Source organism: Paludibacterium purpuratum, from assembly GCF_004363805.1.
Taxonomy (GTDB): domain Bacteria; phylum Pseudomonadota; class Gammaproteobacteria; order Burkholderiales; family Chromobacteriaceae; genus Paludibacterium; species Paludibacterium purpuratum.
Genome location: NZ_SNZP01000009.1, coordinates 115,344 through 172,072, shown reverse-complemented (window position 1 = coordinate 172,072; position 56,729 = coordinate 115,344). Strand labels below are relative to the sequence as shown.

The 56,729-nt window shown below is 62.2% G+C and carries 46 protein-coding genes, 7 tRNA genes and 2 pseudogenes (2 of these 55 cut by a window edge); 30 read left to right on the top strand and 25 right to left on the bottom strand.

Annotated elements, in window-relative coordinates:
* Positions 1–562: the final stretch of a bifunctional diguanylate cyclase/phosphodiesterase gene (locus DFP86_RS12380; protein ID WP_166642257.1), read on the top strand. The gene continues 1,358 nt to the left of window position 1, outside the view; the window shows 562 of its 1,920 coding nt (coding positions 1,359–1,920); its start codon lies off the left edge, out of view; it ends in the stop codon at positions 560–562.
* 19 nt (positions 563–581) lie between these two features.
* Here the strand turns inward: DFP86_RS12380 and DFP86_RS12375 are convergent, their stop codons facing one another.
* From DFP86_RS12375 to DFP86_RS12365, 3 genes are all read right to left on the bottom strand, one after another.
* Complete coding sequence (locus DFP86_RS12375) at positions 582–1,352, bottom strand: MBL fold metallo-hydrolase (RefSeq protein ID WP_166642256.1); 771 nt, start codon at positions 1,350–1,352, stop codon at positions 582–584.
* A gap of 197 nt (positions 1,353–1,549) precedes the next feature.
* Positions 1,550–3,451, bottom strand: coding sequence for a M14 family metallopeptidase (locus DFP86_RS12370; protein ID WP_166642255.1), 1,902 nt, complete (start codon positions 3,449–3,451; stop codon positions 1,550–1,552).
* Between the two features lie 247 nt (positions 3,452–3,698).
* Complete coding sequence (locus tag DFP86_RS12365; protein WP_133681647.1) at positions 3,699–5,168, bottom strand: MFS transporter; 1,470 nt, start codon at positions 5,166–5,168, stop codon at positions 3,699–3,701.
* A 96-nt stretch (positions 5,169–5,264) separates the two neighbouring features.
* Here DFP86_RS12365 and DFP86_RS12360 point away from each other — a divergent pair, with 96 nt between their 5' ends.
* On the top strand, positions 5,265–6,173 hold the full coding sequence (locus DFP86_RS12360) for a LysR family transcriptional regulator (RefSeq protein WP_133681645.1): 909 nt from the start codon (positions 5,265–5,267) through the stop codon (positions 6,171–6,173).
* 23 nt (positions 6,174–6,196) lie between these two features.
* On the opposite strand, the gene DFP86_RS12355 is transcribed toward DFP86_RS12360, so the two are convergent.
* The gene (locus DFP86_RS12355) at positions 6,197–6,454 is read right to left on the bottom strand and encodes a hypothetical protein (protein ID WP_133681643.1); all 258 of its coding nucleotides are present in this window, start codon (positions 6,452–6,454) and stop codon (positions 6,197–6,199) included.
* A gap of 150 nt (positions 6,455–6,604) precedes the next feature.
* On the opposite strand from DFP86_RS12355, the pseudogene DFP86_RS19855 reads away from it, so the two are divergent.
* Positions 6,605–6,652 (top strand): annotated as a pseudogene (locus DFP86_RS19855) (YSIRK-type signal peptide-containing protein); the annotation flags it as partial.
* 87 nt (positions 6,653–6,739) lie between these two features.
* On the opposite strand, the gene lgt reads toward DFP86_RS19855, so the two are convergent.
* Complete coding sequence (gene lgt, locus DFP86_RS12350) at positions 6,740–7,594, bottom strand: prolipoprotein diacylglyceryl transferase (protein WP_133681641.1); 855 nt, start codon at positions 7,592–7,594, stop codon at positions 6,740–6,742.
* Between the two features lie 212 nt (positions 7,595–7,806).
* Here lgt and ilvD point away from each other — a divergent pair, with 212 nt between their 5' ends.
* Both ilvD and DFP86_RS12340 read left to right on the top strand, forming a co-directional pair.
* Positions 7,807–9,654, top strand: coding sequence for a dihydroxy-acid dehydratase (ilvD, locus tag DFP86_RS12345; protein ID WP_133681639.1), 1,848 nt, complete (start codon positions 7,807–7,809; stop codon positions 9,652–9,654).
* Between the two features lie 88 nt (positions 9,655–9,742).
* A complete protein-coding gene (locus DFP86_RS12340) occupies positions 9,743–10,465 on the top strand; it encodes an ABC transporter substrate-binding protein (RefSeq protein WP_166642254.1) in 723 nt (240 codons plus the stop codon).
* A 478-nt stretch (positions 10,466–10,943) separates the two neighbouring features.
* Here the strand turns inward: DFP86_RS12340 and DFP86_RS12335 are convergent, their stop codons facing one another.
* Genes DFP86_RS12335 through DFP86_RS12325 form a run of 3 tightly spaced genes read right to left on the bottom strand, consistent with a single transcriptional unit; the run spans position 10,944 to position 14,413 of the window.
* Positions 10,944–11,957, bottom strand: a complete 1,014-nt coding sequence (locus DFP86_RS12335; protein ID WP_133681635.1) for an ABC transporter permease subunit — start codon at positions 11,955–11,957, stop codon at positions 10,944–10,946.
* A 14-nt stretch (positions 11,958–11,971) separates the two neighbouring features.
* Positions 11,972–13,459 (bottom strand): sugar ABC transporter ATP-binding protein, encoded by a 1,488-nt coding sequence (locus DFP86_RS12330; RefSeq protein ID WP_133681632.1) that lies wholly within the window; start codon positions 13,457–13,459, stop codon positions 11,972–11,974.
* Between the two features lie 9 nt (positions 13,460–13,468).
* A complete protein-coding gene (locus DFP86_RS12325; protein ID WP_133681630.1) occupies positions 13,469–14,413 on the bottom strand; it encodes an ABC transporter substrate-binding protein in 945 nt (314 codons plus the stop codon).
* A gap of 361 nt (positions 14,414–14,774) precedes the next feature.
* Here DFP86_RS12325 and DFP86_RS12320 point away from each other — a divergent pair, with 361 nt between their 5' ends.
* The 6 genes and pseudogenes from DFP86_RS12320 (at position 14,775) to DFP86_RS12295 (ending at position 20,363) form a co-directional block, all read left to right on the top strand.
* Positions 14,775–15,809 carry a hypothetical protein gene (locus DFP86_RS12320; RefSeq protein ID WP_133681628.1) on the top strand — a complete coding sequence of 345 codons (1,035 nt, stop codon included), beginning with the start codon at positions 14,775–14,777 and terminating at the stop codon, positions 15,807–15,809.
* 98 nt (positions 15,810–15,907) lie between these two features.
* Entirely contained in the window at positions 15,908–17,158 is a 1,251-nt protein-coding gene (gene glyA / locus DFP86_RS12315) for a serine hydroxymethyltransferase (RefSeq protein ID WP_133681626.1), read from the top strand.
* A gap of 180 nt (positions 17,159–17,338) precedes the next feature.
* Positions 17,339–17,803: a transcriptional regulator NrdR gene (gene nrdR / locus DFP86_RS12310; protein ID WP_133681624.1), complete on the top strand. Its 465-nt coding sequence runs from the start codon at positions 17,339–17,341 to the stop codon at positions 17,801–17,803.
* Positions 17,800–18,186: pseudogene (locus DFP86_RS12305) on the top strand (GNAT family N-acetyltransferase); the annotation flags it as partial. The gene nrdR and the pseudogene DFP86_RS12305, both read left to right, overlap by 4 nt.
* A gap of 194 nt (positions 18,187–18,380) precedes the next feature.
* Positions 18,381–19,481: a bifunctional diaminohydroxyphosphoribosylaminopyrimidine deaminase/5-amino-6-(5-phosphoribosylamino)uracil reductase RibD gene (ribD, locus tag DFP86_RS12300; RefSeq protein ID WP_133681621.1), complete on the top strand. Its 1,101-nt coding sequence runs from the start codon at positions 18,381–18,383 to the stop codon at positions 19,479–19,481.
* A 27-nt stretch (positions 19,482–19,508) separates the two neighbouring features.
* A complete protein-coding gene (locus tag DFP86_RS12295) occupies positions 19,509–20,363 on the top strand; it encodes an AraC family transcriptional regulator (RefSeq protein WP_133681619.1) in 855 nt (284 codons plus the stop codon).
* 97 nt (positions 20,364–20,460) lie between these two features.
* On the opposite strand, the gene DFP86_RS12290 is transcribed toward DFP86_RS12295, so the two are convergent.
* On the bottom strand, positions 20,461–21,336 hold the full coding sequence (locus DFP86_RS12290) for an alpha/beta fold hydrolase (RefSeq protein ID WP_133681618.1): 876 nt from the start codon (positions 21,334–21,336) through the stop codon (positions 20,461–20,463).
* Positions 21,337–21,589: 253 nt separating this feature from the next.
* Between DFP86_RS12290 and DFP86_RS12285 the strand changes: the two genes are divergently transcribed.
* The 6 genes from DFP86_RS12285 to DFP86_RS12260 are packed head-to-tail and all read left to right on the top strand — an operon-like array spanning position 21,590 to position 33,738.
* Positions 21,590–27,532 (top strand): DUF4347 domain-containing protein, encoded by a 5,943-nt coding sequence (locus DFP86_RS12285; RefSeq protein ID WP_243729385.1) that lies wholly within the window; start codon positions 21,590–21,592, stop codon positions 27,530–27,532.
* A gap of 42 nt (positions 27,533–27,574) precedes the next feature.
* The gene (locus DFP86_RS12280) at positions 27,575–29,014 is read left to right on the top strand and encodes a TolC family protein (RefSeq protein ID WP_133681616.1); all 1,440 of its coding nucleotides are present in this window, start codon (positions 27,575–27,577) and stop codon (positions 29,012–29,014) included.
* Positions 29,011–29,754, top strand: coding sequence for an efflux RND transporter periplasmic adaptor subunit (locus tag DFP86_RS12275; protein WP_133681614.1), 744 nt, complete (start codon positions 29,011–29,013; stop codon positions 29,752–29,754). The genes DFP86_RS12280 and DFP86_RS12275 overlap by 4 nt, the downstream gene beginning before the upstream one ends.
* Before the next feature lie 7 nt (positions 29,755–29,761).
* A complete protein-coding gene (locus tag DFP86_RS12270; protein ID WP_133681612.1) occupies positions 29,762–31,081 on the top strand; it encodes an efflux RND transporter periplasmic adaptor subunit in 1,320 nt (439 codons plus the stop codon).
* A gap of 2 nt (positions 31,082–31,083) precedes the next feature.
* Positions 31,084–33,192, top strand: a complete 2,109-nt coding sequence (locus DFP86_RS12265) for a site-2 protease family protein (RefSeq protein WP_243729384.1) — start codon at positions 31,084–31,086, stop codon at positions 33,190–33,192.
* Between the two features lie 27 nt (positions 33,193–33,219).
* Entirely contained in the window at positions 33,220–33,738 is a 519-nt protein-coding gene (locus tag DFP86_RS12260; protein WP_133681610.1) for a GNAT family N-acetyltransferase, read from the top strand.
* Positions 33,739–33,786: 48 nt separating this feature from the next.
* Here DFP86_RS12260 and DFP86_RS12255 read toward each other — a convergent pair whose 3' ends face one another.
* The 3 genes from DFP86_RS12255 to guaB form a co-directional block, all read right to left on the bottom strand.
* Positions 33,787–34,119 carry a hypothetical protein gene (locus DFP86_RS12255; RefSeq protein ID WP_133681608.1) on the bottom strand — a complete coding sequence of 111 codons (333 nt, stop codon included), beginning with the start codon at positions 34,117–34,119 and terminating at the stop codon, positions 33,787–33,789.
* Between the two features lie 68 nt (positions 34,120–34,187).
* The gene (locus DFP86_RS12250) at positions 34,188–34,775 is read right to left on the bottom strand and encodes a phage tail protein (protein WP_133681605.1); all 588 of its coding nucleotides are present in this window, start codon (positions 34,773–34,775) and stop codon (positions 34,188–34,190) included.
* 173 nt (positions 34,776–34,948) lie between these two features.
* Positions 34,949–36,412, bottom strand: a complete 1,464-nt coding sequence (guaB, locus tag DFP86_RS12245) for an IMP dehydrogenase (RefSeq protein ID WP_133681603.1) — start codon at positions 36,410–36,412, stop codon at positions 34,949–34,951.
* A gap of 141 nt (positions 36,413–36,553) precedes the next feature.
* On the opposite strand from guaB, the gene uvrC reads away from it, so the two are divergent.
* From uvrC to DFP86_RS12210, 7 genes are all read left to right on the top strand, one after another.
* Positions 36,554–38,362, top strand: coding sequence for an excinuclease ABC subunit UvrC (gene uvrC / locus DFP86_RS12240; RefSeq protein WP_133681602.1), 1,809 nt, complete (start codon positions 36,554–36,556; stop codon positions 38,360–38,362).
* 33 nt (positions 38,363–38,395) lie between these two features.
* Positions 38,396–38,977, top strand: a complete 582-nt coding sequence (gene pgsA / locus DFP86_RS12235) for a CDP-diacylglycerol--glycerol-3-phosphate 3-phosphatidyltransferase (protein WP_133681600.1) — start codon at positions 38,396–38,398, stop codon at positions 38,975–38,977.
* Positions 38,978–39,051: 74 nt separating this feature from the next.
* Positions 39,052–39,127, top strand: a tRNA-Gly gene (locus DFP86_RS12230).
* Positions 39,128–39,146: 19 nt separating this feature from the next.
* Positions 39,147–39,222 (top strand) — tRNA-Gly (locus DFP86_RS12225).
* 19 nt (positions 39,223–39,241) lie between these two features.
* Positions 39,242–39,317 (top strand) — tRNA-Gly (locus tag DFP86_RS12220).
* A 17-nt stretch (positions 39,318–39,334) separates the two neighbouring features.
* Positions 39,335–39,410: transfer RNA gene (locus DFP86_RS12215), tRNA-Gly, on the top strand.
* 30 nt (positions 39,411–39,440) lie between these two features.
* Positions 39,441–39,514 (top strand) — tRNA-Cys (locus tag DFP86_RS12210).
* 65 nt (positions 39,515–39,579) lie between these two features.
* Here the strand turns inward: DFP86_RS12210 and DFP86_RS12205 are convergent.
* From DFP86_RS12205 to DFP86_RS12195, 3 genes are all read right to left on the bottom strand, one after another.
* Positions 39,580–40,131, bottom strand: coding sequence for a TetR/AcrR family transcriptional regulator (locus tag DFP86_RS12205; protein WP_133681598.1), 552 nt, complete (start codon positions 40,129–40,131; stop codon positions 39,580–39,582).
* Positions 40,128–40,700, bottom strand: coding sequence for a carboxymuconolactone decarboxylase family protein (locus DFP86_RS12200; RefSeq protein WP_133681596.1), 573 nt, complete (start codon positions 40,698–40,700; stop codon positions 40,128–40,130). Before DFP86_RS12200 ends, DFP86_RS12205 begins: the two co-directional genes overlap by 4 nt.
* Before the next feature lie 176 nt (positions 40,701–40,876).
* Entirely contained in the window at positions 40,877–41,215 is a 339-nt protein-coding gene (locus DFP86_RS12195; protein WP_133681594.1) for a c-type cytochrome, read from the bottom strand.
* Positions 41,216–41,398: 183 nt separating this feature from the next.
* Here DFP86_RS12195 and bla point away from each other — a divergent pair, with 183 nt between their 5' ends.
* On the top strand, positions 41,399–42,307 hold the full coding sequence (gene bla / locus DFP86_RS12190) for a class A beta-lactamase (RefSeq protein ID WP_424991630.1): 909 nt from the start codon (positions 41,399–41,401) through the stop codon (positions 42,305–42,307).
* Here the strand turns inward: bla and DFP86_RS12185 are convergent.
* The gene (locus DFP86_RS12185; protein WP_133681592.1) at positions 42,304–43,488 is read right to left on the bottom strand and encodes a class I SAM-dependent rRNA methyltransferase; all 1,185 of its coding nucleotides are present in this window, start codon (positions 43,486–43,488) and stop codon (positions 42,304–42,306) included. The genes bla and DFP86_RS12185 overlap by 4 nt on opposite strands.
* Positions 43,489–43,733: 245 nt before the next feature.
* Positions 43,734–43,809 (bottom strand) — tRNA-Asn (locus DFP86_RS12180).
* A 204-nt stretch (positions 43,810–44,013) separates the two neighbouring features.
* On the opposite strand from DFP86_RS12180, the gene ygfZ reads away from it, so the two are divergent.
* Positions 44,014–45,033, top strand: a complete 1,020-nt coding sequence (gene ygfZ, locus DFP86_RS12175; RefSeq protein WP_133681590.1) for a CAF17-like 4Fe-4S cluster assembly/insertion protein YgfZ — start codon at positions 44,014–44,016, stop codon at positions 45,031–45,033.
* A gap of 145 nt (positions 45,034–45,178) precedes the next feature.
* Complete coding sequence (locus DFP86_RS12170; protein WP_133681588.1) at positions 45,179–45,484, top strand: H-NS histone family protein; 306 nt, start codon at positions 45,179–45,181, stop codon at positions 45,482–45,484.
* A gap of 136 nt (positions 45,485–45,620) precedes the next feature.
* Here the strand turns inward: DFP86_RS12170 and DFP86_RS12165 are convergent, their stop codons facing one another.
* Complete coding sequence (locus DFP86_RS12165; RefSeq protein WP_133681586.1) at positions 45,621–46,748, bottom strand: M14 family metallopeptidase; 1,128 nt, start codon at positions 46,746–46,748, stop codon at positions 45,621–45,623.
* A 144-nt stretch (positions 46,749–46,892) separates the two neighbouring features.
* On the bottom strand, positions 46,893–47,453 hold the full coding sequence (locus DFP86_RS12160; protein ID WP_133681584.1) for a phasin family protein: 561 nt from the start codon (positions 47,451–47,453) through the stop codon (positions 46,893–46,895).
* 178 nt (positions 47,454–47,631) lie between these two features.
* On the opposite strand from DFP86_RS12160, the gene phaR reads away from it, so the two are divergent.
* Positions 47,632–48,183 carry a polyhydroxyalkanoate synthesis repressor PhaR gene (gene phaR, locus DFP86_RS12155; protein WP_133681582.1) on the top strand — a complete coding sequence of 184 codons (552 nt, stop codon included), beginning with the start codon at positions 47,632–47,634 and terminating at the stop codon, positions 48,181–48,183.
* A 177-nt stretch (positions 48,184–48,360) separates the two neighbouring features.
* Positions 48,361–50,871, top strand: coding sequence for an EAL domain-containing protein (locus DFP86_RS12150; protein WP_243729383.1), 2,511 nt, complete (start codon positions 48,361–48,363; stop codon positions 50,869–50,871).
* Positions 50,872–50,969: 98 nt separating this feature from the next.
* Here the strand turns inward: DFP86_RS12150 and serS are convergent, their stop codons facing one another.
* Genes serS through DFP86_RS12130 form a run of 4 tightly spaced genes read right to left on the bottom strand, consistent with a single transcriptional unit; the run spans position 50,970 to position 55,792 of the window.
* Positions 50,970–52,256, bottom strand: a complete 1,287-nt coding sequence (gene serS, locus DFP86_RS12145) for a serine--tRNA ligase (RefSeq protein WP_133681580.1) — start codon at positions 52,254–52,256, stop codon at positions 50,970–50,972.
* A 2-nt stretch (positions 52,257–52,258) separates the two neighbouring features.
* Entirely contained in the window at positions 52,259–53,575 is a 1,317-nt protein-coding gene (locus DFP86_RS12140) for a replication-associated recombination protein A (protein ID WP_133681578.1), read from the bottom strand.
* A gap of 4 nt (positions 53,576–53,579) precedes the next feature.
* Positions 53,580–54,188 carry an outer membrane lipoprotein periplasmic chaperone LolA gene (gene lolA, locus DFP86_RS12135; RefSeq protein WP_133681576.1) on the bottom strand — a complete coding sequence of 203 codons (609 nt, stop codon included), beginning with the start codon at positions 54,186–54,188 and terminating at the stop codon, positions 53,580–53,582.
* A 5-nt stretch (positions 54,189–54,193) separates the two neighbouring features.
* Entirely contained in the window at positions 54,194–55,792 is a 1,599-nt protein-coding gene (locus DFP86_RS12130; protein WP_243729382.1) for an NAD+ synthase, read from the bottom strand.
* Positions 55,793–55,974: 182 nt separating this feature from the next.
* Here DFP86_RS12130 and DFP86_RS12125 point away from each other — a divergent pair.
* A tRNA-Ser gene (locus DFP86_RS12125) sits at positions 55,975–56,065 on the top strand.
* Positions 56,066–56,259: 194 nt separating this feature from the next.
* Here the strand turns inward: DFP86_RS12125 and DFP86_RS12120 are convergent.
* Together DFP86_RS12120 and DFP86_RS12115 are read right to left on the bottom strand one after the other, a co-directional pair.
* Positions 56,260–56,442 (bottom strand): hypothetical protein, encoded by a 183-nt coding sequence (locus tag DFP86_RS12120; protein ID WP_133681574.1) that lies wholly within the window; start codon positions 56,440–56,442, stop codon positions 56,260–56,262.
* A gap of 195 nt (positions 56,443–56,637) precedes the next feature.
* Positions 56,638–56,729, bottom strand: the final stretch of a protein-coding gene (locus tag DFP86_RS12115) for an acyltransferase family protein (RefSeq protein WP_133681572.1). 1,885 nt of this gene lie beyond the right edge of the window; only the last 92 of its 1,977 coding nucleotides appear in the window; its start codon lies beyond the right edge, outside the window — the gene reads right to left on this strand; its stop codon occupies positions 56,638–56,640.

The following is a 56,729-nucleotide window of genomic DNA, read 5'->3' as shown; positions in this document are numbered from 1 at the left end:
CGGCGAGTTGTCGCAGATGAGCGCGCTGCGCCTGGTTGCGCATGCGCTACGGCTTGGCCTGGCACACAAGATCGATCTGCTCACTCTGGAACTGGCCCTGACGCTCGGGCCGCGCGGCCGGCTGGCCATCAACTTCTCGCCCGCCTCGCTGGCGCACGACGATTTTCTGCCCGGGGTGCTGGCGCAATTACAAGTCCATCCGACGCGCCGGATCAATTTCGAGTTCCATGAAACCGGGTTGGACGAACAGTGGGATAGCTTCGTTAATTTCTGTCAGGCCGTGCGCTCGGCGGGGCACCAGGTCGCGGTGGAGATTCAGGGGCACGATCTGGGTCTGGTGGCCAGAACCCACGAAGCCGGCATTGCCTACCTGGTGCTCGACCATGCCCTGACCCAGGGCATTCATGCCGACGAGGGTCGGGCGGCGCTGGTACGCGGTCTGTTGCAGATGGCTTCGCTGATGGCGATGGAAATCGAGGCCAAGGGCGTGACTGCGCGTGAGGATCTAGAAGCGCTGGTGGCCCTTGGCGTGCATTGCCTGACGGGCCCGGCAGTACGATGAGCGCCGCCGTCAGGGCCGCTTAAAGATCGATGACCGAGCTAAGTTGCAACTGGGCGATGTTCAGATTGGGCGGTGCGATGAGTTTCATCTCGGCCAACGCTTGTTCGCGCTCCGCGCCATCCAGGTTGTTGATCCAAATCTGCACGCCGGGAGGGATCACTTCCAGCATCGACAGCAGGGCGCCCGGCGTCATGAGGCCTTCGGCCTTGGCGTGATCCAGCTCGGTGTTCGAGGAGGTGATGGTGCAGATGATGTCGGATAGCGACGGCACATTGGCTGCCCAGTGCCAGAATGCAGGACAGAGGGCCGAGTCGCCGGTGTAGGCCAGCGCGCGCCATGGTCCCTCGATCACCCAGCCGACGGCGGGCACGATGTGCTGGGCCGGCAGGGCGGTGGCCATGCCATCGGACAACGGGATGGCGTCGCCCACTTCAATGGCTTCGAAGCGCAACAAGGGCTGCCCCTGGGGATCCAGCGCGCCGAGCAGGTGCTGATTGGCGGGCTCGGCCAGCAGACCTGCCTTCAATTCGTCGATGGTTTCCTGTTGCGTGTGGACGGTGATGCCGCGGCCGCCGTGTTCGGCATGGCAGGTCAGCAGGGCGGGCAGGCCGCCGCAGTGGTCGAAGTGCGAATGCGTCAGCAAAATGCGCTCGACGGCCAGCAGGCTATTCTCCTGTAAGGTTTCCACGCCGCTGCCGCAGTCGAGCAGTGTGCTGGTATCGATGCGGAGGCAGGAGATGGCGGCCATCGATCCGACGCCGGCCGAGTGACCAAGTACGGAGACAATCATGAGGGGTCCTGTGAATGTAGTGCTTGCCGTGATCATTGTAGCCGAGTTGACCGGGCAGCGCATGACAAAGCCTTAAAGATTCGTGCAACAAATTACGCAGGCAGTTGGCAAATCCTTGCTGGATAAGGATGACGTCGTAATTAACGAAAACGGCGGGGCGTATCGCCCCGCCGTCCGTTGTCAGACTTCGACCGAGTTTACTCGACCTTGCCGACCGGGTACATGTAGCGGTTGCTGTCGGCGAACGGCGTCTGGTTGTAGAACCAGTTCAGACGGGCGTTGCGATCCTTGGCAAAGGCTTTGTCCTTCTTCAGCTTTTCCGCGAAGGCCTGACGCAATGCCGGGCTCTCGGCCAGCATGGCGCGAGCCATCGGCTCCATCACGTAGGCTTCGGGTGCTTCGGCCGAGGTCAGGTTGGCGTTGAAGAAACCCCAGCTCAAGAAGGAGTCCGGGCTGGCCGGTTCCAGCAGATCCATGGCCAATACGCCCAGGCGCTGGTTCGGGTCGATCACCACCGAGCCTGCCGGGTAGGTGACCTTGCGATGTTCGGCGACCGGCTTGCCGGTGATCAGCAGGCGGCCTTCATAACCCGGAATCTTGTCTGCCGATTCGCGGTCCGGTTCGAACGGCGTACCGAGCTTGACGTCTTCCAGACGGTAGACCGTGACGTCGTAGGTGGCCGGCGCGTTCAGCGTGGTCATCTGGATGCCGTGTACCTTGAGGCGGTCGATCACTTCATGCCATTGCGCCGGCACCACATAGGCCTTCGGACGCGGTACCACCAGATCCGGCTCGGTCTGAGCGGTGTAGGGGATCTTGTAGTCCATCGGCTGGTTGGTCCAGTGCACGATCTTGTCGCCGGTGATCGGCGACAGTTCCTTGGTGAACTTGACGCCCTTGAAATCGACCAGCGGCGCCTTGCCGTCCGGCATCTTCCAGGTCAGCGTCACCTTGTCGTCGCGTACCGCGCGGTCCTTGTCGATGGCGTCGCGCAGGCTGTCCTTGTTGTCGCCCACCGCTTCGAAGATCGACTTGTACAGCGTGTAGTTGGCCAGCACTTGCTGACGGTACGGCTTGAGCGCGTGCAGTTCGACCAGGATGCCGGGGATGCCGCGGATGTCGGCGTACTGGTTGGAGAAACGCGCGTAGTCGCTGTAGTACGGGTAGTAGCCCTGCGTGATGTCCTCGTTATCGTTCATGCTGATGCAGACATTCGGCTGATGGCCATAATCCTTCAGCTCGGCGAACACGCGCGGCGTCATCACCTTGTCCATCCACATCGAACCGTTCTTAGCCCAGCCCATGCCGTTGCCGCAATAGGTCACGTCGTACTGGTAGATCACGCCGTCGGTGGAGTGGGTGTCGATGAAGAAGTCAGGATCGTACTCACCCAGGATGCGCGCCACGTTGCGGATTTCCGGGCTGTCGAGCTTGGTGAAGTCGCGATTGAGGTTGAGGTTGCGCGAATTGACGCGCCAGCCGGTGTTGTTCGGGCCGTTCTGATTGATACGGCCGTACTTGCCGTTGCGCAGGTCGCCGTCGATATTCACCACCGGTACGAAGATCAGGTTGATCTTGTCGAGCAGTGCGCTTTGGCTGCCGCCGACGGTCATGTCGCGGATCATCATCAGGCCGGCATCCTTGCCGTTGGCTTCGCCCGGATGGATTTCGGCTTCGACGTAGATGGTCGGCTTGCCCGAGGCCTTCAGGCCGGCGGCCGACTTATCGGACGACTTCGACACGATCACCATGGTGAACGGCGTGCCGGCATCGGTGGTCTCGCCATAGCTCGCCACCTTGATCAGGCCCGGCTTGGCGGCCTGCAGCTTATTCAGGTAGTCGAGGGTTTCGGTATAGGTCGGGGTGTGCTGGAAATCGGAGGCTTCGATTGGGCTGACGAACGGGTCGGTCTTCGCGGCGATGAATTGTTCGCTCTTGCCGCTCCAGGGGATGTCCGGCGGCAGGATGTGTTTACGCGCCGCCGCCAGATAGGCGTTGTCGTCGACATAGTCGGGGGCGGTGGGGACGGCGAAGGCCGGAAGGCTGGCCAGCAATGAGGCCAGCATGGTCAGCTGCATGCAAAGCGGTAGTTTTTTCATACCTGACTCCCAGTTTGTTGTGTCGGTTCACAGGCGGATCGCGCGCTGTGTCGCTGTGCGAGAGGGCGGGGGGTAGTCCCGACTTCCGCGTTCAGGATGCCAAGAGTAACGCGGGGTCGTGTATATCAGCATGTGCTAAATCGCTGAATTTTGATGGTAGTCAACCGACTACAGCTTGGCATGAAGTTTTTATGACACTCAGTACGGCGCGATTTTCTGCCTATGCTATTCATGTCCGGCCCGCCGGTCACCGCAGTGTCTTTTGCCCAAGAACCAGCAACGCGCCGGCGAAACTGAGCGCCGCCAGCACGGTGAAGGTGTGCATGGCGCCGATCAGCGCCGCCTGCTGATCGACGATTTGCGACCAGTGCGCCAGCGAGGCCTCTCCTTGCATGGAGAAGGTCGCGTACCACGGGTCGAACCGTTCGATCAGCGTATTGCGCGCGCCGGCGGCGACATCCTGCCAGTAAAGGTTGGCGATGCCGGTTCCCAGGGTGTTCGCCAATAAGCGCAGCACATTCTTGATGGCATAGGCGTGCATGAAATCCTGCTGTTTGAATTCGCGGAAAGCCAGGCCCGCCACTTGAATGACCACCAGGACGGGGAATAAACCTTTGAATGCCATGATCGGCAATAGGGTCGCGAAGGGCGTGGCGCCGGTGGCATCGGCGGCGAGCCGCAGCAGTAGCGCCGATAACAAGATAAAACCGGCGGCGATGACATAGCGACGGTCGGGCAGGTGGGCAGCCAAGCGGAAATAAAGCGCCAGCATCAGCACCGTGCATAGACCGCCCACCGTCAGTAGCGCGCCGGCGCTGGCCAGATCCATTCCTTCGCCGGCCAGCAGGTACATCGGTACGGCCAGGGTGACCGCGCCGTTGATGAGGTAGTACAGGGTATAGAACCCCAGCCCGGTCAGATAACGACGGCTCGCCAGCGTCCCCAGTTTCAACCACGGATCGCTGTGGCGGTGCAGGCGCCAGCCGAAGCCGGCGAACAGCCCGAGCGCCAGCAGCAGGCGATTGATGGTCGAGGCATTCAGCCAGTCGTAGCGTATGCCCTGCAGGGTATCCATCCACAACAGCACACCGAGGCAGAAGGCCAGGGCGGCCCAGCCGTCGATATGCCCGATGGCGCGCGTGGTGTGAGCGCGCTTGGGGAGGATCGCCCAGCCGATGATCAGCGCCAGCACGCCGGCGGCGGCGTGCAAGGCGAACAGCGCGTGCCAATCGCCCGATTCGATGAGGCGCGCGGCCAGCCACGGGCCGGGCGCGGCGCACAGAAAGAGTCCGAGCATGAATCCTTGCAGTTGCTGACGGCGGCGTTCGGCCGGGACCGAGATCTGCAGCAGGATGCGCGCACAGGTCAGCAATGGGCCGCCGCCCAGTCCTTGCAGCAGCCGTGCGGCAATCAACGCCGGCAGCGACTGGCTGTACATGGCGCCGATCGATCCCAGCGTGAACAATACCGTGCCCGACAGCAGCAAAGTGCGGTAGCTCATGACCCGGCCAAGGCGCTCGAGCAACAGGATCATGCCGGCGCCGGCCACCGCATAAGCGGAGAGCACCCAGAGAAAATCCGCGGGCGAGACCCCGATGCCGCCTCGGATCGAGGATTCGGCAAAGTTGACGGTGGCATTGGCCAGAAAATCCAAGCCGGTGATCAGGCCGGTGGCGATACCGATGAAATGACGGCGGCGTCGAGCGAAAGAAACCATCGAGAGCAGCGGGTAGGCAAGAGATGCTCTAGGCTAAGGTGTATTATCGGTTCAATAAATGGGTAATATGGCATTGACTATTTCACTGGTGAAACAATGAGCCTCGATGACCTGCGAGTGTTTCTGACCGTGGCGCACTGTCGCAGCTTTACCAAGGCCAGCGACCGTCTGGCGCTGCCCAAAACCTCGGTCAGCCGGGCGGTCGCGCGCCTGGAAGTCGCCCTGGGCAAGCGCCTGCTCGAACGGAGCACGCGCAGCCTGCGCTTGACCGAGGCCGGCGTGCAGTTACGCGAACAGACGGCGGAGCTGGTCGAGCGCATCGAGGCGCATTTATCGCAGGCGGCGGAGCATCACGAGCGGCCGCAGGGCATCTTGCGCATCGCCGCACCCTATGAGCTGGGGGTGCTCAGATTGGGCGACGTGCTGAACGACATGCTATTGCGCTACCCGGGGTTGGAAGCGGAAATCGAACTCACATCGAACCTGATCGATCCGCGTAGCGAGGATTACGACATCGTGTTTCGTCTCCAGCAGGGGGCGATGCCCGATTCCAGCCAGGTGGTGCGCCGGATCTACAGTATCGCGCGCGGACTCTATGCCGCGCCGGCGCTGCTGCAACGCCTGGGAACGCCCAGTCGCGCGGCCGATCTGGCAGGCTGGCCGGCTGTCATCAGTCCGGACGAGCCGGTCTGGCAACTGCAGGCGCCGGACGGCAATATCGAGACGATCCATCCCGCCGGTCCCCTGCGCGCGCACAATGTCGGCATGCGTTTGAACGGCGTCGTGGCCGGACTCGGCGTCGGTTTGTTGTCCAGTTATTACTGTCGGCGCGAGATTGCCGACGGGCGGATTGTGCCGGTGCTGCCGACCTTCGGCGTGGCGCCGATGCGCGTCTACGCCCTGTTGCCGGCGCGCCGCTTGATGCCGGCCAAGGTGCGGGTTTTTCTCGACGAACTGGCGACCGTGCTGGCGCCTTGGGATCAGGAAAACGGTCGGAGGGCTTAGCCCTCCGCCTCCGGGAAAGGCCGTCAGTCGGCCGTTAGCACCAGGCAACCCGCCACCTCGCGCACGCGCGCGGCCTTGGGTAGATACATCCAGGAAGTGCTGCCATCGATCGACTCGAACGCCCACGGCAAGCGGCTATCGACCACCAAACGGCACTCGTCGGAATTTGGACGACTGCCACGCGGCAAACACAACACGGAAATCAGGGAAAGTAACTGCTGCTGGCGGAAATCCTGGTTTGGAAAAAAGACTGGGGCTGGATTAAGCTCTTGAGTAGCCATTCTGAACTCCCATGAAGTTTGGTGTGGTTAGCGGGCTCGACGGTGCTGAGAACACCCCGGGCCCGCGCCTCTTGCGGCAAACGCCGCACCGCATACCTTACCCAGCCAGATAGAAACAGACAACCAAGCGCGACCGTCAGAAAATGCTGAAAATTCTCCGTGGGCGCGGCTTCAGCCGCGATTGGCCGCCGCAAGTAAATCGCGGCTGAAGCCGCTACACCGACCCCCATGCACAAAAAAAACCCTCGCGCGAGGCGAGGGCGGTTCGAAGCGGGGCGCTGACATTTAGTCGCCGAGCGGCTGCCGGCGCGACCAGGCCCACAGCGCCAGGCCGGCGACGATCATCGGCAGGCTCAGCCACTGGCCCATGCTGAGGTTGGCGGCCAGCAAACCGAGAAAATCGTCCGGTTCGCGGGTGAATTCAGCCAGGAAGCGGAAGGCGCCGTAGCCGATCAGGAACAGTGCCGAGATCGACGCGCGTCGGCGCGGTTTGGCGCTATAGCCCCATAGAATGAAGAACAGGGTGAGCCCCTCGAGTGCGAACTCGTACAACTGCGAGGGGTGGCGCGCCAGGCCGCCGTATTTGACATAGGTGTCGACCCATTCGGGGTGGGTCGCCGCCCAGGCGCGATCCGCCTGTTGCGCCTGCGGAAACAGCATGGCCCAAGGCGCATCCGGCCGAGTGACGCGCCCCCACAATTCGCCGTTGATGAAGTTGCCGATGCGGCCGAACGCCAGGCCTAGCGGCACCAAGGGCGCGACGAAGTCGGCCACGTCCCAAAAGCTTCTGCCATGTCGGCGCGCGAACAGCCACATGGCGAGCAGCACGCCGAGGAAGCCGCCGTGGAAGGACATACCGCCTTGCCAGACGCGCAGGATGTCCAGCGGATGGCTCAGGTACTCGCCGGGTTTGTAGAACAACACATAGCCCAGCCGGCCGCCCAGCACCACGCCGAGTACGCCGTAAAACAGCAGATCGTCGAGCATTTTGCTGGTCATGAAACTGCGGCCGGCGCGGATGCGGCGGTTGCCGAACAGCACGAACAGCAAGAAGCCGACCATGTACATCAGGCCGTACCAATGCACGGCCAGCGGACCAAGGTTGATTGCGACGGGATCGTATTGCGGATGAATGATCATTTGTCAGCCGTGGGTGTTTGCGGTAAAAGAGATGAGACCGATTATACGGAAAGCGTTGCATAACGTCGCGTGCGATCACCCTCGCATGCGATGTCGGGTCCCGCCGCATGACCATGGCCCCGGACGCCGTCCGACGCATGGCCCACCCAGCCATCGTCCCGGATGGTTTTGATCACGCCGCCGTTTTCTGATGAATACAGCAAGGATGAGTCATGCCCGAATATCGTTCCCGCACCTCCACCGCCGGCCGCAACATGGCCGGCGCCCGCGCGCTGTGGCGCGCCACCGGCATGAAGGATGAAGACTTTCAGAAGCCGATCATCGCCATCGCCAACTCGTTTACCCAGTTCGTGCCAGGCCACGTGCATCTGCAAAATCTCGGCCAACTGGTGGCGCGCGAGATCGAGCGCGCCGGCGGCGTGGCCAAGGAATTCAATACCATCGCCATCGACGACGGCATCGCCATGGGCCATGGCGGCATGCTCTACAGCCTGCCGTCGCGCGACCTGATCGCCGACTCGGTCGAGTATATGGTCAATGCGCATTGCGCCGACGCGCTGGTGTGCATTTCCAATTGCGACAAAATCACGCCGGGCATGCTGATGGCGGCCCTGCGGCTGAACATTCCGGTGGTGTTCGTTTCCGGTGGCCCGATGGAGGCCGGCAAGGTCGACTGGCACGGAACGACGCGCGCGCTCGATCTGGTCGATGCCATGGTGGAGGCCGCCAATCCGGCGGTATCGGATGCTGAAGTGGCCGAGTTGGAACGTTCCGCCTGTCCGACTTGCGGCTCCTGCTCCGGCATGTTCACCGCCAACTCGATGAACTGCCTGACCGAGGCGCTGGGCCTGTCGTTGCCGGGCAACGGTTCGCTGGTGGCCACCCACGCCGACCGCAAGGAGCTGTTCCTGCGCGCCGGCCGGCTGATCGTCGATCTCGCCCGCCGCTACTACGAGGGCGAGGACGCAAGCGTCTTGCCGCGCGCCATCGCCTCGCGCCAGGCCTTTGCCAACGCCATGTCGCTCGACGTGGCCATGGGCGGATCGACCAATACGGTGTTGCATCTGCTGGCGGCGGCGCACGAGGCCGGGGTGGACTTCACCATGGCCGACATCGACGCCATTTCGCGTCACGTCCCTTGCCTGTGCAAGGTGGCGCCGGCCACACAGAAATATCATATGGAGGACGTGCATCGCGCCGGCGGCGTGATGGCGATCCTGGGCGAACTGGACCGCGCCGGTCTGGTCGCGCGCGATGTGCCGACCGTGCATAGCCCGACAATGGGCGCGGCGCTCGACCAATGGGATGTGGCGCGCGATGGCGTCGACGAGACCGCGATGCGTTTTTATCGCGCGGCGCCGGGCGGCATCGCGACCACGATGGCGTTTTCCCAGAGCATGCGTTACCCCGAGCTGGATCTGGATCGCGCCGGCGGCTGCATTCGCCGCCGCGCCGAGGCCTATAGCCAGGATGGCGGTCTGGCCGTGCTGTTCGGCAACTTGGCGCCCGATGGCTGCATTGTCAAAACCGCCGGCGTCGACGACAGCATCTTGCGTTTCGATGGCCGCGCGCGCGTGTTCGAGAGCCAGGAGGCGGCGGTGGCGGCGATTCTGGACGACCGCATTGTCGCCGGCGACGTGGTGGTGATCCGCTACGAAGGCCCCAAGGGTGGGCCGGGCATGCAGGAAATGCTGTACCCGACCTCGTATCTGAAATCCAAAGGACTGGGCAAGGCCTGTGCGCTCTTGACCGATGGCCGGTTCTCGGGCGGCACCTCCGGGCTGAGCATCGGACACGTCTCGCCCGAAGCCGCCGAGGGCGGCGCGATCGGCTTGGTGGAAGAGGGCGACCCGATCCGTATCGATATCCCCGCCCGCCGTATCGAGTTGGCGCTGGACGCCGAGGTGTTGGCCGAACGTCGCCGCGTGCGCGACGCCCTGGGCTGGCGGCCGGCCGAGCGCGACCGGCCGGTCAGCGCGGCATTGCGCGCCTATGCCGCCATGACCACTTCGGCATCGACCGGCGCGGTACGGGATGTCAGCCAAGTGGAAAAGCGTTAAAGTACGCCCGTCGCGTGCCTGCACGAACCGACCCGGCCCGGCTTTGCCGGGCCGGTTTTTTCTGTTGAGCCGGCCGTCGGGAGAGGCGATGAAATCGATCAAATTGATGTTGTTGGGGTGGTTGCTGTGTCTGTCGCCGGTGTGGGCAGCCGGGGTCGTGCGAGTGGGTATCAACGCCAGCTATGCACCTTTCGAGTCGGTCGACGACCATGGCCGCCTGTCCGGTTTCGACATCGATGTGGTGACCGCTTGGGCCAAGACCCAAGGCGTGACCGTCAAGTTGGTCAACCTGCCGTGGCCGCAGTTACTCGGCGCCTTGTCCGACGGACGGGTCGACATGGTGGTCTCCGCCGTGGCCGATACGCCGGAGCGCCGCGCGCGTTTCGAACTTTCCCAGCCGTATCATTATGAGCCCCAGGTGCTGTTGGTGCCGGCGCATGGCGGCAAGGACGACGTGCGCGCCATCGACGGCATCGGCGTGCTGATCGACAGCAGCGCGATCGGTTGGCTGCGCCGACTGCGCGTTCCCGATGCGGCGCTGCGACGCTATAACGGCCTGCCGCCCATGTTGGCCGACTTGAAGGCCGGCGATCTCCAAGGGGCGTTCGGCGACTTGCATGTCTTGCGGCGAGCCAGTGCCGGCGACCCGTCGCTGCGGCTGGTGTCGCGTCCGGACTTTGGCCAAGACGCCTATGTCTTTGTCGTGCGCAAGGGCGACCGCGCTTTGCTGACGCAGGCCAATCAGGGTCTGGCGCGGATGACGGCGGATGGCACCTTGAAGCGTTTGCACCAGTCCTGGCCCGGTCTCTGATCGCGGCTTCCCGGCATTTTTCTGCTTTTTCGCTACCTGAATGACATTCTGTTTGGGCTGAAAATGTTCGATTTCCATTGTTTCGAACATGTTATGTTGCTGTCTTGTCGCCAAACGAACTGTATACAATATTCTTTATTGAGTAATGGATCGCCGGTGCATACGACATCGCCAGGGGCTGTGCGAGTGGCTGCGAGGGCCTTGGCCGGATAGTGGAAAATAGCGGGGTGTTCTGCGGTAACTTTTTGAAAAAAAGCAAAAAAAATGCGCGGGCCAATGGTCCGCGCTAAGTCTACAAAGGAGAAATAGAGGAGAAACTATCAAGAAGCAATTGCTGCATCTCAACGTGGCTGGATTATCGCGAGCGGGCTGTGGGGTGTCAATCGCAACGCTTCGCGCACGCTCGAAAATGTAAAAAACTGTCGCTTATTATGTAACTCTTATGTTTGAAAACGAAAATACCGCCCGGCCTGCATGCTCATTGGCCGTCGCTCGGCTTTAGGCGCCACTTGTCCAGGATGGTGGCCAGCACGATGACAACGCCGATGGCCACGTATTGCCAGAAGGACGATACCCCGAGGATGGTCAGGCCGTTATTCATCACGCCAATGATCAATGCGCCGACGGCGGTGCCCCAGATCGATCCGATCCCGCCGGATAGGCTGGTGCCGCCCAGGACGACGGCGGCGATGGCATCGAGCTCGTAGCCGGTACCCCAGTTGCCGCTGGCGCCGTATAGGCGACTGGCGGACATGGCGCCGGCCAATCCCGCAAACAGACCGTTGATCGCGTAGACGAACAGCAGCACCAGGCCGACCCGGATCCCGGTGAGGTACGCGGCATGCGGATTGCCGCCCACCGCATAGATATGCAGGCCGAGCACGGTGCGTTTCAAAATGAACCACGACGCGGTCACCACCAGGGCCGCGATCCACACGAGCCAGGGAACACCGAGCAGGCTGCCGTTGCCGAGCCATTCGAAAGCGGGGATGTCGCTGTTGAGGATGGCGCTGCCGTCGGCCAACAGGTATGCAGCGCCGCGCAGCGCCGTCATGGTGCCTAGCGTAACGACGAAGGGATTGATGCCGAGGAAGGCCACCATGGTGCCGTTTATCAGTCCCATCGCGAGCCCGGATAGCACGAAGACCGGCAGCGACAGCGCCTGGTTGTGGTCGGGGAGCGAGGTCAGCATGCCCAGCACCGCGGAGACGGCCAGTATCGACCCCACCGAAAGATCAATGCCGGCGGTAAGGATGACGAAGGTCATGCCCGAGGCCAGCACCAGATTGATCGACGTCTGGCGCAGAATGTTGAGCGTATTGTCCAGCGTCAGGAAATGGGTGTTGCCGTCCTCGCTGAAATAGAGCGTCAGCAGATAAAACCCCAGGTACAGCACGATGAGGATCGGCAGCATGCCAAGGCGGGCGAGCGCGCTCATCCGTGGGGACGGCACTGCGCCGGCGGCGCGGGAGTCGTTGGCGAGCGAGGGCATGTCGGCTCCTTGGTTTAGTGGCGAGTGGCCAGGTTCATGATGGCCTCTTGGCCGACCTCTTTACCGCTGAGCTCGCCTGCGACGCGGCCATCCCGCAGCACGACCACGCGGTGGCAGACGCCGACGATTTCCGGCAGTTCGCTCGAAATGCAGACGATGGCCACGCCTTGCGCCGCCAGTTCGTGCATGATGCGGTAGATCTCGACCTTGGCGCCGATGTCGACGCCGCGCGTCGGTTCGTCCAGGATCAGTACGCGCGGGCGTATGGCAAGCCAGCGCGCCAGCAGCACTTTCTGTTGATTGCCGCCCGACAGCCCGCCGACCAGGCTTTCGCCGCTCCGGGCCTTGATGGCCAGTCGCGTGACTGCCTGGCGCGTTAGCGTGCGGAGTGCGGCGCGATCGAGCATGCCGGCGCGCGCGTGCTCATGCAGTACGTTCATGGCGATGTTGGCGGTGGCGGACAAGTGTAGGAACAGGCCCTGGCGCTTGCGATCCTCCGGCAGATAGCCGATGCCGTGCCGGATGGCATCGCGCGGGGAGCGGATGTCGACGTCTGTGCCATCGATGCGCAATCGGCCCCGCAGCCGGTTGTCGGCGCCGAAGATCAGGCGCGCAAGCTCGGTGCGGCCGGCGCCCACCAGACCGGCGAGCCCGAGAATTTCTCCCGCGCGCACCCGCAACGATGCCGATTCGATTTTGTCGCTGCAGAAACCCTGGACGTCGAGCATGACCTGGCCGAAACCGTCTTGACGCTTGGGCGGGTAGAAATGGTTCAGCGCGCGGCCGACCATCATGCCGATCAGCAGTTGCGGCGAATTTTTCGCGCGCGTGAGGTTGCCGGCCAAACAGCCATCGCGTAGCACGGTGATGCGGTCGGCGAGCCGGCTCACTTCCTCCATGCGATGGCTGATGTAAATGATGGCGATGCCTTGATCGCGCAACGTGTCGATCACCTCGAACAAGCGCCCGCTTTCGCGGTCGGACAAGGCCGCTGTGGGCTCGTCCATGACCAGTATTCGGCTTTGGTGAGCCAGTGCGCGCGCAATCTCGACTTGCTGCCAGTCGGCGATGCTCAACCGGCTGGCGGGAGTGTTCGGGCCGAAACGCGTCCCCAGCCGGTCGAGCAGGCGTTGCGCGTCGCGTCGCATGCGTGGGCGGTCGATGCCGCCGAACCGGCCGCGCGGCGCCGTCCCCATGAAGATGTTTTCCGCCACGCTCAGATTGGCGCAGATCGCCAGCTCTTGGTAAATCAAGTTGATGCCCGCCTGGCGGGCGTCGGCGGGCTTGGCAATGCGTATCGGCCGTCCGGCCAAGCGTATTTCGCCCGCATCAGGCTGATAAATACCGGAGAGGATTTTCATCAGCGTGCTTTTGCCGGCGCCGTTTTCGCCCATCAGTGCATGCACTTCGTGGCTGTGCGCGGTCAGATGAACCTGGTCAAGCGCGCGAGTCGTGCCGAAGCGCTTGCAGATACCGGACATTTCCAAAATGACGTCGCTCATGCTTGCTCCCTAGCGCTTGGCCCAGCCGGTGTGGCGTTCGACGTTGTCGGCGGTGACGAGGGGCGTCGGGATCAGGACCACCGGCTGTGCCGGACGTTTGCCGTTGAGGATGTCGTAACCGAGTTGCACCGCCTTCTGGGCGATCAGGTAGGGGTCTTGCGCGGCGGTTGCGGCAAATAGCCCGTTTTTGCGCTTGAGCGCGGCCTCGCCGTCCGGTGCGCCATCCACCGAAACGATCATCTTGATGTCGCGGCGATGGGCCTGGCGGATCGCTAGCTCGGCACCGATGGCGGTCGGGTCGTTGATGGCGAATACCGCGTCGATCTTGCGATGCGCGGTCAGCAGGTTGGCCATGACGGCCATCCCGCCGTCGCGGTTGCCGCGACCGTTCTGGTTTTCGGATAGCACGCGGATGCCCGGCGCTAAGCCCAGCTCCGCCTTGCAACCGGCCACGCGGGCAAAAGTGGCGGTGACCGGCGGACCGTTGACGATGACCACATTACCCTTGCCGCCTAGCTTCTTCACGATGTACCGGCATGCCTCCTTGCCGGCCATGCTGTTATCCGACATCACCGTGGCGTCCGCGCCCTCCGCGCCCACGTCGACCGCGACCACCGCAATGCCTGCCGCGCGCGCTTTTTTCAGTACCGGCGCAATGCCTGTCGGGTCTGCCGCGTTGATCAGGATGAGGTCGGTCTTGTTGGCAATCAGGTTTTCGATCTGGCCGACCTGGGTGAGCAGATCGTAATTGCTCGACACGGTGGTGACCTTGACGCCCGGGCCGCCCAGTTGTCGGGCCGCCTGTGCCGCGCCTTTGCCCATGGCGACAAAGAAGGGGTTGGTCAAATCGTTGACGGCAACGCCGACGGATTTCAGCGGGTGCGGGGCGGCCAACGCGGGGAGGGCCAGGGCGGTGGACAAGGCGGTGGCGAGGAGTGAGTGGTACATCTTCATGCGGGTTCCAATCGAGTCGAGTGGCGGATAGCGTGGAAACGATTACATAGCGGTTGTCGCGGTGATGTCAAAATCGCTCGGTTTTGAGGGGGAAGCATGGAGGTATGCTGAGATTTTTTGTGTAATTTATTGAAATTATTGGATAAATTATTTGTTTTGTGCATGCGGTCATGGTGGCGTTCCGCGGTTTTTCTGGCAGAGGTAAGAAAACGAATACCGCTTTTTGCGGCGGAGTCTGAGGGATTGCGGTTACCGGCGTTTGCCAAGGCGCAATGGGGAGCTCGGTCGCGAAGATGCTGGTGGTATTAGCGATCATGCTTGTGTGCGACAATATCGTTTTTGCATGACCCAGGATGACACGATGACCACCAAGCATTTGCCCGATCCACGCCTCTATCCCAATGCCAGCGTCAGCAACCGCCTGATCCACCAAGCGCAGTCCGTGCTCGGCGCGGTCGACGACGATGTGCGCGAACTGGAGCGGGTGGCGCTCGGCGATGCCATGGACGATCTCTTGGCGCGCGACGAGGTGCTACTGATCTCGGTGGCGCTCAATATGGCCCCGTCCAGGGCGGCCTATCAGGTGTTGTGGCAGGCGCTGCGCCAGGCGGTGGAGGCCGCCCCGGGGCGCCATGCGGAAATCTTCGCGCTACCGCTGGTGTTGGTGGCGGGCTCGAAGAGCCGCGCGACTTTGCCGGATCGGATCGCCGACGTCGACGGGCTCAATGCGATTTTGCGCCAGCATGGCGTGTTCGCCGCCGGCGCCGAGGTTTTCCTGTCCGGCCGATTACTGCACCCGGACGCCGTGGTCGGTATTTCCCCGGGGCAACTGTACCGCTATACGCGCCAATTGGCCGATGCCGCGCGCGGTTTGCCGCTGGATCTGGAAGGGAGCGCCGTGACTGTGCAGGAGGAGGGCGTATTCCTGCGCTATCTGGTTGGGGTGGCGATCCGCGAAACGACGCCGCCGGTGGACTACTCGCCGCGCATCGGCGCCTGGGGCACGGTGTTGATGAAGTTCCTGGGCGAGGCGCTGCAGACCGAAGGCGTGACGCTGTTCCCGATCTTCCGCGCTCCCGCGCCGCTGATGCAGGCGCTGGTGGCCGGCAATCAGGCACGGCTGGAGGTGGCTCAGCAAGTGTTCGTCAGTTCGCTGCTGCGCAAGCTGCGTAGCGAGGGCAAGGAGCCGGTGGTCGCGTTGTCGGCCCACCACGGCGGCGAGATCCATGTCGCGGTGAGCAGCGCCGACGCCCCCGATCGGGACGAGCGTTTCGTCTGGCCGCTCGCGCCGCTCGACCGCGTGGAACGCATCGAGGAAGACTTCTTGCAGTTGATGCGCGACTGCCAGGTGGAAATGGTTCGAATTGAAGAGACTGTTCAGCCGGCGCAGTCTTGATTCTTAATGCTTTTTTTTACCTTGCTTGTCTCGCGCGGCATTAGGCAAATCATGTAAAATCGCCGCTATCGTTAACCCACCAATGGGATGTGCCCAAGATGTTTGCAGCCGATATGACGATTGCCAAGTATGACCCGGAATTGTCCGCCGCCATGGAGGACGAATACCGCCGTCAAGAAGACCATGTGGAGCTGATCGCTTCCGAGAACTATGTGAGCCCGGCCGTTATGGAAGCTCAAGGTTCGGTTCTGACCAACAAGTACGCCGAGGGTTACCCCGGCAAGCGTTACTACGGCGGCTGCGAGCATGTCGATAAGGTGGAGGCGTTGGCGATCGAACGCCTGAAGGCGCTGTTCGGCGCCGAATACGCCAACGTGCAGCCGCATTCCGGCTCGCAAGCCAACCAGGCGGTCTACGTCTCGGTGCTCAAGCCGGGCGACACGATTCTCGGCATGAGCCTGGCGCATGGCGGTCACCTGACCCACGGCGCTTCGGTCAACATCTCGGGCAAGCTGTACAACGCCGTGACCTACGGCCTCGACGAAAACGAAGTGCTCAACTACGCCGAAGTCGAACAGTTGGCACGCGAGCACCAGCCGAAGATGATCGTCGCCGGCGCTTCGGCCTATGCGCTGAAGATCGATTGGGCGCGCATGCGCCAGATCGCCGATGCGGTCGGCGCCTACCTGTTCGTCGACATGGCCCACTATGCCGGCCTGGTCGCCGCGGGCGAATACCCGAACCCGGTGCCGTTCGCCGACTTCGTGACCACCACCACGCACAAGACCTTGCGCGGTCCGCGCGGCGGCGTGATTCTGTCGCGCGCCGAACACGAAAAGATCCTGAACTCGGCCATTTTCCCCTGCCTGCAGGGCGGCCCGCTGATGCATGTCATCGCCGCCAAGGCCGTGGCGTTCAAGGAAGCCGCGAGCCCGGAATTCAAGACCTACCAGCAGCAGGTTAAGAAGAATGCGCAAATCATGGCCGAGACCCTGATCGAGCGCGGCCTGCGCATCGTGTCGGGCAAGACCGAGAGCCACGTATTCCTGCTCGACTTGCGCGCCAAGCAGATCACCGGCAAGGACGCGGAGGCCGCACTCGGCCGCGCCCACATCACCGTCAATAAGAACGCCATTCCGAACGACCCGGAAAAGCCGTTCGTGACCTCCGGCATCCGCATCGGCACCCCGGCCATGACCACGCGCGGTTTTGGCGACAACGAGGCACGCGAACTGGCCAACCTGATCGCCGACGTGTTGGAAGCGCCGCAAGACGATGCGGTGCTCGCCCGTGTGGCCGAGTCGGTCAAGGGAATGTGTAAGCGTTTCCCGGTATACGGCCAGAAGTAAGTTTCTCTGCCCGAGTCTGAACGAACGGGGTGTTGCGCGTTCTTAGCGCCAACACCCCGTTTTTGCTACTGTACATCCTAATTGAGACATAATTTGCGCACTTTATGGCGATCTCATTAACTTGGCATATCATTGCTGTTAAGATCGAGTTTTCCGAACTGTAGCCAGGGGTTTAAAGCCATGAAATGTCCGTTCTGCGGTCACGCCGACACCCAGGTGATCGATTCTCGCGTCAACGAAGACGGCTCCAGCATCCGTCGCCGGCGTCGATGTCTGAAATGCGAAAAGCGGTTCACCACGTTCGAGAACGCCGATGTGCGCATGCCGCAAGTGGTGAAAACCGGCGGGCATCGGGCGGAGTTCGACCCCGAGAAGGTTCGCGTCAGCTTCATGCGGGCGCTACACAAGCGTCCGGTGTCGACCACGCTGGTGGATGAGGCCATCGACCGCATCAGCCACCGCCTGCTGCAGTTGGGCGAACGCGAGGTTAGTTCGCGCCAGATCGGCGAGATGGTCATGAACGAACTGGCGCGCATGGACAAAGTGGCTTACGTGCGCTTTGCCTCGGTTTATCGCAGTTTCGAGGATGTGGCCGAATTCAGCGAAGCCATCCAGGAAGTCCAGAAGTCCAGTCGCCCGGGATGATGCAGATCGAAGTCGGCGAGGGCATCGTGCTGCGCGAACCGTGCGAGGACGATGCCGAGCGCCTGTTTGCCCTGATCGACGACAATCGTGCATTGCTCGGGCAGTGGATGCCCTGGCTCGACCAGATGCGCGACAGTGCCGACAGCCTGACCTATATCCGCTTCTCGCAAGAAGGCAATCGCGAGGGGCGGTTTCTCAATTTGCTGGTCTGGGTCGATGACGAACCGGCCGGCGTCTTGTGTTTCTTTGCCTTGGAGCCGACACAACGCCGTAGCGAAATCGGCTATTGGCTCGGCACTCGCTGGCAAGGTCGGGGCATTATGCGCCGCGCTTGCCAGGCGCTGATCGCCTTCGGCTTCAATGCGCTCAACCTATACCGTATCCAGATCGCCTGCGCGGTCGACAATCTGCCCAGCCGGGCGCTGGCCGAACGCCTCGGTTTCTCTTTCGAGGGCGTGCTGCAGGGGCGCGAGTGGATCGGCGCGCGGGTGCTGGATCATGCGATCTATGGCCTGTTGTTGCCGACATGGCGGGCACAGGCACGCCAACCCGATTGATTTTTGTTCAAGGGCCCGCGATGTTCAGTTCCGAAGACCACCAATATATGCAACAAGCGTTGCGCCTGGCCGAGGCCGCCACGCGCCGCGCCGCGCCCAACCCCGGCGTTGGCTGCGTGCTGGTACGCGACGGGCGGCTGATCGGCGCCGGTGCCACCGTGCGCACCGGCGGCGATCACGCCGAAATCCAGGCGCTGAAGGATTGCGCCGCGCGCGGCGAGTCGCCGGCCGGCGCGACCGCCTATGTCACGCTGGAACCCTGCAGCCATCACGGCCGCACGCCGCCGTGCGCCGAGGCGCTGATTCGTCACGGCCTGACGCGTGTGGTGGCGGCGATGTCCGACCCCTATCATGAAGTCGCCGGCCGTGGCCTGGCGATGTTGCGGGCGGCGGGCATCCGCACCGAGTGCGGCTTGCTGGAGGCCGAGGCGCGCCGGGTGCACCGAGGTTTTCTGTCGCGCGTCGAGCGCGCGCGCCCGTGGGTCACGCTCAAGGCGGCGGCGACGTTGGACGGCAAGACCGCTCTGCAAAACGGCAAGAGTCAATGGATTACCGGGCCGGCGGCGCGTAGCGACGTACAGCGTCTGCGGGCTTTCCACGATGCCATCCTGACCGGCAGCGGTACGGTGCGCGCCGATAACCCGCAACTGACCGTGCGCGAGATTCCCGATGCGCCGCAACCGTTGCGGGTGGTGCTCGACAGCCGGCTCGAGACCGATCCGGCGAGTCGGATCTATCAGGGCGGCAATACCTTGTTGGCCACCTGCGTCGACGACGACGGACGCCTTGCCCCCTATCTGGCGGACGGTGCGCAGGCTTTACCGCTTCCCGGTCGCGATTTGACCGCGCTATTGGGCGAACTGGCCAAGCGCGGCGTCAACCATCTGATGGTCGAGGCCGGCGCCGGGCTCAACGGCGCGTTGATGCAGGCCGGGCTGGTGGACGAGATCGTGCTGTACCTGGCGCCGGCGCTCGCCGGCGATGCCGCGCGCGGCCTGTTCGCCTGGCCGCCGTTGCAGGATTTGGCCGACAAGCGGCGTTTGACGGTCGACGACGTGCGCATGGTCGGCCGGGATGTGCGTTTTTGCTTGCGACCGGTCATCGCCGATTCGCAACAATGATCAATGGAAGATGGCTAATCTCTCGCCATGAGAACACCTTATCGACGAACCGAAACCGATATGCGCTACGTCGAGCGGATCCGCCAGGCCGTACTCTATTTATGGAGCAACCTGGATCGGGATTTGCCGCTGGAGCGCTTGGCCGAGGTCGCCTGTTTCTCGCCCTATCATTTTCACCGCATCTATCGCGGCGTGATGGGCGAGACGGTGTTCGAAACCGTGCAACGTGGGCGGCTGCACCAGGCCGCCCGGCGCCTGTCCGCCAGCGACAAACCGCTGGAACAGATCGCCAGAGGCGCAGGCTACGGTAGCCTGGCAGCTTTCGTGCGCGGCTTTGGCCGCCATTACGGCATGACGCCGGGACGTTTCCGGGCCGGGGCGGCGCTTCGTCAATCCATTGTTCAGGAGAGCTTCATGCAAACCGTACAGATTCAGCCGCACGCCGAACCCATGACTCTTTTGTTGCGGCGCCACCAAGGCGATTACATGAATATCGGCATCGCCTTCGAGGATCTGATGCTGCGGGCGATGCCGCATTATCGAAGCGAGACGCCGGCTCGCGTGTTCGGCCTCTATTACGACGACCCGGACAGCGTGCCGGTCGATCGGCTACGCTCGGCGGCGGCCATCGCCTGGTCGCCGGACTGGCCGGTGCCGGAGGGGCTGGCGGTGCTTGAATTGCCTGCCGGCCGCTATGGCGTACTGCGGCACACCGGCCCTTATAGCGAACTATCCCACTCCTGGCGCCAGCTCTACTGCGAATGGCTGCCGCACAGCGGCGAGGAGCCGGCGGATCTGCCTTGCGTCGAGGAGTATCTGAACGACCCGCGCACGACACCGCCCATGGCGCTCGAAACCGATTTGTGGGTAGCCCTGAAATAGGGGGGGGGTAGGGTGCGTTCGCGAAGCAACGCACCAACCCTGTTTGGGGGAGCGTTGGCGGGTTGCCTTCGGCGAACCCACCCGTCGGTGAATTGGATCAGTTGGCGGTAAAGAACGTCTCGAGTGCCTGGGCCAGCGCCTCTGGCTGCTCCCACTGAATCATGTGGCCGGCGTCCGCCACCGTGACTTCGCTGAGTTTGGCGAAGCAGGCGCGCCGGCTGTCCAAGGTGTCGAACACCCCCCGGGCCATGGGGTGATCCCACATATCGCCGCCCATCACCCATTGCACCGGACAGGCGATGCGACGCCAGCAGGCCTGGGCTTCGCGTAGCCGGTACAGGATCGGGTTGACCATCTTATGGCACGGGTCCGCCCGATAGACCCATTGGCCGCTGGCCGCGTCGAAGCGCGTCAATTGCTCTGCGAGCCAGAGCGCGCGATCCGGTCTGAGTCGCGGGTTGCGTTCCAGCAGCTTGGCCGCGACCGCCTCCAGCGACGGCAACGGCAGGAAGGCCGGCGGTTGGCGGTTTTCCTTCAGCCAGCGCGCATAGCGCCCCGGTGCCTCGTCCGGCTTGCTGTCCGGCAAGCCGAATCCCTCTACCAATGCCAAAGCCCGTACCCGTTCGGGGCGAATGCCCGCGTACAGACCGGCCACCATGGCGCCCATGCTGTGCCCCACCACAAAGACCGGCCTATGCGGGCTGAGGTGCTCCAGTAACGCATCCAGATCGGCCAGATAGTCGGCCGGATAGTAACTGTCGCGGTTCCAGTCGCTGTCGCCGAAACCGCGCCAGTCCGGCGCCACGACATGCCACTCTTGCCGCAAGGCCTCGACCAGGAATTGAAAGGTGGCCGAACTATCCATCCAGCCGTGCAGCAGCACCAGCAAGGGCGCTTGTTCGTTGCCCCACTGGCGCAGGTGGTGTCGATGTTGCCGCAACGGCAAAAACGCGGTTTGGTATGTTGGTAGCATGCAAGTGGCGGGGGTATTTGATGATGATGGCCATGATGTTAGCAAAAACCAGCACGCCTGCGTTTATTCGCGATTTGGATGGCGAACGGTAATCGTATATGGGTATAAACATGAATGAGTTATTGGTTGTAATTGTATTATGATTAATGCATGCTGGTGGTTGTCGGACAAGCGGGTCGGGGAGAGCAATATGGCAGGCGGAATACCTACAAAAAGGCATGCGCGGCAGTTGTTGCAAGCGCTGGAACCGAGAATGATGTTCGACGGCGCGGTGGCGGCGACCGGCGCCATCGCCGATGCCGCGCACGATGTGCCGCATCCTACTGTGGCCGAGCATACGACGGATGCGCCGGCGCCTGCCGCGGTCTCCCCGCCCGCCGCACCGCCGCCGGCCCGTCAGGTGGTGTTCGTCGAGAACGATGTCGCAAATTATCAGAGCTTGATCGCCCAACTGCCAGTCGGCGACTTGGTGGTGGTGCTCGATAGCCATAGCGACGGCCTGGCGCAGATCGCGCAGTGGGCGCGCGCGCATCAGGGCTTCGCCGCCATGCATATCATTTCGCACGGCGAAGCCAACGATCTGATGCTCGGTACGTTATCGCTCAGCCAAGCCAACCTCGCCAGCCGCCAAGCGGATCTGACCACCATCGGCCAGGCCTTGCAGCCGGGCGGCGATATCCTGCTCTACGGTTGCGATATCGCCGCCGGCCAGGATGGTGCGGCATTTATCCAAAGCCTGGCGCAGGATACCCACGCGGTGGTGGCCGCTTCGACCGATGCCACCGGCGCCGCCAGCCTCGGCGGTAATTGGACGCTGGAGCGCAGCACAGGCCACATCGACGTGGCCAGCCTGGATTTGAGCTACGACGGCCTGCTGACGCGGCCGAGTACCGGTACCACCGACTTTACGACGGTTGATGGCCATTCGACGACAGTGGCCTTAGGCTCTTCGTTCGTGACCTTGTCGAATCAGCTCGGCTGGGACTTCACCATGCAGATGAATACCAACGGCGATGGCCTGAACGAGCTGATCGCAGTCGGGGTGGATGGGACTAGCACGGTGGAGACGGTCGATGCCATCAGCGACGGCGCCAAGCACATCACCTATTTTTCCGTTAAGCCCAACGACAGCAGTCTGTTCACGCTCAATTCGATTTACGTGGTGCTGAGCGGTTACGACCAGGCCTTCACGAGCGGTAACGTGCAGTTGGTCGGTTATCTCAACGGTTCGGCGGTCAGCGGCGCGACGCTGACCCAATCGGTCGGCGACTTCAGCGCTAGCGGCGCGAATGTGCTGTTCAACGTGTCCGGCATCAGTGGTTTTCAAGAAATCGATTCGTTCCGCGTGATGGCCGCCAACGGTCACAACATTACCGGCCAGGTGGGCATCGGCAACATCAACGCCGTCAACTTCCATATGCCGGGGCCGACCATCACCACCAGCGGCGGCAGCAGCGCCTATAGCGCCGGCAACGGCAACGCGGTGGCGGTGGATAGTGGCCTGACGCTGCGAGACACCGCCACCACGACCGAGACGACGGCCACGGTGTCGATCACCGGCAACTTCCATAGCGGCGAGGATGTGCTGGCGTTCACCAACGACGGTAGCACCATGGGCAATATCGCCGTCCAGAGCAATAGCGGCGGGGTGCTGACGCTGACTTCCAGCGGTTCCCTCGCCACCACCGCGCAGTGGCAGGCGGCGCTACGCGCGGTGACCTACCAAGACACCTTGCTGACGCCCAACACCAGCACGCGCACCATCAGCTTTGTCATTACCGATCCCGGAAGCAATACCAGCGGCACGGTCACCAAGAGCGTGACGGTGGCCGCCGACGTCGCGCCGGCGATCGGCAACCTCAACGGCGACAGCCCGGCCTATCTGATCGGCGGTGGCGCTGTGCACCTGGATACCGGCACCGCAGCCACGGTGACCGACAGCGATTCGCCCAATTTCAATAGCGGCAACGTCACCGTGCATATTTCGGCCAACGGTCACAGCAGCGAAGACGTGCTGGGGGTCGATACCAGCGGCACCGTGTCGCTCAGTAGCGGCACCAGCGTCGGCAGCACGGTGTCGGTGGGAGGGGTCGCGGTCGGCACCATTGCCAGCAACGGCGACGGTGTGAGCGGGCACGACCTGATCGTCACGCTCAACGGCAATGCCACCGCCAGCCGCGTCACCACGTTGGTGGGTGCCTTCACCTACAGCAACAGCGCCGGCTCGCCCAATACCGCTACGCGTACAGTGCAAGTCGCCGTCAACGACGGCCATGGCCAGACCAGTTCCGCCGCCAGCGTGACACTCTCCGTCATCTCCGCGCCGATTCTGACCCTGAGCGGCGGCAGTGCGGCCTTCGTCGCCGGCGACAACACCGCTTCCACCCCGGTGGCGGTCGACAGCGGCCTGACCCTGGTCGACCAGGGCTGCAGTACCTTGGCCAGCGCCACGGTGTCCATCAGCGGTAACTTCCACAGCGGCGAAGACGTGCTGGCCTTTACCAACAACGGCAGCACCATGGGCAATATCACCGCCAGTTACAACAGCGGCACCGGGGTGCTGACGCTGACCTCCAGCGGTGCCACCGCCACTTTGGCGCAATGGCAGGCAGCCTTGCGCGCGGTGACCTACACCGACAGCGCAGTGACACCGAACAGCGCGACACGCACCGTCAGTTTCGTAGCCACCGACGGCAACAGCAACGCCGGCAGTACGGTCACGCGTACCGTCACCGTGGCCGACACCGACCAGACGCCGATTGCCACCACCTCGGGCGGCAGTACGGCCTTTACCGCCGGCGACAACACCGCCTCCACCCCGGTGGCGGTGGACAGCGGCATCACGGTATCGGACCTGGACAACACGACCTTGGCCAGCGCCACGGTGTCGATTACCGGCAACTTCCATAGTGGCGAGGACGTGCTGGCGTTTACCAACAACGGCAGCACCATGGGCAACATCACCGCCAGCTACAACAGCGGTACTGGGGTGCTGACGCTGACTTCGAGCGGCGCCACGGCGACGCTGGCGCAATGGCAGGCGGCCTTGCGCGCGGTGACCTACAGCGACAGCGCAGTGACGCCGAACAGCGCGACACGCACGGTCAGCTTCAGCGTCAACGACGGCAGCAAAACCAGCAGCGCGGTGACCAAGAGCGTGACGGTGGCCGACACCGATCAAACGCCGATCGCCACCACCTCGGGCGGCAGTACGGCGTTTACCGCCGGCGACAACACCGCCTCCACCCCGGTGGCGGTGGATAACGGCATCACGCTGTCGGACCTGGACAATTCGACGCTGGCGAGCGCCACGGTGTCGATCACCGGTAACTTCCACAGCGGCGAGGACGTGCTGGCGTTTACCAACAACGGCAGCACCATGGGCAACATCACCGCCAGTTACAACAGCGGCACCGGGGTGCTGACGTTGACCTCCAGCGGCGCTACCGCGACGCTGGCGCAATGGCAGGCGGCGTTACGCGCGGTGACCTACACCGATAGCGCGGTGACGCCGAACAGCGCCACGCGCACCATTAGCTTCCAGGTCAGCGACGGTACCAAGGCCAGCAGTGCAGTCACCAAGAGCGTGACGGTGGCCGATACCGACCAGACGCCGATTGCCACCGCCTCGGGCGGCAGTACGGCGTTTACCGCCGGCGACAACACCGCTTCCACCCCGGTGGTGGTGGACAGCGGCATCACGATATCGGATCTGGACAATACAACCTTGGCGAGCGCCACGGTGTCGATCACCGGCAACTTCCATAGTGGCGAGGACGTGCTGGCCTTCAGTAACACCAGTGCGATCACCTTTGGCAATATCAGCGCCAGCTACAACAGCGGCACCGGGGTACTGACGTTGACCTCCAGCGGGGCCACGGCGACGCTGGCGCAATGGCAGGCAGCCTTGCGCGCGGTGACCTACACCGACAGCGCGGTGACGCCGAACAGCGCCACGCGCACCATCAGCTTCCAGGTCAGCGACGGCAGCAAAACCAGCAGCGCGGTCAGCAAGAGCGTGACGGTGGCCGATACCGACCAGACGCCGATCGCCACTGCCTCGGGCGGCAGCACGGCCTTTACCGCCGGCGACAATACCGCCTCCACCCCGGTGGCGGTCGACAGCGGCCTCACGCTGTCGGACCTGGACAATACGACGCTAGCGAGCGCCACGGTGTCGATCACCGGTAACTTCCACAGCGGCGAGGACGTGCTGGCGTTTACCAACAACGGCAGCACCATGGGCAACATCGCCGCCAGCTACAACAGCGGTACCGGGGTACTGACGCTGACTTCGAGCGGCGCCACGGCGACGCTGGCGCAATGGCAGGCGGCCTTGCGCGCGGTGACCTACAGCGATAGCGCGGTGACGCCGAACAGCGCCACGCGCACCATCAGCTTCCAGGTCAGCGACGGCAGCAAGGCCAGCAGTGCAGTCAGCAAGAGCGTGACGGTGGCCGACACCGACCAGACGCCGGTTGCCAGCGCCTCGGGCGGCAGCGGCAGCTTCGTGCTTGGCGCAGACCCGGTGGCGGTGGATGGTGGCATCACGGTCACCGACCTGGACAACACCACGCTGGCCAGTGCCACGGTGTCGATCAGCGGTAACTTCCACAGCAGTGAAGACGTGTTGGCGTTTACCAACAACGGCAGCACCATGGGCAATATCGCCGCCAGCTACAACAGCGGCACCGGCGTGCTGACGCTGACCTCCAGCGGCGCCACCGCCAGCTTGGCGCAATGGCAGGCAGCCTTGCGGTCGGTGACCTACAGCGACAGCGCAGTGACACCGAACACCGCGACGCGTACGGTCAGCTTCCAGGTCAGCGACGGCACGAAGACCAGTAGTACGGTCACGCGCTCGGTTGCCCTACAGTTACCGGCACCGGGCTCGCTCGCGCTCTCCACGGCCACCGACACCGGCAGCAGTCATAGCGATGGCGTGACCAACGACACCACGCCCGATGTCACCGGTACGGCGCAGGCCGGCGCCACGGTGACGGTCTATGTGGACGGTAGCAGCGTGGGCACCACTACCGCCGACGGCAGCGGCGCCTGGCATTACACCTTGACCAGTCCGCTGAGCGACGGCAACCACAGCATCCGCGCCATGGCGACGCTGGGCAGCAATAACAGCGCGCAGTCGACGGCTTATACCGTGACGGTGGACACCGTCGCGCCGCAAGTGCAATCGATCACGCCGCTCGATACGCTTTCCACCAGCGCGAACAGCCTGAGCTACGACGTCGTGTTTTCCAAACCGGTCAGCGGTCTGAGCGCCGGCGCGTTCAACACCGTGGCCACCGGCAGTGCGCAAGGCACGGTCTCCTCGGTGGTGGAGGTCAGCCCCGGTCATTACGTGGTGCATTTGTCCGGTGTTGGCGGCGATGGCTCGCTGGCGCTGGCCGTGCCGGTCGGCGCGGTGTCCGATGCGGCGGGCAACAGCAATGCGCTGCAAACGGTTGCGACTGCGTATCAGATCACCACGCCGGTGACGCCGCCGCCCCCGCCGGCCCCGGTGCCGCCAGCACCGCCGCCCGTGGCCGGCACGACCACGGCACCGATCGCGATTGCGCCGATCACGCCCAATATCGTGTTGGCAGCGGTCAGAGCCGCAGCGAACGCGCCGGCGCCACTCGTCGCCGTGACGACCGGCACGGGTGGCGGCTCTGGACCGCTATCGAGTACGCCGGCCTTCGGTCAGGATCATTTCATTAGCCCCCCTGCGCCGACGCCGTCGCTACATGGCGCGGACAACGGTCCGAGCCCGCAAACCTTCATCAGCGTCCAGCTCGCCACACAGGGGCCTGCGCTGCAGGTGTTGCCGGATCTGGGGGTGAGGCCGCTGGTGGCGGGGCAGTCATTCAGTTTCAACCTACCGCCCGGCACGGTGGTGACGCGCGAGGCGAGTTCCGTGCTGAGCATCCAGGTAAGGCAAAGCAATGGTCAGCCCTTGCCGGGCTGGCTGCGTTTCGACCCGCAGACCGGTCGCTTCAGCGGCACGCCGCCGACGGGTTGGAACAAACCGTTGTCGTTGGATGTGACGGTGCAAGATCGCAACGGTCATCGCGGGGTGGCGCATTTGCAACTCAAGACGGGAGAGCCGGCCGCAGATGCCGGCCACCCGGGCAAGCAAGCCTTGAACGAACAATTCAAACAGCATGGCCAGGGCAGACTGGCGCAATGGCTGAGCTAACAAAAGTGCCGTAGCCATATAACGTAGACACAGGGGGGAAATATGGATAGGCGTTATCAAGGGGTCGCCGTCTTGTCGGCTTTGCTCTTGGCGGGGTGTGCCGTCGGCCCGTCGCCGATGGGCATGGACGAGCGCCAGGCGACGCTGGCGACGGATCGCCAGATGATGTTCGGCCAGCAAGAGGCGTTGTCCGGGCCGGTGACTTTGCAAGAAGCGATGGCGCGCGCCTTGAAGTACAACCTGGATTACCGCGTCAAGTTGATGGAAGAGGCCATGGCGCAGCGACAGTTGGATCTGTCCAGCCTGGATATGCTGCCGAAGTTGGCGCTGGCGGCCGGCTACACCCAGCGCAACAACGACAACGCCTCCTCGTCGCAGAACGTCGCCACCGGCACGCAGTCGTTGGTGCCTTCGATTTCTACCGAGAAGCACGACCGTACCGCGGATTTGACGCTGAGCTGGAACGTGCTGGATTTCGGTGTCAGCTACTACAGCGCCAAGCAGCAGTCCGACCGCTTGCTGATTCTGCAGCAGCGTCAGCGCAAGGTGGCGCAACAGCTGGTACAGCAGGTGCGCGAAGCCTGGTGGGAGGCGGTCGGCGCGCAGCAGCTCGAAGGCCGTATCGATCAGTTGCTGCAACAAGCCAACCTGGCGCTTGAGGATGCGCGCCAAGTGGAGAAGCTGAAATTGCGCTCGCCGCTGGAAGCGTTGAACTACCGTCGGCAATTACTGGACGTGGTGCGGCAAATGACCTTGGTGCGTAGTGCCTTGGCGCAGGCCAAGCCGCGCTTGGCCGCCTTGATGAACGTGCCGCCGGGACAGAATTTCCAAGTGGCGGTGCCGGCCAGCATGCCGATGCCGGTGTTGAACGTGCCGCTCGACAAGATGGAAGAAATGGCGCTGTTGAATCGGCCGGAGCTGAACGAAGCGCGCTACAACGAACGCATCGGCGTGTTGGAAACGCGCAAGGCGATCGCCCGCTTGTTGCCCGGTATCGAATTCAGCATCGGCCAGCATTACGACAGCAATCGATTCCTGGTCAACAATTCGTGGAGCGATGCGGGGCTACGCGTCAGCTGGAACCTGTTGAACCTATTTAGCGCCGGGCCGATTACCCGCGCGGCCGATGCGCAGTTGGAAGTCGCCCGCGCGCAACGCATGGCGTTGAACATGGCGGTGCTGACCCAGGTGCAGGTGGCCTATCTCGACTGGCAGGGCCGCGCCAATGAATTCTCGCTGGAAAAAGATCTGAACGACGTCGATCAGCGTATTTACGAACAAAACCGCAATGCCTTCGCCAGCGGCGCCCAGGGCCGCTTGCCCGCCATCCTGGCCGATGCCAACGCGGTCTTTTCGTCGCTGCGGCTGTACCAGAGCTATGGCGGTTTGCAGAACGCCTACGGCCAAATGGGCGCAAGCCTGGGGCTCGATCCCGGCCCGGACGGCACGCTGACCGTGCCCCAAAGCGGGGAGCGGCCATGAGCGCATGGAGAGGTTATGGCCTGGGTCTGGCCTGTGCCGGCCTGGCGCTGGCCGCCGCGGCGCAAACGCCCGGCATGGCGAGCGATGGCCGGATTCGCGTGCAGTTGATGGCGCAAAATGCCGTGACGTTGTCGGGCGAGATCGCCGCCAAGATTTCCGCCATCCCGGTACAGGAAGGCGGCAGCTTCAAGCGCGGGCAGGCGCTGGTGACCTTCGATTGCAATAGCTACCGCGCGCAGCTGCGCAAGGCGCAGGCGTCGTTGGAAGCCGCCAGCCGCTTGGTGCAAGTGAACACGCAACTGGCCAAACTCAATTCGGTGGGCGAATTGGAAGTGGTTCAGGCGCAAGGCAAGGCCAAGGAGGCGGCGGCCGATGCCAGCTATATGCAGACGGTGGTCGGCAAATGCGTGATCAGCGCGCCGTTCGACGGACGCGTGGCGCGGCGCATTGCCGCCGTGCACCAGTTCGTCAACCCGGGCAATCCGGTGTTGGACGTGGTCGATGCCGGGCCGTTGGAATTGCGCATGCTGGTGCCGTCGAAATGGTTGAGCAAGTTAAAGCCGGGCAGCAGCTTCACGGTGGCGGTCGACGAGCTGGGGGCCAGTTTTCAGGCCAAGATCGTGCGCCTGGGGGCGCAGATCGATCCGGTCAGTCAGTCGATTGTGGCGGTCGGGGTGATCGATAACGGGGCGGGCAAGAGTCTGTTGCCGGGCATGAGCGGCTGGGCCAGTTTCAAGTAGAGGCGTCATGGAAGCGGATAAGAGTCTGACGCTGGCCTGCCTGCTGCAGCTGCTTCACCGCGCGCGCGAGGCGGACAACGCGGCGCAGCTGGGCTTTATCGTGGTCAATGAAAGCCAGCAACTGTTGCCCTACCGGCAGGCCGCCTTGTGGCGCGAGGGCCTGCACCGCCATGTGTCGGCCTTGTCCGGCCTGGCCGAGCTGGAACCGACCGCCCCTTATATGCAGTGGCTGAATGCGGTGTTCCGCTGGCTCGCGGCGGATTCGTCCGCCGGCGCGAGCCGCATGCTGAGCGCCGAACACCTGCCGGCGCGGCTGTCTACCGAATGGAGCGATTGGCTGCCTGCCCACGCGTTGTGGTTGCGTCTGGGCGGACAGGGCGCCTTGCTGTTGGCGCGCGACACGCCTTGGAGCGAGATCGAGCTGCGCTTGGCGGAAGAGCTGGCGCATGGTTATGCCCACGCGCTGCGGCAGTTCGCGCCACGGCGCGACTGGCGTGAAACGGCGCGACAGTGGCTGCGGCCCAAACCGCGCCAGCGCCGTATCCTGTTGGCGGTCCTGCTGCTGGCCTTGATGCCGATCCGATTGAGTGTGCTGACCCGCGCCGAGGTGGTGCCGCGCGATCCTCTGCTGATGCGCGCGCCATTGGCCGGGGTGATCGACCGCATCGCGGTCGAGCCCAATCAGCGTGTGGCGCGGGGAACGCCCTTGTTCGATTTGGATGCCACCGCGCTGTCCGGACAATCCGCCTTGGCGGCCAGCGAGCGCGACGCCGCCGAGGAGAGCTTCCGTGTCAGCTCGCAACTGGCGCTGACCGACGACAAGGGCAAACTGGCGATGGCGCAGGATCGCGCCAAGCTGGAAGAGAAGACCATCGCGGCCGAATACTCTGACCGCGAGCTGCAGCGCCTGCACGTCACGGCGCCTGCGGCCGGCGTGGTGGTGTTTTCCGACCGCAGCGATTGGCAGGGGCGCGCGGTGGCGCAGGGCGAAAAGGTGATGACGCTGGCCGATCCCTCCCATGTCGAGTTGGCCGCCTGGCTACCGGCGGCCGAGGCCATCGACTTGGTGCCCGGCGGCAAGGTGACCTTGTACCCCAATGCCTCGCCGACCGAATCCTACTCGGCCGAGATCCTGCGCGTGGCTTACAAGGCCGAACCGGTGGAGGGCGGCTTGCTGGCGTACCGGGTGCAAGCGCGTTTCACCGACGACACGCCGCCCAGGCTTGGCCAGATGGGTACCGCCCGGGTGTATGGGCATTGGGTGCCGTTGATCTACTACGCCTTGCGCCGGCCGGCGACCGCCGCGCGGCAATGGCTAGGGTGGTAGGCATGGTCGATCGTCCGTTGCCGCCGTTGCGCCAGGAGTTGACCCTGCATACCGGCGAACCGCAGGCCGATGGCGCGCCCAGTTGGGTGCTGCACGATCCGTGCGTCAATCGCTTCTACCAGTTGAGTTGGGCCAGTTTCGAGATCCTCTCGCGTTGGCCGCTCGGTACGGCGCAGGCCGTGCTGGCCGAGGTCAATGCGCAAACCACCTTGCAGTTGACGCTGGACGATATCGATGCAGTGCGCCAGTTTCTGGCGCAACATCAGCTACTGGTCGCGACGAGCCATGATGACAGCCAATGGTTGTGGCGGGTGCGCGAGGCCAATCGACCCGGCCGCGCCATGTGGCTGTTGAAAAACTACCTGTTTTTCCGCGTGCCGCTGCTACGGCCGCAGCGGCTGCTCAACGCGCTGCTGCCTTGGTGCCATGGATTGTTCCGCCCGGCATTCTGGCGGGCGATGGCCGGCGTGCTGCTCGTGGCGCTCTGGCTGGTTTCGCAGCGCTGGGATGCGTTCACCCATACCTTTGCCGCTTATGGCGGATTTGGCGCGGCGCTGGGGATCGGCCTATCGCTGGGCCTGGCCAAACTGGTGCATGAAATGGGCCATGCGCTGACCGCGCGCCATTTCGGTTGCCGCGTACCGGCGATGGGAGTGGCCTTTCTGGTGATGGTGCCGGTGCTCTACACCGATACCAACGATGCCTGGAAACTGTCGTCGCGCCGTCAGCGGCTGCTGATCGGCGGCGCCGGTATGCTGGCCGAGCTGCTGTTGGCGGTCTGGGCGACGCTGGCGTGGTGTTTCCTGCCCGACGGGCCATTGCGTGCCGGGGTGTTTCTGTTGGCGACCACCACTTGGCTTGCCACCTTGGCGCTCAATGCCAGTCCATTCATGCGCTTCGACGGCTATTTCCTGCTCTCCGATTGGCTGGGCATGCCCAATCTGCATGCGCGTGCCTTCGCGCTGGCGCGCTGGCGTTTGCGACAGCTCGCGTTGGGCTTGGACGATCCGGCGCCTGAGTTTTTCCCCGAACGGCGCCGGCTCGGTCTGATCCTGTTCGCCTGGGGCACCTGGCTTTACCGACTGGTGTTGTTCCTGTCGATCGCTTTCCTGGTCTACAACTTGTTTTTCAAGGCCCTGGGCATTGTGCTGCTGTTCGTCGAGCTGGGGTGGTTCATCGCGCGGCCGATTGTGATGGAGTTGCGGGTGATCTGGTCGCGGCGCGGCGAACTGGTGTGGCGGCGCGAAACCCGGCGCAGTGCCGTGCTTTTGAGTCTGTTGGCGCTGTGGTTCGTGTTGCCGTGGCAGTCGGATACGTCGAGCCCGGCCGTGCTGGGGGCTGCGGAGTCCCAGGGCTTGTACGCGCCGCTGGCGGGTGAAGTGACGCAGGTTCTGGTGGCGGAGGGGCAGCGCGTAAGGGCGGGGCAGCCGTTGGCTCGCTTGCGCTCCACGGCGCTGGAGGCGCGCTTGGCGCTGGCGCAAGCGCGCGAGCGCGGTCTGGCTTGGCAGGTGGCGCAGCAACCGATGGCGGCCGAATTGCAGCAGCAAGGCTCGGCGCTGTTCAAAGAGTGGCAGGCGGCGCAGTCGGATGTGGCGGGGCTGACGCAGCAAAGCGCGCGTCTGCAGTTGATCGCCCCGTTCGCCGGCCGCGTGACGGATCTCTCCGATGCCTTGCGGCCGGGCATCGCCATTGCCGAAGGCGAGCACCTGCTGGATGTGGTTGGTCCGCAAGGCGTCAAGGGCGAAGCGTATGTCGACGAAACCGCGCTGTCCGGGCTTGCGCCGGGTGGTTCGGCCCGCTTCGTGGCCAACGGCGGCGAGCATTGGGGGGTGACCTGCCGGCTTTCGCAGATCGATCGCTTGAACCTGCCGACCCTCGATCAACCGTTGTTGGCCTCCACTTATGGCGGACCGATCGCCACGGAGTTGCACGATCAGGAGCTGGTGCCGGTCAATGCCGTGTTCCGCGTGCACCTGGATCAATGCGACAGCCGTGAGGCGCCGCTACGGGAAATGACCGGCGTGGCGCGCCTGGAAGGCGGGCACCGTAGTTTGCTTGCCGGCGCGCTACGGCAACTGCTGACCGAATTGGAACGCGAGGCTGGGCTTTGAGCCGGCAACGACGATGAGAGACAAACCATGACCACCATGCTGAATACCGCCGCACTGCTGAACCATCTGACGTTGCGGCCAGCCCGGGCCAGCGATGAGCCTTTCCTTGCCCGGCTCTATCGGCTGGCGCGTCCCGATTTGTTGCTGATCGACGGCGAGGACGAGTTGATCCGCACCGTGCAGGCGCAGCAGTACCAGGTGTTGTTACAGGGCGCGGGCAATGGCTACGACAATGCGATGCATTTCGTCGTCGAGCGGGCCGGCGGCGCCATTGGCGCGGCGATGGTCGACTTCGGCCACAGCGAGGTGCGGCTGATCTATTTCGCGCTGTTGCCCGAGACGCGAGGACGCGGGCTTGGCGCGGAAGTGATCAAAGGCTTGCAGCGAGCCGCCTGGCAAGTGCGCGCACCACTGACGACCGTGGTGTGGCACAGCAACCCCGGTGCGCGCCGGCTCTACCTGCGCATGGGCTTCCAGCCGGTGGAGCAGGGGGCGATGGCGGACAAGCTGCAGTGGCTGCCCGAGCGCGACCCGGCTATTGGGTGAGCGGCCGCTCCTACACGGCCGCTCCTACGGCGGATCGATGGTCTTCAGTTAGTTGAAGGGCAGTTGGAAATAGGCCAATGCCGGATCGCGTCCGGCGGGGATGACGCGGCCGATCCACACTTGCGGTAGCTGCCGCGCCGGCGTGTCTGGCGCCTCGGGCAAGCGCAGATCGCCCAGCGAATCGGTCAGCCCGGGGGCCGGTTCGCAGGCCAGTTCCACCACGAACGGTGTGCGCCGGGCCTTGCCGTCGGTCATTTGCGCCAGCGGTCTGGGCCGGACAGCGAGGATGCGTAGTTGGATGTCGCCCAGCTCTTGGCGCTTGAAGTGGCAGGTGCTGCCGATGAGTGGCACGAAGTCTTCGGCGCGAATGTTAGCCAGCATAGTGTTGTTCTCCTAATAGTCATCGGACCCTAAAGCAGGCCATGGGCGCCATGACCTGCGGGTTCTCGTTATGGATGCGGCGGATAGAGGCCTTGAATGGCGATGCAGAAATTGAGCGCCAGGAACGGGTTGAGCACCGACACCGGCACGCCCTGACCGGTGGGGTCGGTACCGCCGCTGAATCCGCCGCCTTGCACGCTGACCGGGTTATTCAAGGCATTGGACCAGATGGTGGCGAGCCCTGTCCCGCCGCCCGATGCGCCCAAGTAGGGGTTGCTGGCGCTCGGTGCGCTGGCCGGCGTGGTCGGCGACGGTGTGCCGGCTGCTTGGAGAGACACTTTCATGGTCGAAGTGCCGTGGGTATGCGGCGGTAAATCGGCGATAGTCAGCGTGGTGCTTTGCTGGCCGCCGAACTGGCCGGGACTGTAAGCCGGCAGGTTGTATGCCGGTTGCGCCGGCCCGGTGCCGATCGGCATGCGGCCGACCAGGTTGGGCAACTGGAAATTTTGCGGCGCCGTGCCGCCGTAAAGGTTGCCCAGCAGCGAATACAAAGCCTGGTACTGCGATACCTGGTAGGTCTGCCCCTGACACAATGCCCAATCCTGCGGTGCGTAGTTAAAGGCGAAAATCGTCACGGTGCCCATGTACATGTCCATCGTCTTCTTCTCCCTTCGTTGCCTTGGCGGCGGATGCCGTCAACGGTATAACAACAAATAACACTATGACGATTTAATATAGATGGTAATAACATAACTTTATAGGATGGTTACCAAAAAGAACGGCCTCGCGGATTGCCGCGAGGCCGTGGGGTGAAGCAACGTGAGTGGAATTACCGTTCGACGTGGTAGTTCGGTGCTTCCTTGGTGATTTGCACGTCGTGCACGTGGGATTCGCGCATGCCGGCCGAGGTGATCTCGACGAAGCCGGCCTTTTGGTGCATTTCGGCGATGCTGTTGCAACCGAGGTAGCCCATCGAGGAGCGCAGGCCGCCCATCAGCTGGTGAATCACCTGGGCGATCGGCCCCTTGTAGGGTACGCGGCCTTCGATGCCTTCCGGCACGAACTTGTCGGTGTTGGCTTCGTTATCCTGGAAGTAACGGTCGGCGGACCCTTGGGTCATGGCGCCGAGCGAGCCCATGCCGCGGTAGGACTTGTACGAACGGCCTTGGTAGAGCTCGACTTCGCCCGGGGCTTCCTCGGTGCCGGCGAACATGCCGCCCAGCATCACGCAGTCGGCGCCGGCAGCCAGTGCCTTGGCGATGTCGCCGGAGAAGCGGATGCCGCCGTCGGCGATCATCGGTACGCCGGTGCCCCTGAGCGTTTCGGATACGTTATGGATCGCGGTGAGTTGCGGTACGCCGACCCCGGCCACGATACGCGTGGTGCAGATCGAACCCGGGCCGATGCCGACCTTGACCGCGTCCGCACCCAGATCGGCCAGCGCGCGCGCCGCGTCGGCGGTGGCGATGTTGCCGCCGATGACGTCTACCTGCGGGAAGCGTTTCTTGACCCACTCGACGCGTTCGAGCACGCCTTGGCTGTGGCCGTGGGCGGTGTCGACCACGATGACGTCGACGCCGGCTGCAACCAGCAACTCGACGCGTTCGTCGGTGCCGGCTCCGACGCCGACCGCCGCGCCGACGCGCAGGCTGCCCTGGCTATCCTTGCAGGCGAACGGGTGCTCGCTGGTCTTGATGATGTCCTTGACGGTGATCAGGCCCTTGAGCTCGAAGTCGTCGTTGACGACCAGCACGCGCTCCAGGCGGTGGTGGTGCATCAATTCGCGCGCCTCGTCGATGCTGGCGCCTTCCTTGACGGTGACCAGGCGTTCGCGCGGGGTCATGATCGAACCGACGGTCTGATCCAGTCGGGTTTCGAAGCGCAGGTCGCGGTTGGTGATGATCCCGACGACCTTGCCGTTTTCCACGACCGGCAAGCCGGAGATCTTGTGCTGACGGGTCAGGAGAACCAGATCGCGAACCAGCATATGCGGGCCGATGGTGATCGGATCTTTGACCACGCCGCTTTCGTGGCGTTTAACCTTGGAGACTTCCAACGCCTGCTTCTCGGCGGTCATATTCTTGTGCAGGATACCGATGCCGCCTTCCTGGGCCATGGCGATGGCCAGACGGGACTCGGTAACCGTATCCATCGCGGCGGACAGCAGCGGCAGATTCAGGCGAATATTGCGGGTCAGGGCGGTGGACAGTTGTACGTCGCGAGGCAGTACTGCGGAGTGCGCGGGGACGAGGAGAACGTCGTCGAAAGTATAGGCTTTCTCGATGATACGCATCTGGCGTTTCCTTTGCGGCAAATGAACATTATACCGGTACAAGGGTTATGGATGCAAAACCCTCTGTTGGCAAGTCGTCGGTGAATTTCTGTAAGATGGTGGTCTGAAGCGGCCGGATGCCGCGCCCAGTGCCGGAAAACCATGAGCAAAACCCCCGTCTTCGACCCTAAGCCGATTCTGGCCAATTTGCCCCAACTGCCCGGGGTGTACCGTATGCTGGACGCACAGGGAAAGGTTCTGTACGTCGGCAAGGCGGTGGATCTGAAACGGCGCGTCAGTTCTTATTTCCAGAAGAGCGACTTGTCGCCGCGCATACAACTGATGGTGCGCCAGATCGCCGCCATCGAGACCACGGTCACTCGCTCCGAGGCCGAGGCCTTGATCCTGGAAAACAATCTGATCAAGGCGCTGACGCCGAAGTACAACATCCTGTTCCGCGACGATAAATCGTATCCTTACCTGGTCGTCTCGGCGCACGATTTTCCGCAGCTCCGCTATTACCGCGGCGAGCCCAAGCGGCCGCACCAGTATTTCGGCCCGTTTCCCAACAGCTTCGCCGTGCGCGAGAGTATCCAGATGCTGCAGAAGGTATTCCGGCTGCGCACCTGCGAAGACGCGGTGTTCGCCAACCGTTCGCGTCCCTGCCTGCTCTACCAGATCAAGCGTTGCACAGCGCCTTGCGTCGGCCATATCTCCCGCGACGACTACGCCGCCGACGTGGCGAGTGCCGTGGCTTTCCTGCAAGGCCGAGACTCGGATCTGACCGACCGGTTGACCGAGCGCATGATGACTGCCTCGGAACGGCTGGAGTTCGAGCTGGCGGCCGAACTGCGCGATCAGATCCAGGCGTTGTCGACCATGCGCGAAAAACAATTCGTGTCGAGCAACGCTTCGCAGCACGATGCCGACGTGGTGGCGGTGGTCGAAAGCGGCGGGCTGTATTGCGTCAATCTGGTGATGATTCGCGCCGGGCGACACCTGGGCGACAAGAGCCTGTTCCCGAGCAACGACGAGGGCGCGGATCTCGACGCGGTACGCGAGGCCTTCCTGGCGCAACACTACCTGGGCGCATCGCTGCCGCCCTTGATCGTCACCAACGGCGAAGTCTCGTCGACGCTGTACGAGCGTTTGCAGGAGCAGGGCGAGCGCCGCTTGACGCTGGTGAAGAATCCGATCGGCGAACGCCGTGTCTGGCTTGAGATGGCCGAGAAGAACGCGCAACTGGCGATCATGCAGAAGTTGGCGAGTCACGCCAATCAGACACACCGGCTGGCACAGCTCAACCAGGTGCTGGCGCTGGAGGGCGTCGAGCGCATCGAGTGTTTCGACATCAGCCACACCCAGGGCGAAGCGACGGTGGCTTCCTGCGTGGTGTACGATCAGACGGATATGCAGCCGTCCGAATATCGCCGCTTCAATATCGAAACCGCCAAGGCCGGCGACGACTACGGCGCCATGCGCGAAGTCCTGAGCCGGCGCTACGGCAAGGTGGTGGAGGGGGAGGGCAAGCGGCCGGATCTGGTGCTGATCGATGGCGGCAAGGGCCAGGTCGGCGTGGCGCTGGAGGTTTTCGCCGAGTTGGGCTTCGATGTGCCGATCGTCGGGGTGGCGAAAGGCGAAGAGCGTAAGCCCGGTCTGGAAACGCTGATCCTTCCCTACCTGGAAAAAACGGTACAATTGGCACACGACCATCCGGCGCTGCATCTGATCCAGACCATCCGCGACGAGTCGCACCGCTTTGCCATCACCGGCCACCGTGCACGCCGAGCCAAGGCGCGCATCGCCTCCAGCCTGGAGGATATCCCCGGGGTCGGCGCCAAGCGCCGGCAGCGGTTGCTGATGCGTTTCGGCGGCTTGCGCGGCGTGGTGGCGGCCAGCCAGGACGACCTGGCCCAGGTCGAGGGGATCAGCCGGACATTGGCCGAACAAATCTATAACGCCTTGCACTAGCCCTGGCAGTGCAAACAATCAAGAAGCTTTGCGATGCCGTTCAATCTGCCGATTTTACTGACTTGGATCCGGGTGGCCCTGATCCCGATTTGCGTGGCGGTGTTCTTTCTGCCGGATACCGTCCTGAAGTCGGATATGCGCAATACCGTCGGGGCGCTGATTTTCGCGCTGGCGGCCGCCACCGACTGGCTGGACGGGTACCTTGCGCGCCGATTGAAGCAAACCTCGGCATTCGGTGCCTTCCTCGACCCGGTGGCCGACAAGCTGATCGTTGCCGCCGCGCTGATTTTGCTGGTGGAACTCAATCGCACGCCGGGCTGGATGGCCATGATCATCATCGGTCGCGAAATCGCCATCTCGGCGCTGCGCGAATGGATGGCGGAGATGGGCAGCCGCAAGAGCGTGGCGGTGGCCTACATCGGCAAACTCAAGACCACGGCGCAGATGGTGGCGATCCTGCTGCTGCTGTACGCCGGTCCGGTCATCCCCGGTTTCGATACGCTGCTGCTGGGAAATCTGTGCATGGTGCTCGCCGTTATTTTGACTTTGTGGTCAATGGTTTATTACCTCCGAATGGCCGCGGGCGAGTTTTCCGGTAAAAAAATAGATCTGTAATTGGTTGACAGCAACGGATTAATCTTTATAATTCGCAGTCTCTCGAAGCAAGCTTCGGGAAGAAAATTCGGTATGCGGGAATAGCTCAGTTGGTAGAGCGCAACCTTGCCAAGGTTGAGGTCGCGAGTTCGAGCCTCGTTTCCCGCTCCAAACACCGAATGAAAGTGACGCGGGAATAGCTCAGTTGGTAGAGCGCAACCTTGCCAAGGTTGAGGTCGCGAGTTCGAGCCTCGTTTCCCGCTCCAAAGACAGCTAAGTGGCGTTGCGGGAGTAGCTCAGTTGGTAGAGCGCAACCTTGCCAAGGTTGAGGTCGCGAGTTCGAGACTCGTCTCCCGCTCCAACGACACGAAGATTTATGCGGGAATAGCTCAGTTGGTAGAGCGCAACCTTGCCAAGGTTGAGGTCGCGAGTTCGAGCCTCGTTTCCCGCTCCAGATAGGATCGCCTAGCGATCGACACCTCATGGCGGGGTGGCAGAGTGGTTATGCAGCGGCCTGCAAAGCCGTGTACGCCGGTTCGATTCCGACCCCCGCCTCCATATAAAAGCCCGTAAGCTATTGTGCTTACGGGCTTTTGCTTTGTCCGCATAGCGTATGCAATACACTACCGCCGCTTGTCCATGAGTTCGATCATATCCAGTGCCGCCGCGATGGCTGGGCCGATGTCCTGCGTCCGCCCGAGCGATAGAATGCCCTCGTATAACGCAAGTATCGCCGGCGCGGCGGCCGTGGGGGCGCCGGCGTCTTCCAGGATGCGGGCGAACAAATCCAGTAGCCTCCGGTTATGGGTTCTTGCCAGCTCGACGATCTCCGGGCTGCGGTCGAAGAACTCGGCGGCGGCGTTGCTGAACAGGCAGCCGTTAAAGCCGGGAGCTTGGCACTCTTCGAGCAGGTCGAGAAAAATCGCCCGCAAGCGTTGCAACCCCTGGGCGTTGCCGGCGTGGGCGAGTTTCTCCACGCTGGCCAGCGCGGTGGCGGATGCCCGGGTCAGTACGGCCAGGATCAGCGCTTCCTTGGTGTTGAAGTGATGATATAGCGTGGTTTTGGCGATGCCGGATACGGCCTGGATCTGGTCGACGCCGGTCGCGTGAAAGCCGTTCTTGTAGAACAGCGTCTCGGCGATATCCAGTAACTGTTCGCTTTTCGAAGGTCTCATGTGTCTCGCCGAGGGTGGTCGCTTGAGATGTTTTGTAACGGCACGAGCGGAAAATCGATCTTGGGCTCGACCAGATTATTGATCCAGTTGCTGAAGGTGTTGATGCCGACCCAGGCATAAATTTGAAGCAGCATGGCATCGGAGAAATGGGCCTCTCGACATTTGTTCAAGGTTTCTGCGCTAAGGCGTCCCTGATTGCGTAATGCTTCCAGCGCGACATCCAGCACCAACTGATCCGTGGGGGATTGGGCGATGCCTTGCTGGATGTCGGCGCAGGCCGACTGATCGAACCCCATTTTTTTTGCCGAGAAAGTGTGGCCGCTCACACAGTACTGGCAGCCGTTATGGTTGGCCACGGCCAGGGAAATCATTTCGCGTTGTTCGGGTGTCAGCAGGCAATGCGCCTCAATATGCTGCTCGAACGACAGATAGCCGCACAGAGTGGCGCCATCGATGGCGAGGCCGGCGTAGAAATTGGGGATGGTTCCATACTGCTTTTTGAACGTTTGCAGCACGGGCTGTGCCAAGTCATCGGCCGTTTCGGGCGTGCGCAGTTGGAAGGACGACATCGTCTACCTCGCTCGGTGAATAACAATCGGTTTGTTCGCTACTGATCTGTAGCGTATCGCTTGCTCGGTCATAAATCAATACAGATCTGTAGTGTTTGGCCGATCTTGAGGGGGTATGGATCCGGGTCGATGGTGTCAAGCATCATCGGCCCGGGTGGGGTGGCGAGGTGCTGCGCTCAATGCAGTTTGCGGATGTACTGCTGGATGGCGTCGATTTCCTCGGTGGTTGGCGGTTGGCCGTTATCTTCTTTGAGGCTGCTCTTGTTCCAATGCGGCATCGGCGATTTCAGCGGCTTGCCGCCATCGTCGATCCCCTTGAGTACGGCGCGCTCAAACAATTTCTTGCTCCATTTGCTCGAATCCCCTGCCAATTTGGGACCGACCTTGCCTTGCGCTTTGTCGCCATGGCAGACCGCGCAGTTTTGTTGGTAGAGATCCTCGCCGTTCGGCATGGCCTGGCTGGCGGCGCTGGCGAGCATGGCTAGGCAAAACAGCAAACAGGGGCGAATAGGCATGTCAGTCTCCTTGTCTTTGCCGGGCCGTGATGGGTAAAGGAAGGTGGCCCATAAAGTACATGTAGACTGATTCTTTGACGTGTGCAGCAAAATTGTGTCGTTCGCGTTGCGCGGGCGGTTTGGCAGGGGATATTTTCGTTATTTCATCGGTCAACAAAACTTTTATCGTTTCGAAGGTGTGTCATGACCCAATCCGTATTACAGACAGCGACGACGGCACGATTCATGTGCTTTGCTTTGACGGCCTTGGCGCTGCTGGGGCTCCATGCTCCCGCGCAGGCGATCGACCCGGCGCGGCAACAAGCCATTCGGCAGCATTTGTCGCAATTGGAGCGCAGTACCAACGGCCGACTGGGTGTGGCGCTGATCGATACCGCGGACAATAGCCGTGTCGGTTACCGTGCCGATGAACGTTTCCCGCTTTGCAGCACCAGCAAAGTGATGGCGGCGGCCGCCCTGCTGAAGTTGAGCGAAAGCCAGCGCGGCCTCATGCAGCGAGACATCGCCATCGAACGGTCCGATCTGGTGAATTACAACCCGGTGACGGAGAAGTATGTCGGCGGGCGGATGACATTGGCCGCGTTGAGCGCCGCGGCGGTGCAATACAGCGACAACGTGGCCATGAACAAGCTGATCGAACAGTTGGGCGGCCCTCAGGCTGTGACCCGCTATAGCAGAACCCTCGGCGATCGCGCCTTCCGCCTTGACCGCAAAGAGCCGGGGCTCAATAGCGCCATTCCAGGGGACGAGCGGGATACCACCACACCGGCCGCGATGGCGGAGAGCTTGCGTAAATTGACGCTTGGCGATGCCTTGCAGGCGCCGCAGCGCGAGCAGTTGGTGAACTGGATGAAGGGCAGTACCACCGGTGCCGCCAGCATACGTGCCGGCTTGCCGGCATCGTGGGCGGTTGGGGATAAAACCGGATCGGGGGCCTATGGCACCACTAACGATATCGCGGTGATCTGGCCCACGGGCAGGGCCCCCTTGATCCTGGTGACCTATTTCACCCAGAAGGCCCCCAAGGCCCTGGCGCGGCGCGATGTGCTGGCCAGCGCCGCGCACATCGTGATCCAGCAGGGAGGTCTTTAGTCTGCCGCTTTGCGCACCAGCAGGCCCTTCAGATAGTCCCCCTCGGGGAAGGATAGGGCGACCGGATGATCCGCCGCCGCGCTGAAGCGCTCGACGATGCTGGCATCGCAGCGCGCATCGACGGCCGCCGATGCGACGATCTTCTGAAACAGCTCGGCGCCGACGCCGCCCGAGCAGGTGAAGGTGGCAAGCAGGCCGCCCGGACGCAGTAGCTTGAGGCCCAGTAGGTTGATGTCCTTGTAGGCGCGGGCGGCTTTTTCCACGTGTTGCGCGGTCGGTGCGAATTTCGGCGGGTCGAGCACGATCAGATCGAAGCTCCGGCCTTGGTCGCGCAGTAGGCGCAGGTATTTGAATGCGTCGGCTTCGACCCATTCGGCGCGCGCATCGTCGAGGCCGTTGAGCGACTGGTTGCGTGCGGCCTGCTGCAGCGCTTCGGCCGAGGAGTCCACCGAGACCACGTGCTTGACGCCGCCGCGCAAGGCCGCCAGCGAGAATCCGCCGCTGAAGCAGAAGCAGTTGAGCATTTCGCGCCCTGCGGCCAGTTCTCCGATGCGGCGACGGTTCTCGCGCTGATCCAGATAGAACCCGGTCTTTTGCCCGGCGACGACGTCCACCTGCATGCGCAGCCCATACTCTTCGATGGTCAGTGCGCCATCGGGGAGTTGGCCCCACAAGATGCCCGCCTGCGCGGGCAGCCCTTCCAGCGTGCGCACGTCGACATCGGAGCGTTCGTAGATGCAGCGGCAGCCGGTCAATTCGCGTAGTGCCGACACCAGGGCCGGCTTGTGGCGCTCGATCCCGGCCGATAACGCTTGCAGGACGACCACCGGGCCGTATTGGTCGACGACCAGGCCGGGCAAGCCGTCAGACTCTCCGTGAACGAGCCGGCGTCCGCCCTCGGGCGAAAGCGCTGCTCGAGCGGCGATGGCTTGCTGCAGGCGGCGCACCAGAAACGCGTCGTCGATGGTTTCCTGTTCATCGACACTCCATAGCCTGGCGCGGATCTGCGAGGCCGGGCTGTAAGCGGCATGGCCCAGGAAGCGCCCGTCGTGCGCCTTGACGGCAACGGTTTCGCCGCTGTCCGGCTGTCCGTCGATGCGGGCAATGGCGCCGGAGAAGACCCAGGGGTGCCGGTTGAGCAGCGACTTTTCTCTGCCGGGCTTGAGAATCAACGTGGTCATGATGGTCGTTGTGGTGGGTGGGTTCTGAAATTAAGGCCGAAGCTTAGCGAGCCGTTGTGTCATGGTCAAGCTGCTGTTTTATTTGGGCGTTTAGGCTGAGGCGCCGCTCGCCATCGCAAGGCCGGCTGGAAAAATGATACAAACCGGTTGGAAATTCAATTCTTCCGGCGCACCGTCTCTATTTGAGAATTTATACGCGAAAAACAAATGAAAAACCCCAGTCTTTCGACTGGGGTTTTAGAATCTGGCTCCCCGAGCAGGGCTCGAACCTGCGACCTGCGGATTAACAGTCCGTCGCTCTACCAACTGAGCTATCAGGGAATCGTGAGGCAGAACTATACTGGCGAATCGATAGGCTGTCAAACGCTTATTATGGAAATTTGTAAGTTTTTTGTCTATTCGGCAATAACGTCCTGAAAACAATTATATTATGCCTTTGGCATGAATTGGTTTGGCGGACGACTTTGGCCCACGCTCCGATTTTGGTAGCATTGTCATCATTAATACAGAGAAGGGCGAAATCACATGAGCACCCAGTCCAAACTTGAGTCCCTGGAAACGGTAAACCCACAAGCCGAATGGGGTGATGCCCAATATGCGGCGCAAGTGACGGCGCTGAATCAGGGCGCGGTGATTTGCCGGTTAAGCCAATTCAGACTGCTGCGCGTGACAGGAGAGGATGCCGCGACTTTTTTGCAGGGGCAATTGAGTAATGATGTTCGATTACTGGATGGCTGTAACGCACAATATACCGGCTATTCTTCTGCCAAGGGACGGCTACTGGCCTCATCCCTCTGCTGGAAATCGGAAGAAAGTTATTTCTTGCTTGTCGCGTCGGATTTAGCTGAAAGCATCGCTAAGCGCCTAACGATGTTTATTATGCGCTCCAAGGTAAAATTGTCGATTGATGAAGCGTTTTGCTTGTTTGGATTTAAAGGCGAACAAGCGGAAATGGCGCTGACGGCCAAAGGGTATGACTTGCCTATTCAGCCATTGCAGTCGGCGGGTTATGCCAATGGGTCGATGTGCATTCGTCTTCCCAGCGGCGGTGTGCTGCTGGCGCTGGGTGACGCCGAGGCAGAGGTATTGCGCGCGGGCTTGCCGACAACGGTAACCGAGATCGGCGACGAGGCCTGGTCGTTGCTGGATATCGCTGCCGGCATACCCTGGATCACGGCGGCCACTCAAGAGCAATTCGTGGCGCAGATGGTCAATATGGATTTATTTGGCGCGATCAGTTTTACCAAGGGTTGCTATCCGGGGCAGGAGATTATTGCCCGGACGCGCTATTTGGGGAAAATAAAACGCCGCATGTACCGTGTGAAATTATCTATTTTGTCCAGTGCCGGGGGGGCGTTATATTCGCCTGGAATGGAAGGGCAATCCATCGGAATGATCGTCAACGTGGCGCGTGATGCCGATGGGCAATATCAGGCATTGGCGGCGATTCAGTCGGCCAGTTGGGATGAAGGAATTTACTTGGATGTCGACAATAAATGCTCTGTTGAAAATCTTTCCTTGCCATATTCGCATGTTGATGAATAAAATTAGTGCTACTGCACCAAAAGAATAAGACACTAGCCGTGATGCCCGGGGCACGAGCCGCATGCGAAAGCATTTGGGCCAATGAATCTTCAGCGCACCTTCTTGCTGCTTAATCTAAACGAACATGACAAGGTAGATTGATAAAATGGAACTCCACAAACATAGCTATGCCGATCTCCTCAATCTGAAGGCACAAGTAGAAACCGAGATTAAGGCTCGCGAGCACGAAGAAAAAGCCAAGGCCAAGAAGCAAATCATGGAATTGGCCAAGGCTCATGGCCTGACCATCGAAGAGGTGTTGGGCAAGAGCGGTGGCGTGCGCAAGCCGGTAGAAGCGAAGTATCGTCATCCGCAGCATCCGGAAATGACCTGGACCGGTCGTGGCCGCAAGCCGGTATGGGTGCAAGAGCTGCTGAGCGCCGGTAAGACGCTGCAGGATCTGGCCATCTGATCCGGCCAAGCAACGACCAAAAAAAGAGCGCCCTAGCGGGCGCTTTTTTTTGTGCCGGTATCGGCGGGATGGTGCGTTGCTTCGCGAACGCACCCTACGCCATGGTAGCGTGCGTTCGCCGGAGGCAACGCACGTTTTAACGCACTTTACCGAGAACGCCGTAAATGGCGCTCAGCATCGCTTCGCCCAGGCGCAGACTGCGCTGGCCACTCCAGCCATAGTCGTCGTCCGGCAGATTGGCGTTGTCCTTGAACGGCATTTCCAGCGTGTATGCCAGGCAGCGGAACTGTTCGCCCACCCAGTTGGTGGCCATCGACAGATCGGCCTGACCGGGCGCCTTGCGCTCATAGCCGTGTTCGTCCTGGAAATCCGGGCTGGCGAGCTTGAACAGCGCCTTGAACTCGTTTTCGATGGCTGCGATGCGCGCATCGTAGGACGGGATGCCTTCCGTGCCGGAGAAGAATACGTAGGGCAGGCCTTCGTCGCCGTGGATATCCAAGAACAGATCGACGCCGGTCTCGCGCATCTTCTCGCGGACGCACAGCACTTCCGGACTCGTCTCGGCCGTGGGTTCGAGCCATTCGCGATTCAGGTTGGCGCCGGCGGCATTGGTGCGCAGGTTGCCACGGATCGCGCCATCCGGGTTCATGTTCGGCACCACGTAGAAGGTGGCGCGATCGAGCAGGGCGCGCGAGGTCGGGTCTTGTGGATCCAGTAGGCGATTGAGCAGGCCTTCGACGAACCACTCGGCCATGGTTTCGCCCGGGTGCTGACGCGCGATGATCCATACCTTGAGATCGGACTCGACTTCGTGACCGATGGTCAGCAGATCCATGTCGCGCCCTTCGACGGTAGCGCCCAGGCACGATACTTGGCATAGGCCCGAACCTTGCGCCTGGCCGACCAGGTTCAGGTGCTGCTCATACGAGTACGGTTCGAAATAGGCGTAATAAATGCTGTTGGCCAGCGGGACATGATCGATGGTCATCACCTCGCCATCGAATTCGGCGGCCACGCGGAACCAGTTGACGCGATCGTAGGATGCCATCGGTTGGTAATCGGCCCAGCCTTTCGGATAGGCGCACTCGCCGGCATTGAGGAATTTGATCGTGCAATGCTGGTAAGCCGCACCTTGCAGGCGGAAGTAGAACCACTGGGCGAAATGCGCGGCATTGTCCGGACGGATGCGCAGTTGGATGTTTTCGAACTGGTCGGCGGAGACGATCTCGATACTGCCGGCATCGAAGTTGTGGCTGATTTGCATGCGCTGAACCATGAAGGGAGGGGGTTCAAAACCCCGGATTGTAAACCTCTCTGCCGGGGCTTGCATGCACTTCCTGTGGCGCGAGGCCAGACCGGCAACAAAAATGGCCGCCTTGGGGCGGCCATTTCGGAGGCGACGGGTAAATCAAGCCTGGGAGGCTGCGCTACGCTTGGTCGGTGCCTTGGCGGCGTCGGCGGTTGCGCTGGAAGCGGCCTTGACGCTGGTGTCGGCGAACTCGGCCACCTGTTGGGCGGCGCGGGTCAGGCTACTGATCGTGGCCGTGGCGGCGGCGAACGACGACTTGATGGCGTTGACTGCGGCATCGGAGCCTGCCGGGCTGTGCTGCGACAGCGTATCGAGCGAGGAGAGCAGCGACTTGTTGATACGGCCGAGGCTATCCTCCGTCAGCGCGCTCAGCTCGGTCTGGGTTTGCGACACGATGTCGTATAGACCGCGCGAATTCTGAACCGCCTTCTCGAAAGATTGGCTGAATACCTTGTTGATGTGGTTGAGCGCTTGTTGCGGGTCGCTGATGCCGGCCAGCTCCTGAGCGATCTGGACGTTGTCCTCCAGGGCCTGCTTGGAGAGTTCGAATTGTTGCTTGATGAGTCGCTCGCCGCTGTCGAGCGAGATTTGCGCCAGGCGCAGAATATTCTCGAAACCGTTGCTGGAAAGCTTGCTGAATTGCTCGTTGATCGCAAACATGTTGTACCCTCGCTTGGAGTCGATAAAATGGGCGAACGACATAATAAATTGACGCGCCGCAACATGACGGCAGAATGTATCATGTAGTATTGATGGCGTTCTAGTGCTATTGCTTTAGACTGTTGCATTTATGTAGATTCGATGGCGTACCCCCCACACACAATACAGGGAGCATTGCATGAGTGTTGAAAAGCGGGTCATCAAAAAATACCCGAACCGTCGCCTGTATGACACGGCCACCAGTTCCTACATCACCCTGGGGGATGTCAAACAACTGGTGCTCGACCAGGTCGACCTTCAAGTCGTTGACGCCAAGACGCAGGAAGATATCACCCGTAGCGTGCTGTTGCAGATCATCCTGGAAGAAGAAAACGGCGGCGCGCCGATGTTCAGCTACGAAGTGCTGACCCAGTTCATCCGGTTCTACGGCCAAGCCATGCAGGGCATGATGGGCCCTTTCCTGGAAAAGAATTTGCAGATGTTCGAGCAGTTGCAGCAAAAGATTCGCGAGCAAGCGCGTGCGCTGTACGGCGACAATGCCATGTTCAATACCAATCTCTGGAGCGAATTCATGAAGTTCCAGGGGCCGGCGATGCAGAACATGATGTCGAACTACCTGGAACAAAGCACAGGTATGTATCTGGAGATGCAAAATCGCATGCAGGAACAGGCCAAGCAGATGTTCTCCGGCTTCGGCTTCCCGCCTTACGACGACAAAGACAAACCCTGAAACCCGCTCGGGTTTGCAACGGCTTTGCCCCCTTGCGGCGGCAAAGCCGTTTTGTTTTTAGCTCCCCCCATTTCCGCTTGCCTCGCGCCGCTACCCGGATTGTTGATATGTAGAACATATATAAATAGAATGCCGGTTAATGCCTTACTTATATTTAACAAATAGTTTAAATAGTCGATGATGTCTATTCTGTTCCAGCCGGTCACCCACATCATGAGCACGGAGATCCTACGCGGGTCGCCGGACATGCTTGTGCGCGAAGCCGCGCAACGAATGTCCGAACGGCGCTGCAGCTCCATCCTCGTGGTGGACGAATCGGATCGTGCGCTTGGCATCTGGACGGAAACCGACGCCGTTCGTCCCGAGATCTTCGAAGCGGGGGCGGCCCCGCTGCGTTTGGCAGATGTGATGACCTCGCCGGTGGCGACCCTGCCGCCGGAAACCACCGTTCAGGATGCCGTAGTGATGTTTCACGACAAGCGGATTCGTCATGCGTTGGTTGCGGCGGATCATCTGCCGTTGGGCATACTATCGATGACCGATATCATCCGGCACCAGGGCAGCGACTCCTTCCTGGGTTTGCGCCGGCTCGATACCGTATCGATGCCCAGTCCGTGCATTTTGGACGGCACGGTCGACATCAACGATGCCGTGGTGCAGATGCGCACCCAGGGGCGCGATGCGGTGGTGGTGCGCCTGTCGGCGGCGACCTATGGCATTCTGACCCAGCGCGACGTGGTGCGGCTGATGGCGCAAGGCCAGCTCGCCGGCCCGCTGTCCACAGTGTGTTCGCGTTCGCTCAAGGCGGTCTGCGGTCGCACGACCCTGGCCGATGCCCGTAACCTGCTGCTGGCGCACCAGATCCGTCATCTGGGGGTGCTGGACGGCGATGGCGAACTGGTGGGGCTCGTCGGGTTCTCCGATATCCTGCATAGCATCGAGCAGGCCTTCCTGCTGGAACTGCATCAGATGCTGTTCGAACGCGACCGGGCATTGTCGGAGTCGCAACATAGCTTGATGTTGGCCGAAACGGTTTTCGAGTCGACCATGGAAGGCATTCTGATTACCAATGGCGATGGCGTCATCGAGTCGGTCAATCCCGCCTTCACCCGCATCACCGGCTACCACCCCGACGAAGTCGTCGGCAAGGTGCCCGGTGTGCTGTCTTCCGGCAAACAGGCGCCGGAATTCCGCTCGCATTTCTGGCGTTGCCTGCGTCACGACGGCCGTTGGCAGGGCGAAATCATCAACCGTCACAAGGACGGCAGCCTGTATACCGCGCATTTGAGCGTGACCGCCGTCGTCGGCGAGGGCGACATCCACCGTCATTACGTCGGCGTCTTCTCGGACATTACCCAGAGCAAACAGACCGAGGCGCGGCTGAAGTTTCTCGCCAGCCACGATGCCCTGACCGGCCTGGCAAACCGCATGTTGTTTACCGAGTGCCTGCAAGAGTCGCTCGAATGCGCGGCGGCAGGCGATCTGCGGCTGGCATTGATGTATATCGATCTCGACCGCTTCAAGCTGCTGAACGATACCCTGGGACTCAAAGCAGGCGACGAGCTGCTGACGCGGGTGGCCGACACTTTGCAGGATCTGATGCCGGAAGGCAGCTTGATCGGACGGCTGGCCAGCGACGAATTCGTGGTATTGATCCCTGAAGTGGAAAGCGTGCAGCAAGTGGCTTGCCATGCCCAGGCGTTGCTGTCCGCTTTGTCCGGCGACACGGTCGTCGCCGGTCATGAGGTGTTCGTCTCCGCCAGCATCGGCATCAGCTTGTATCCGGACGATGGCCGTTCGGCGCAACATTTGCTGGGCAACGCCGACGCGGCCATGATCCGCGCCAAGGAGTGCGGCAAGAACACCTTCCAGTTCTACGCCGGCGATATGAATGCCCATGCGTTGGAACGCCTGAGCCTGGAGTCGGCCCTGCGGCGCGGCCTGGCGCAAAACGAACTGGAGCTGTGGTATCAACCCAAGGTGGATCTGGCCAGTGGCGAGCTGTGCGGCGCCGAAGCGCTGATCCGCTGGCGTCACCCGCAGCGCGGGCTGGTCCCGCCGGACGAGTTCATCCCCATCGCCGAAGACAGCTCGCTGATCATCGCGATCGGCGAATGGGTGCTGCACACAGCCTGCCGGCAACTACGCCGCTGGCGCGACGCCGACCTGCGGGCGGGGCGCATCGCCGTCAATGTCTCCGGGCGACAGTTCAAATACGGGGGTATCGTCGAAACCGTCCGCCAGACTTTGCAGACCCATGGACTACCCAGCGAATGCCTGGAATTGGAAGTCACCGAAAGCGTGGCGATGGACGAGGGCGAGGCCATGACCGGTGTGCTGCGCCAGTTGCAGCAACTGGGCGTGTATCTGTCGATCGACGATTTCGGCACCGGTTATTCTTCCCTGTCCTACCTCAAGCGCCTACCGGTGCATGGCCTGAAAATCGATCGTTCCTTCATCATGGATCTGCACAAGGACAGCGACGACGTGGCGATTACCCGCGCCATCATCTCGATTGCCCACAGCCTGGGTCTGGATTTGGTGGCCGAAGGCGTCGAGCGCCCCGAGCAGCGCGACTTCCTGGTGGCTCACGGTTGTCAGTCCGGCCAGGGGTATTTCTATAGCCGTCCCATGCCGGCGGAGGCGTTCGAGCAGTTGCTGCGCCACCGGCGTCTCGCACTCAGCTAATAAACCGCAAAAATCAAAACGCCGTTGTTTCGCGAGAAACAACGGCGTTTCGTGTAGCCGTGCGTTCGCGAAGCAACGCACGGCGTTTGAGCGCATGTTCAGACGGCGATCTTCTCCAGCCCGCCCATGTACGGACGCAGCGCCGCCGGCACGGTGACGCTGCCATCGGCGTTCTGATAGTTTTCCAGCACCGCCACCAGGGTGCGGCCGACAGCCAGGCCGGAGCCGTTGAGGGTGTGCACGTACTGGTTCTTGCCGTTCTCGTCCTTAAAGCGAGCCATCATGCGGCGCGCTTGGAAGTCGCCACAGTTGGAGCAACTGGAGATTTCGCGGTAGGTATTTTGCGCCGGCAGCCACACTTCCAGGTCGAAGGTCTTGGCTGCGCCGAACCCCATATCGCCGGTGCACAGCGTGATTACGCGATAGGGCAGTCCCAGTTTTTTCAGAATAGCTTCGGCATGGCCGACCATCTCGTCCAACGCCGCCATCGAATGCTCGGGATGGGCGACTTGCACCATCTCGACCTTGTCGAATTGGTGCTGGCGGATCATGCCGCGCGTGTCGCGGCCATAGGAGCCGGCCTCGGAGCGGAAGCAGGGCGAGTGCGCCGTCATCTTCAGCGGCAGCTCGTCGAGCTTGAGAATGCTTTCGCGCACGGTGTTGGTCAGCGTGATCTCAGAGGTGGAGATCAGGTACTGATCCGGACCGTTTTCGTCGCCGCCCTTGGTCACCTTGAACATATCCTCGGCGAACTTGGGCAACTGGCCGGTGCCGTACAGCACTTCGGCGTTGACGATGTACGGGGTGTAGCACTCGCGGTAGCCGTGCGCCTGGGTGTGGGTGTCGAGCATGAACTGCGCCAGCGCGCGGTGCAGCCGGGCGATGCCGCCCTTGAGTACGGTGAAGCGCGCACCCGACAGCTTGGCGCCGGTTTCGAAGTCCAGGCCCAGCGGGGCGCCGACGTCGACATGGTCCTTGACCTCGAAATCGAAGCTACGCGGCACGCCGACCTTGCGCACTTCGACATTGTCGTGCTCGTCGCGGCCCACCGGCACCGATTCGTGCGGCAGGTTGGGGATGCTCATCAGCCACATATCCAGCTTGCCTTGCACCGCCTCGAACGCCTGCTCGGCGGCCTTGAGTTCGTCGCCAAGCGTCGCCACTTGCGCCAGGATGGCACTGGCGTCCTCGCCCTTGCGCTTGGCTTCGCCGATCTGCTTGGAGCTGGCGTTGCGTTGTGCCTGCAGTTCCTGCATGCGGGTCTGCAGGGATTTGCGTTCGGATTCCAGTTGCGAGAACAGCGCGGTGTCGAGCGTGTAGCCACGGCCGGCGAGACGCGCGGCCACTTGTTGCAAATCGGTGCGAAGAAGTTGGATATCTAGCATTTCTAGTCCTGTGATTTCTTGGCGTCCTGGTCCAGTTTTCGGAGATACGCCAGTTTTTCCTGAATTTTTGCTTCCAGCCCGCGATCGACCGGGTTATACCAGTGCTGGTCTTCCAGCCCGTCGGGCAAATAGGTTTCGCCCGCCGCGTAGGCATTGGGTTCGTCGTGGGCGTAACGGTATTCCTTGCCGTAGCCGAGTTCTTTCATCAGCCGGGTGGGGGCGTTGCGCAAATGCACCGGAACCGGCCGCGAGCCGTCCTGGCGAATATGGGCACGAACCGCATTATACGCCATGTAGCCCGCATTGCTCTTGGCCGCCACAGCAAGATAGATGGCCGCCTGCGCCAGCGCCAGTTCGCCCTCGGGGCTGCCGAGCCGTTCGAAGGTGTCGGCGGCATCCAGCGCCACGCGTGCGGCGCGCGGGTCGGCCAGGCCGATATCCTCCCAGGCCATGCGCACCAGGCGGCGCGCCAGGTAGCGCGGATCGGCGCCGCCGTCGAGCATGCGCGTCAGCCAGTATAAGGCGCCATCCGGGTTCGAGCCGCGCACCGACTTGTGCAGGGCCGATATTTGGTCGTAAAAGGCGTCGCCGCCCTTGTCGAAGCGGCGCGCATTGAGCGACAACACCTCGCCGAGGAAGGCCGCGTCGATGGTATCGGCCTTGCGAGCCCGCGCCGCGGTGCGGGCCTGCTCGATCAAATTGAGAAAGCGTCGGCCGTCGCCGTCGGCATAACCGACCAGGGTTTCGAGCGCCGACTCGTCGACGGTCAAGCCATCGAGTTCCCCCAACTGACGCACGCGCTCGAACAACGCGCGCAGCTCTTCGGCGGATAGCGGCGTCAGCACGTAAACCTGGGCGCGCGACAATAGCGCCGAGTTCACCTCGAACGACGGGTTTTCCGTGGTGGCGCCGATGAAGGTCAGCAGGCCCGATTCGACGAACGGCAGAAACGCGTCCTGCTGGCTTTTGTTGAAGCGATGCACTTCGTCGACGAACAGGATGGTGCGGCGGCCGTATTGCGCCAGCACCTGATGCGCGCGCTCGACCGCCTCGCGAATCTCCTTGACCCCGGCGAGCACCGCCGACACCGGAATGAATTCGGCCTCGAAACTCTTGGCCAGAATGCGCGCCAGCGTGGTCTTGCCGACGCCGGGCGGGCCCCACAGGATCATCGAGTGCGGCGTGGCGCTGTCTATCGCCACCCTGAGCGGCTTGCCCGGCCCGATCAGATGCTGCTGGCCGATGACGGCGTCCAGATTGTCCGGACGCAGCGCTTCGGCAAGCGGTTTGGCGGGTTCGGCGGCAAAGAGGTCGGCCATGGGCTTACTGATCGCTGATCACATCCACGCCCTTGGGCGGGGTGAAGTGAAACAGGCTGGCCGGCAGATCCGGGTTCTTCTTCAGATTGCTGAAGCTGATGCGCGTCAGATTGCCGAAGGTGTCCGACAACTCCATCACCTGCAGCACGTTGTTGCTGAAGCCCATACGGATCGCCTTGAAGGTGTTCTCATCCTTCTTCGGCGTGGCGGTCAGCCACGCCAGGCCCTTGTCGTTGCCGGCTTCCCGCAGCGTGTAGTCGCGCTCGATGGCATTGCTGCCGGCCAGCAGCGCGGCCGGGCTGGAGCCCAGCGCGGCGTTGAGCGGACGGGTGGTGACCTGCGACAACTCTTTGTCGTAGATCCACAAGCGCTTGCCGTCGCCATCGATCAGTTGATCGTAGGGTTTGTTGTACACCCAAAGGAATTTGCCCGGCCGCGCGATCGACAGCGTACCGCTGGCTTCGTTGCGCTTACCCTTGCTGGTGATCACCTGCTGGAAATCGGCGGTCAGGGTCGAGGAACCGGCGATGAACGCCTTGAGCTGCGGAATCGCCGCGGCCTGCAGTGTGCCGGCCAGAGCCAGCAGCACGGCGGCGAGGAAAAGTTTTTTCATGAGACTCAGCTGAAACGATTGGTGATCGGATAACGCCAGTCCTTGCCGAACCCGCGATGCGTGACGCGCGGCCCGACCGGTGCCTGACGGCGTTTGTATTCGTTGATCTTGAGGAGCCGCACCACGCGCTCGACATCGGCGCGGGCGTAACCCTCGGCGACGATTTCCTCGGCAGAGCGGTTGTCTTCCATATAGCGCACCATGATCGCGTCCAGCACCTCGTAGGGCGGCAGGCTGTCTTGGTCGATCTGATCCGGCCGTAGTTCCGCCGAGGGCGGGCGGGTGATGATACGCTCGGGAATCACCTCGCCATCGCGGTTGCGCCAGGTCGACAATTGATACACCAAGGTCTTGGCCACGTCTTTGAGCACCGCGAAGCCGCCGGCCATGTCGCCGTACAGCGTGCAATAGCCGGTGGTCATTTCCGATTTGTTGCCGGTGGTCAGCACCAGCTTGCCGGTCTTGTTCGACAACGCCATCAGCAGCGTGCCGCGAATGCGCGCCTGCAGGTTCTCTTCGGTGGTGTCCTCCGCCAGTCCGGCGAAAGCGGGCGCCAGTCCATTCATGAAGGACTGGTACATCGGCCAAATTTCGATCTCGTCGTATTGCACGCCCAGCAGCTGCACCATCTGGCGCGAGTCGCTGACGCTGATATCGGCGGTATAGCGCGACGGCATCATCACGGCGTGCACCTTGTCCGCGCCGAGCGCGTCGCAGGCGATCGCCATGGTCAACGCCGAATCGATGCCGCCCGACAAACCGAGCAGCACGCCCGGGAAACGGTTTTTGCCGATATAGTCGCGCACGCCGAGCACCAGCGCCTGGTAGACGCTTTCCAGCGCATCCGGCTGCGGCGCCATCGCGCCGGGGCGGATGTCGCCCTCGACCATGTCCACCAGCAGCAGATCGTCGACGTAGGCCGGCGATTGCGCCACCACCCGGCCGTGCTTGTCGACGGCGAACGAGGCGCCGTCGAACACCAATTCGTCCTGGCCGCCCACCATGTTGACGTAGGCGATGGCCAAACCGGTTTCCTCGCTGCGATAGCGCGCCACATCGTGACGCACCGCGAGCTTGTTGCGATGGAACGGCGAGGCGTTGAGCACCACCAGCACCTCGGCGCCGGCATCCGCGGCTTCGGCGGCCGGTTCGACCTGCCACACGTCCTCGCAGATCAGCACGCCGACCTTGACGCCGTTTTGTTCGAACACCAACGGCGCCGCGCCCGGGGTGAAGTAGCGGCATTCGTCGAAGACTTCGTCGTTGGGCAACTGCATCTTGCAATAGGTACCCAGGCGGTTGCCGTCGCGCAACACCGTGGCGGCGTTGAAGCGCTCGTTACCCTGCTTGAACGGATGGCCGACCACCAGCGTGATACCGTCCAGATCCATCAGGCGGCCAAGCCCCTTGGCACACTCGCGATAGAAATGATCGCGCAGCAGCAGGTCTTCCGGCGGGTAGCCGGTCAGCGCCAATTCGGGCGTCACCAGCATATCGGCGCCTTGGGCGATGGCCTGTTGCGCCAGGGCGAGAATCTTGTCGGTGTTGCCGGCGATATCGCCGACAATCGGATTGAACTGAGCGAGTGCAATACGCATTGTCATCGTTGAGATCATATGTTGATGCATTGATTCTACCCGAAGATGTCGCCGAGGTCTTGACCCCGCCCGAGCCGCTTTGTTTTGCCGCGCGAGGGTAAACTTTCGGCTAAACGCTTGCCAAACCGGCCCCGTCCTTTTATACTGCGCAGCCTCTGACGGCGAAACGCCGTTGGTGCCGGAAATCCGGAGAGATGGATGAGTGGTTTAAGTCGCACGCCTGGAAAGCGTGTTCAGGGTAATACCCTGACGGGGGTTCGAATCCCCCTCTCTCCGCCAGACACAAAAAATCCCGATTTCTTAACCAAATCATACGGTGGCGAGATCGGGATTTTTGCTTTTCTCCCTTGCTTTGCTCCCCCTCCAAATATTGCGACTCTTCGGACTCGAATAAAGTCACAGCAACGATAGAGCGTGGCCACAGAGCAGTAACTTGCTGGCTCTTGACTGTTCCCCAGTTGGTATACCACCGATTAGGTGGCAATCCGGCTTCCGATGATGATAGACGAGTGTTTTGCAACCGTAGGAGCCCCGTTACGTAGCAAGTCCGCGGCAAGACGATCTTTGCCGGGGAAGAACGTGGCGTAGATTTCGCCTTCGGCAACCATATCTTCGATGTTCATCACAAAGAAATTGACTTTGACCTCGTCGGCCATGACATGGTCGATGCTTTCTACGATAGCCTTGATGACTATGGCGTGGTGGTCTTCGCCGGCTTGCGGCGGGTGGGCAGTCGCTATGCAAGATAACGGCTTCGATCTTGAGTTCTTCGTGGTAACGCTTGGAACCCATGACGCCTCTTTGGTGCTTCAGTTTAAGGAAGCATCTACTGCCCTCGGAGCTATTCAATATCATTTCATATGCTCAATAAGATATCTAGAACCGAAAAGTGACAGGTGATGTCTGTCATGGTAAAGCAATTTACCGCCCATAATCGCATAAC

Excerpts from the sequence above, each read along its gene's own strand:
- DFP86_RS12325 (WP_133681630.1), bottom strand. The coding sequence starts at position 14,413 with ATGAAGATGTACCACTCACTCCTCGCCACCGCCTTGTCCACCGCCCTG.
- DFP86_RS12150 (WP_243729383.1), top strand. The coding sequence starts at position 48,361 with ATGATGTCTATTCTGTTCCAGCCGGTCACCCACATCATGAGCACGGAG.
- DFP86_RS12160 (WP_133681584.1), bottom strand. The coding sequence starts at position 47,453 with ATGTTTGCGATCAACGAGCAATTCAGCAAGCTTTCCAGCAACGGTTTC.
- DFP86_RS12340 (WP_166642254.1), top strand. The coding sequence starts at position 9,743 with ATGAAATCGATCAAATTGATGTTGTTGGGGTGGTTGCTGTGTCTGTCG.
- nrdR (WP_133681624.1), top strand. The coding sequence starts at position 17,339 with ATGAAATGTCCGTTCTGCGGTCACGCCGACACCCAGGTGATCGATTCT.
- ilvD (WP_133681639.1), top strand. The coding sequence starts at position 7,807 with ATGCCCGAATATCGTTCCCGCACCTCCACCGCCGGCCGCAACATGGCC.
- DFP86_RS12370 (WP_166642255.1), bottom strand. The coding sequence starts at position 3,451 with ATGAAAAAACTACCGCTTTGCATGCAGCTGACCATGCTGGCCTCATTG.
- bla (WP_424991630.1), top strand. The coding sequence starts at position 41,399 with ATGACCCAATCCGTATTACAGACAGCGACGACGGCACGATTCATGTGC.
- uvrC (WP_133681602.1), top strand. The coding sequence starts at position 36,554 with ATGAGCAAAACCCCCGTCTTCGACCCTAAGCCGATTCTGGCCAATTTG.
- DFP86_RS12130 (WP_243729382.1), bottom strand. The coding sequence starts at position 55,792 with ATGACAATGCGTATTGCACTCGCTCAGTTCAATCCGATTGTCGGCGAT.
- DFP86_RS12265 (WP_243729384.1), top strand. The coding sequence starts at position 31,084 with ATGGTCGATCGTCCGTTGCCGCCGTTGCGCCAGGAGTTGACCCTGCAT.
- DFP86_RS12375 (WP_166642256.1), bottom strand. The coding sequence starts at position 1,352 with ATGATTGTCTCCGTACTTGGTCACTCGGCCGGCGTCGGATCGATGGCC.
- DFP86_RS12140 (WP_133681578.1), bottom strand. The coding sequence starts at position 53,575 with ATGGCCGACCTCTTTGCCGCCGAACCCGCCAAACCGCTTGCCGAAGCG.
- DFP86_RS12330 (WP_133681632.1), bottom strand. The coding sequence starts at position 13,459 with ATGAGCGACGTCATTTTGGAAATGTCCGGTATCTGCAAGCGCTTCGGC.
- DFP86_RS12360 (WP_133681645.1), top strand. The coding sequence starts at position 5,265 with ATGAGCCTCGATGACCTGCGAGTGTTTCTGACCGTGGCGCACTGTCGC.
- DFP86_RS12255 (WP_133681608.1), bottom strand. The coding sequence starts at position 34,119 with ATGCTGGCTAACATTCGCGCCGAAGACTTCGTGCCACTCATCGGCAGC.
- DFP86_RS12205 (WP_133681598.1), bottom strand. The coding sequence starts at position 40,131 with ATGAGACCTTCGAAAAGCGAACAGTTACTGGATATCGCCGAGACGCTG.
- DFP86_RS12260 (WP_133681610.1), top strand. The coding sequence starts at position 33,220 with ATGACCACCATGCTGAATACCGCCGCACTGCTGAACCATCTGACGTTG.
- lolA (WP_133681576.1), bottom strand. The coding sequence starts at position 54,188 with ATGAAAAAACTTTTCCTCGCCGCCGTGCTGCTGGCTCTGGCCGGCACA.
- DFP86_RS12185 (WP_133681592.1), bottom strand. The coding sequence starts at position 43,488 with ATGACCACGTTGATTCTCAAGCCCGGCAGAGAAAAGTCGCTGCTCAAC.
- DFP86_RS12290 (WP_133681618.1), bottom strand. The coding sequence starts at position 21,336 with ATGCTACCAACATACCAAACCGCGTTTTTGCCGTTGCGGCAACATCGA.
- ribD (WP_133681621.1), top strand. The coding sequence starts at position 18,381 with ATGTTCAGTTCCGAAGACCACCAATATATGCAACAAGCGTTGCGCCTG.
- DFP86_RS12120 (WP_133681574.1), bottom strand. The coding sequence starts at position 56,442 with ATGGCCGACGAGGTCAAAGTCAATTTCTTTGTGATGAACATCGAAGAT.
- DFP86_RS12320 (WP_133681628.1), top strand. The coding sequence starts at position 14,775 with ATGACCACCAAGCATTTGCCCGATCCACGCCTCTATCCCAATGCCAGC.
- serS (WP_133681580.1), bottom strand. The coding sequence starts at position 52,256 with ATGCTAGATATCCAACTTCTTCGCACCGATTTGCAACAAGTGGCCGCG.
- lgt (WP_133681641.1), bottom strand. The coding sequence starts at position 7,594 with ATGATCATTCATCCGCAATACGATCCCGTCGCAATCAACCTTGGTCCG.
- DFP86_RS12280 (WP_133681616.1), top strand. The coding sequence starts at position 27,575 with ATGGATAGGCGTTATCAAGGGGTCGCCGTCTTGTCGGCTTTGCTCTTG.
- DFP86_RS12170 (WP_133681588.1), top strand. The coding sequence starts at position 45,179 with ATGGAACTCCACAAACATAGCTATGCCGATCTCCTCAATCTGAAGGCA.
- guaB (WP_133681603.1), bottom strand. The coding sequence starts at position 36,412 with ATGCGTATCATCGAGAAAGCCTATACTTTCGACGACGTTCTCCTCGTC.
- DFP86_RS12355 (WP_133681643.1), bottom strand. The coding sequence starts at position 6,454 with ATGGCTACTCAAGAGCTTAATCCAGCCCCAGTCTTTTTTCCAAACCAG.
- glyA (WP_133681626.1), top strand. The coding sequence starts at position 15,908 with ATGTTTGCAGCCGATATGACGATTGCCAAGTATGACCCGGAATTGTCC.
- DFP86_RS12275 (WP_133681614.1), top strand. The coding sequence starts at position 29,011 with ATGAGCGCATGGAGAGGTTATGGCCTGGGTCTGGCCTGTGCCGGCCTG.
- DFP86_RS12295 (WP_133681619.1), top strand. The coding sequence starts at position 19,509 with ATGAGAACACCTTATCGACGAACCGAAACCGATATGCGCTACGTCGAG.
- DFP86_RS12200 (WP_133681596.1), bottom strand. The coding sequence starts at position 40,700 with ATGTCGTCCTTCCAACTGCGCACGCCCGAAACGGCCGATGACTTGGCA.
- ygfZ (WP_133681590.1), top strand. The coding sequence starts at position 44,014 with ATGAGCACCCAGTCCAAACTTGAGTCCCTGGAAACGGTAAACCCACAA.
- DFP86_RS12250 (WP_133681605.1), bottom strand. The coding sequence starts at position 34,775 with ATGGACATGTACATGGGCACCGTGACGATTTTCGCCTTTAACTACGCA.
- DFP86_RS12285 (WP_243729385.1), top strand. The coding sequence starts at position 21,590 with ATGATGTTCGACGGCGCGGTGGCGGCGACCGGCGCCATCGCCGATGCC.
- DFP86_RS12335 (WP_133681635.1), bottom strand. The coding sequence starts at position 11,957 with ATGCCCTCGCTCGCCAACGACTCCCGCGCCGCCGGCGCAGTGCCGTCC.
- DFP86_RS12195 (WP_133681594.1), bottom strand. The coding sequence starts at position 41,215 with ATGCCTATTCGCCCCTGTTTGCTGTTTTGCCTAGCCATGCTCGCCAGC.
- pgsA (WP_133681600.1), top strand. The coding sequence starts at position 38,396 with ATGCCGTTCAATCTGCCGATTTTACTGACTTGGATCCGGGTGGCCCTG.
- DFP86_RS12270 (WP_133681612.1), top strand. The coding sequence starts at position 29,762 with ATGGAAGCGGATAAGAGTCTGACGCTGGCCTGCCTGCTGCAGCTGCTT.
- DFP86_RS12165 (WP_133681586.1), bottom strand. The coding sequence starts at position 46,748 with ATGCAAATCAGCCACAACTTCGATGCCGGCAGTATCGAGATCGTCTCC.
- DFP86_RS12365 (WP_133681647.1), bottom strand. The coding sequence starts at position 5,168 with ATGGTTTCTTTCGCTCGACGCCGCCGTCATTTCATCGGTATCGCCACC.
- phaR (WP_133681582.1), top strand. The coding sequence starts at position 47,632 with ATGAGTGTTGAAAAGCGGGTCATCAAAAAATACCCGAACCGTCGCCTG.